The 56,459-nt window shown below is 48.6% G+C and carries 53 protein-coding genes and 1 tRNA gene (2 of these 54 running past the window's edge); 35 read left to right on the forward strand and 19 right to left on the reverse strand.

The window, feature by feature from the left end; all coding sequences use genetic code 11:
• The 8 genes from rlmN to hfq form a co-directional block, all read left to right on the forward strand.
• Positions 1-131 carry the final stretch of a 23S rRNA (adenine(2503)-C(2))-methyltransferase RlmN gene (rlmN, locus tag EL309_RS09135; RefSeq protein WP_004283614.1) on the forward strand. It extends 958 nt beyond the left edge of the window, so only the last 131 of its 1,089 coding nucleotides appear in the window; the start codon falls outside the window, past its left edge; the stop codon is at positions 129-131.
• A gap of 25 nt (positions 132-156) precedes the next feature.
• The gene (gene pilW / locus EL309_RS09140; protein ID WP_036494774.1) at positions 157-915 is read left to right on the forward strand and encodes a type IV pilus biogenesis/stability protein PilW; all 759 of its coding nucleotides are present in this window, start codon (positions 157-159) and stop codon (positions 913-915) included.
• Positions 915-1,838: a helix-turn-helix domain-containing protein gene (locus EL309_RS09145; protein WP_004283612.1), complete on the forward strand. Its 924-nt coding sequence runs from the start codon at positions 915-917 to the stop codon at positions 1,836-1,838. Before pilW ends, EL309_RS09145 begins: the two co-directional genes overlap by 1 nt.
• Before the next feature lie 3 nt (positions 1,839-1,841).
• A complete protein-coding gene (ispG, locus tag EL309_RS09150) occupies positions 1,842-3,107 on the forward strand; it encodes a flavodoxin-dependent (E)-4-hydroxy-3-methylbut-2-enyl-diphosphate synthase (protein WP_004283611.1) in 1,266 nt (421 codons plus the stop codon).
• 69 nt (positions 3,108-3,176) lie between these two features.
• Positions 3,177-4,472 carry a histidine--tRNA ligase gene (gene hisS, locus EL309_RS09155; RefSeq protein ID WP_004283610.1) on the forward strand — a complete coding sequence of 432 codons (1,296 nt, stop codon included), beginning with the start codon at positions 3,177-3,179 and terminating at the stop codon, positions 4,470-4,472.
• A complete protein-coding gene (locus tag EL309_RS09160; RefSeq protein ID WP_004283609.1) occupies positions 4,472-5,101 on the forward strand; it encodes a YfgM family protein in 630 nt (209 codons plus the stop codon). The genes hisS and EL309_RS09160 overlap by 1 nt, the downstream gene beginning before the upstream one ends.
• A gap of 109 nt (positions 5,102-5,210) precedes the next feature.
• Positions 5,211-6,668: a ribosome biogenesis GTPase Der gene (gene der, locus EL309_RS09165; protein WP_036494776.1), complete on the forward strand. Its 1,458-nt coding sequence runs from the start codon at positions 5,211-5,213 to the stop codon at positions 6,666-6,668.
• Between the two features lie 223 nt (positions 6,669-6,891).
• Positions 6,892-7,170, forward strand: a complete 279-nt coding sequence (gene hfq / locus EL309_RS09170) for an RNA chaperone Hfq (RefSeq protein ID WP_004283607.1) — start codon at positions 6,892-6,894, stop codon at positions 7,168-7,170.
• A gap of 184 nt (positions 7,171-7,354) precedes the next feature.
• On the opposite strand, the gene EL309_RS09175 is transcribed toward hfq, so the two are convergent.
• The gene (locus EL309_RS09175) at positions 7,355-8,059 is read right to left on the reverse strand and encodes a class I SAM-dependent methyltransferase (RefSeq protein ID WP_004283606.1); all 705 of its coding nucleotides are present in this window, start codon (positions 8,057-8,059) and stop codon (positions 7,355-7,357) included.
• Between the two features lie 168 nt (positions 8,060-8,227).
• Between EL309_RS09175 and EL309_RS09180 the strand changes: the two genes are divergently transcribed.
• Positions 8,228-10,285, forward strand: a complete 2,058-nt coding sequence (locus tag EL309_RS09180; protein ID WP_036494778.1) for a lytic transglycosylase — start codon at positions 8,228-8,230, stop codon at positions 10,283-10,285.
• Positions 10,286-10,387: 102 nt separating this feature from the next.
• Here the strand turns inward: EL309_RS09180 and EL309_RS09185 are convergent, their stop codons facing one another.
• Positions 10,388-10,876, reverse strand: a complete 489-nt coding sequence (locus EL309_RS09185) for a DUF456 domain-containing protein (RefSeq protein WP_004286056.1) — start codon at positions 10,874-10,876, stop codon at positions 10,388-10,390.
• Positions 10,877-10,967: 91 nt separating this feature from the next.
• Positions 10,968-12,005: a sensor histidine kinase gene (locus EL309_RS09190; protein ID WP_004283598.1), complete on the reverse strand. Its 1,038-nt coding sequence runs from the start codon at positions 12,003-12,005 to the stop codon at positions 10,968-10,970.
• A gap of 48 nt (positions 12,006-12,053) precedes the next feature.
• Here EL309_RS09190 and argH point away from each other — a divergent pair, with 48 nt between their 5' ends.
• On the forward strand, positions 12,054-13,445 hold the full coding sequence (argH, locus tag EL309_RS09195) for an argininosuccinate lyase (RefSeq protein ID WP_172795919.1): 1,392 nt from the start codon (positions 12,054-12,056) through the stop codon (positions 13,443-13,445).
• Between the two features lie 84 nt (positions 13,446-13,529).
• Here the strand turns inward: argH and EL309_RS09200 are convergent, their stop codons facing one another.
• Entirely contained in the window at positions 13,530-14,324 is a 795-nt protein-coding gene (locus tag EL309_RS09200; protein WP_004283596.1) for a thymidylate synthase, read from the reverse strand.
• A gap of 413 nt (positions 14,325-14,737) precedes the next feature.
• Here EL309_RS09200 and gdhA point away from each other — a divergent pair, with 413 nt between their 5' ends.
• Positions 14,738-16,075 (forward strand): NADP-specific glutamate dehydrogenase, encoded by a 1,338-nt coding sequence (gene gdhA / locus EL309_RS09205; protein WP_004283594.1) that lies wholly within the window; start codon positions 14,738-14,740, stop codon positions 16,073-16,075.
• A gap of 140 nt (positions 16,076-16,215) precedes the next feature.
• Here the strand turns inward: gdhA and EL309_RS09210 are convergent, their stop codons facing one another.
• The 3 genes from EL309_RS09210 to mnmA form a co-directional block, all read right to left on the reverse strand.
• Positions 16,216-16,686, reverse strand: a complete 471-nt coding sequence (locus EL309_RS09210) for a DUF302 domain-containing protein (protein WP_004286060.1) — start codon at positions 16,684-16,686, stop codon at positions 16,216-16,218.
• A gap of 80 nt (positions 16,687-16,766) precedes the next feature.
• On the reverse strand, positions 16,767-18,437 hold the full coding sequence (locus EL309_RS09215; protein ID WP_004283592.1) for an AMP-binding protein: 1,671 nt from the start codon (positions 18,435-18,437) through the stop codon (positions 16,767-16,769).
• Positions 18,438-18,501: 64 nt separating this feature from the next.
• Positions 18,502-19,602, reverse strand: coding sequence for a tRNA 2-thiouridine(34) synthase MnmA (mnmA, locus tag EL309_RS09220; RefSeq protein WP_040669749.1), 1,101 nt, complete (start codon positions 19,600-19,602; stop codon positions 18,502-18,504).
• 290 nt (positions 19,603-19,892) lie between these two features.
• Here mnmA and EL309_RS09225 point away from each other — a divergent pair, with 290 nt between their 5' ends.
• Entirely contained in the window at positions 19,893-21,239 is a 1,347-nt protein-coding gene (locus EL309_RS09225; RefSeq protein ID WP_004283590.1) for a polynucleotide adenylyltransferase PcnB, read from the forward strand.
• Between the two features lie 231 nt (positions 21,240-21,470).
• On the opposite strand, the gene glnD is transcribed toward EL309_RS09225, so the two are convergent.
• Together glnD and nadE are read right to left on the reverse strand one after the other, a co-directional pair.
• Positions 21,471-24,035, reverse strand: coding sequence for a [protein-PII] uridylyltransferase (gene glnD / locus EL309_RS09230; RefSeq protein WP_040669731.1), 2,565 nt, complete (start codon positions 24,033-24,035; stop codon positions 21,471-21,473).
• 60 nt (positions 24,036-24,095) lie between these two features.
• On the reverse strand, positions 24,096-24,893 hold the full coding sequence (gene nadE / locus EL309_RS09235) for an NAD(+) synthase (protein ID WP_004283586.1): 798 nt from the start codon (positions 24,891-24,893) through the stop codon (positions 24,096-24,098).
• Positions 24,894-25,082: 189 nt separating this feature from the next.
• Here nadE and EL309_RS09240 point away from each other — a divergent pair, with 189 nt between their 5' ends.
• The 5 genes from EL309_RS09240 (at position 25,083) to EL309_RS09260 (ending at position 28,083) form a co-directional block, all read left to right on the forward strand.
• Positions 25,083-25,310, forward strand: coding sequence for a hypothetical protein (locus EL309_RS09240; RefSeq protein ID WP_004283585.1), 228 nt, complete (start codon positions 25,083-25,085; stop codon positions 25,308-25,310).
• 9 nt (positions 25,311-25,319) lie between these two features.
• On the forward strand, positions 25,320-25,742 hold the full coding sequence (locus EL309_RS09245) for a gamma-butyrobetaine hydroxylase-like domain-containing protein (RefSeq protein WP_004283584.1): 423 nt from the start codon (positions 25,320-25,322) through the stop codon (positions 25,740-25,742).
• A gap of 36 nt (positions 25,743-25,778) precedes the next feature.
• Positions 25,779-26,516: a bifunctional demethylmenaquinone methyltransferase/2-methoxy-6-polyprenyl-1,4-benzoquinol methylase UbiE gene (gene ubiE / locus EL309_RS09250; protein ID WP_004283583.1), complete on the forward strand. Its 738-nt coding sequence runs from the start codon at positions 25,779-25,781 to the stop codon at positions 26,514-26,516.
• A 392-nt stretch (positions 26,517-26,908) separates the two neighbouring features.
• A complete protein-coding gene (gene greA / locus EL309_RS09255; protein ID WP_004283580.1) occupies positions 26,909-27,385 on the forward strand; it encodes a transcription elongation factor GreA in 477 nt (158 codons plus the stop codon).
• 254 nt (positions 27,386-27,639) lie between these two features.
• The gene (locus EL309_RS09260) at positions 27,640-28,083 is read left to right on the forward strand and encodes a DUF4149 domain-containing protein (RefSeq protein WP_004283579.1); all 444 of its coding nucleotides are present in this window, start codon (positions 27,640-27,642) and stop codon (positions 28,081-28,083) included.
• A 133-nt stretch (positions 28,084-28,216) separates the two neighbouring features.
• Here EL309_RS09260 and EL309_RS09265 read toward each other — a convergent pair whose 3' ends face one another.
• Positions 28,217-28,873 (reverse strand): YceI family protein, encoded by a 657-nt coding sequence (locus EL309_RS09265; RefSeq protein WP_004283578.1) that lies wholly within the window; start codon positions 28,871-28,873, stop codon positions 28,217-28,219.
• A 330-nt stretch (positions 28,874-29,203) separates the two neighbouring features.
• Between EL309_RS09265 and EL309_RS09270 the strand changes: the two genes are divergently transcribed.
• A complete protein-coding gene (locus EL309_RS09270; RefSeq protein WP_004283576.1) occupies positions 29,204-29,854 on the forward strand; it encodes a fumarylacetoacetate hydrolase family protein in 651 nt (216 codons plus the stop codon).
• A gap of 452 nt (positions 29,855-30,306) precedes the next feature.
• The gene (locus EL309_RS09275; protein WP_004283575.1) at positions 30,307-30,897 is read left to right on the forward strand and encodes a LemA family protein; all 591 of its coding nucleotides are present in this window, start codon (positions 30,307-30,309) and stop codon (positions 30,895-30,897) included.
• Between the two features lie 197 nt (positions 30,898-31,094).
• On the opposite strand, the gene EL309_RS09280 is transcribed toward EL309_RS09275, so the two are convergent.
• The 3 genes from EL309_RS09280 to ppx all read right to left on the reverse strand — a co-directional run bounded on the left by EL309_RS09280 (position 31,095) and on the right by ppx (position 34,147).
• Entirely contained in the window at positions 31,095-31,733 is a 639-nt protein-coding gene (locus EL309_RS09280; protein WP_040669729.1) for a riboflavin synthase, read from the reverse strand.
• Between the two features lie 122 nt (positions 31,734-31,855).
• Positions 31,856-32,350, reverse strand: a complete 495-nt coding sequence (locus tag EL309_RS09285; protein WP_004283570.1) for an acyl-CoA thioesterase — start codon at positions 32,348-32,350, stop codon at positions 31,856-31,858.
• Positions 32,351-32,638: 288 nt separating this feature from the next.
• Entirely contained in the window at positions 32,639-34,147 is a 1,509-nt protein-coding gene (gene ppx / locus EL309_RS09290) for an exopolyphosphatase (protein ID WP_004283568.1), read from the reverse strand.
• A gap of 239 nt (positions 34,148-34,386) precedes the next feature.
• Here ppx and EL309_RS09295 point away from each other — a divergent pair, with 239 nt between their 5' ends.
• Positions 34,387-34,803, forward strand: a complete 417-nt coding sequence (locus tag EL309_RS09295; RefSeq protein WP_004283566.1) for an NfeD family protein — start codon at positions 34,387-34,389, stop codon at positions 34,801-34,803.
• A gap of 27 nt (positions 34,804-34,830) precedes the next feature.
• Positions 34,831-35,787 carry an SPFH domain-containing protein gene (locus EL309_RS09300; RefSeq protein WP_107726493.1) on the forward strand — a complete coding sequence of 319 codons (957 nt, stop codon included), beginning with the start codon at positions 34,831-34,833 and terminating at the stop codon, positions 35,785-35,787.
• Between the two features lie 430 nt (positions 35,788-36,217).
• On the opposite strand, the gene rlmB is transcribed toward EL309_RS09300, so the two are convergent.
• Entirely contained in the window at positions 36,218-36,967 is a 750-nt protein-coding gene (gene rlmB, locus EL309_RS09305; RefSeq protein ID WP_004283560.1) for a 23S rRNA (guanosine(2251)-2'-O)-methyltransferase RlmB, read from the reverse strand.
• Positions 36,968-37,139: 172 nt separating this feature from the next.
• Here rlmB and EL309_RS09315 point away from each other — a divergent pair, with 172 nt between their 5' ends.
• Positions 37,140-39,380: a DNA internalization-related competence protein ComEC/Rec2 gene (locus EL309_RS09315; RefSeq protein ID WP_004283556.1), complete on the forward strand. Its 2,241-nt coding sequence runs from the start codon at positions 37,140-37,142 to the stop codon at positions 39,378-39,380.
• A 64-nt stretch (positions 39,381-39,444) separates the two neighbouring features.
• On the opposite strand, the gene rep is transcribed toward EL309_RS09315, so the two are convergent.
• Positions 39,445-41,454: a DNA helicase Rep gene (rep, locus tag EL309_RS09320; RefSeq protein WP_004283555.1), complete on the reverse strand. Its 2,010-nt coding sequence runs from the start codon at positions 41,452-41,454 to the stop codon at positions 39,445-39,447.
• A 215-nt stretch (positions 41,455-41,669) separates the two neighbouring features.
• Between rep and EL309_RS09325 the strand changes: the two genes are divergently transcribed.
• The 6 genes from EL309_RS09325 (at position 41,670) to purF (ending at position 47,313) form a co-directional block, all read left to right on the forward strand.
• Complete coding sequence (locus EL309_RS09325; protein WP_004283554.1) at positions 41,670-42,029, forward strand: hypothetical protein; 360 nt, start codon at positions 41,670-41,672, stop codon at positions 42,027-42,029.
• Positions 42,030-42,032: 3 nt separating this feature from the next.
• A complete protein-coding gene (locus EL309_RS09330) occupies positions 42,033-42,455 on the forward strand; it encodes a protein YgfX (RefSeq protein WP_004283553.1) in 423 nt (140 codons plus the stop codon).
• Positions 42,456-42,762: 307 nt separating this feature from the next.
• Positions 42,763-44,055, forward strand: a complete 1,293-nt coding sequence (gene folC / locus EL309_RS09335) for a bifunctional tetrahydrofolate synthase/dihydrofolate synthase (protein WP_004283552.1) — start codon at positions 42,763-42,765, stop codon at positions 44,053-44,055.
• A gap of 12 nt (positions 44,056-44,067) precedes the next feature.
• Positions 44,068-45,255, forward strand: coding sequence for an SPOR domain-containing protein (locus tag EL309_RS09340; protein WP_004283551.1), 1,188 nt, complete (start codon positions 44,068-44,070; stop codon positions 45,253-45,255).
• Entirely contained in the window at positions 45,255-45,752 is a 498-nt protein-coding gene (locus EL309_RS09345) for a CvpA family protein (RefSeq protein WP_004283550.1), read from the forward strand. Before EL309_RS09340 ends, EL309_RS09345 begins: the two co-directional genes overlap by 1 nt.
• Positions 45,753-45,771: 19 nt before the next feature.
• The gene (gene purF / locus EL309_RS09350) at positions 45,772-47,313 is read left to right on the forward strand and encodes an amidophosphoribosyltransferase (protein WP_004283549.1); all 1,542 of its coding nucleotides are present in this window, start codon (positions 45,772-45,774) and stop codon (positions 47,311-47,313) included.
• Positions 47,314-48,696: 1,383 nt separating this feature from the next.
• On the opposite strand, the gene EL309_RS09355 is transcribed toward purF, so the two are convergent.
• Positions 48,697-49,068 (reverse strand): Mth938-like domain-containing protein, encoded by a 372-nt coding sequence (locus tag EL309_RS09355; protein ID WP_004284826.1) that lies wholly within the window; start codon positions 49,066-49,068, stop codon positions 48,697-48,699.
• Positions 49,069-49,190: 122 nt separating this feature from the next.
• On the opposite strand from EL309_RS09355, the gene EL309_RS09360 reads away from it, so the two are divergent.
• From EL309_RS09360 to thiD, 4 genes are all read left to right on the forward strand, one after another.
• Positions 49,191-50,501: a homoserine dehydrogenase gene (locus tag EL309_RS09360; protein WP_004284825.1), complete on the forward strand. Its 1,311-nt coding sequence runs from the start codon at positions 49,191-49,193 to the stop codon at positions 50,499-50,501.
• Entirely contained in the window at positions 50,494-50,919 is a 426-nt protein-coding gene (locus EL309_RS09365) for a hypothetical protein (protein ID WP_004284823.1), read from the forward strand. The genes EL309_RS09360 and EL309_RS09365 overlap by 8 nt, the downstream gene beginning before the upstream one ends.
• Before the next feature lie 142 nt (positions 50,920-51,061).
• On the forward strand, positions 51,062-51,694 hold the full coding sequence (gene pdxH, locus EL309_RS09370; protein ID WP_004284822.1) for a pyridoxamine 5'-phosphate oxidase: 633 nt from the start codon (positions 51,062-51,064) through the stop codon (positions 51,692-51,694).
• A 91-nt stretch (positions 51,695-51,785) separates the two neighbouring features.
• Positions 51,786-52,607: a bifunctional hydroxymethylpyrimidine kinase/phosphomethylpyrimidine kinase gene (gene thiD / locus EL309_RS09375; protein WP_004284820.1), complete on the forward strand. Its 822-nt coding sequence runs from the start codon at positions 51,786-51,788 to the stop codon at positions 52,605-52,607.
• A gap of 143 nt (positions 52,608-52,750) precedes the next feature.
• Here thiD and EL309_RS09380 read toward each other — a convergent pair whose 3' ends face one another.
• Together EL309_RS09380 and EL309_RS09385 are read right to left on the reverse strand one after the other, a co-directional pair.
• A complete protein-coding gene (locus EL309_RS09380; protein WP_004284819.1) occupies positions 52,751-53,566 on the reverse strand; it encodes a glycosyltransferase family 2 protein in 816 nt (271 codons plus the stop codon).
• Positions 53,567-53,694: 128 nt separating this feature from the next.
• The gene (locus tag EL309_RS09385; RefSeq protein ID WP_004284817.1) at positions 53,695-54,333 is read right to left on the reverse strand and encodes a DedA family protein; all 639 of its coding nucleotides are present in this window, start codon (positions 54,331-54,333) and stop codon (positions 53,695-53,697) included.
• Positions 54,334-54,530: 197 nt separating this feature from the next.
• On the opposite strand from EL309_RS09385, the gene hda reads away from it, so the two are divergent.
• From hda to EL309_RS09400, 3 genes are all read left to right on the forward strand, one after another.
• A complete protein-coding gene (gene hda, locus EL309_RS09390; RefSeq protein ID WP_004284816.1) occupies positions 54,531-55,205 on the forward strand; it encodes a DnaA regulatory inactivator Hda in 675 nt (224 codons plus the stop codon).
• The gene (locus tag EL309_RS09395) at positions 55,202-55,870 is read left to right on the forward strand and encodes a histidinol-phosphatase (protein ID WP_004284815.1); all 669 of its coding nucleotides are present in this window, start codon (positions 55,202-55,204) and stop codon (positions 55,868-55,870) included. The genes hda and EL309_RS09395 overlap by 4 nt, the downstream gene beginning before the upstream one ends.
• Positions 55,871-56,046: 176 nt before the next feature.
• Positions 56,047-56,140 (forward strand) — tRNA-Ser (locus tag EL309_RS09400).
• A 306-nt stretch (positions 56,141-56,446) separates the two neighbouring features.
• Here the strand turns inward: EL309_RS09400 and icd are convergent.
• Positions 56,447-56,459, reverse strand: the end of a protein-coding gene (gene icd, locus EL309_RS09405; RefSeq protein WP_004284814.1) for an NADP-dependent isocitrate dehydrogenase. It continues 1,226 nt past the right edge of the window; the window shows 13 of its 1,239 coding nt (coding positions 1,227-1,239); its start codon lies beyond the right edge, outside the window — the gene reads right to left on this strand; it ends in the stop codon at positions 56,447-56,449.

The following is a 56,459-nucleotide window of genomic DNA, read 5'->3' on the forward strand; positions in this document are numbered from 1 at the left end:
CAGGCTTGGTGGTTACAGTGCGCAAGACCCGTGGGGATGATATCGATGCGGCATGCGGACAATTGGCAGGTCAGGTGCAAGATAAAACCAAGCGTCAGCAAAAATGGCAGCAAATAGCATTAGAACGCTGAAAATACTGAAAATAAAGGTGTGTTAATGATAAACAAAATAGGTATTTTATGTTGTATATTGTTGTTGGGTGCTTGCGCTTCCGGTGCAGATAGGGTTGATAGCAAGACCAAAGAAAGGCAGATTTCGGATATTAAAACCCAACTGGCCATTGAATATATGCGCTCGCAAGACTACCGGCAGGCAATTGTCAGTATTGATGAAGCGTTGGCGGCCAGCAGCAAAAATGAAAATGCCTGGTTGGTTCGTGCACAGATCTACCAATACTTAAAAGTGGCGGATAAGGCTCAGGAAAGCTTTTTGAAGGCATTGGCATTAAATCCGACAGGGGCGGAAGTCAACAATAATTACGGATGGTTTTTATGCAGCGTCCGTAATCAGCCTTCAGCAGGTATCGCCCATTTTGATAAGGCTTTATCCGATCCTACTTATCCTAATCCGCAAGTCGCTTATCTAAATAAAGGGATTTGCTCGGCCAAGATGGGACAATATTCTTTATCCGAAGCTTATCTGGAAAGAGCTTTGGCTGCGGCTCCGGGATTTGTTCCAGCTTTGAAAGAGTTGGCAAGAACAAAAATGCTGGCAGGCCATCTGAAAGATGCCGATTATTATTTCAGACAATATCAAAGCAAAGTCGATGTTTTGCTGGCGGATGATTTATTGCTTGGTTGGAGATTGTCTAATGCATTGGGTAATTTTCAGGCGGCCTATGAATATGAAGCACAACTGAGAGCCAATTATCCCTATTCAGAAGAATTACAAATGATTGCAACAGGACGCTTATAATGAACGATAACCAAAACCTTGAGCAAAACAGCAATGCGGCAGTCGAGCTTGGCCGTAAATTGCGAGAAGCACGCCAAAAGAAAGGCTTTTCCATTGGAGAAGTGGCGGAACGCTTAAAATTACCTGCCAGACAGATTGAAAGTTTGGAAAGCGGCAATCATGACAACCTGCCTGAACCTGTATTTGTACGCGGATTTTTGCGTACTTACGGCAGATTTTTAGATTTGGACAGTCAGGAAGTGTCCGATTATTTAGATAGAATCGCCCCCCAAGAACGCAGCAATGTTTATGCGGTAGAGCGTAAAAAGTCGGAATCGGGTTTGAATTATCAGCAGACTACGGTTCGTCCTTCATTGCCTAAATGGTTGATTGGATTATTTATCTTGGGATGTATCGGTGGCGGTATCTATGCTTGGCAAAGTAAATCTAACATGGAAAATGCCAAGCAGATTAATGAGAGTGTAGGTGCCAACGAAGTGGTTGCCCCCAATCTGCAAGCCAGCAATGTTTCTATTGTCGCTATGGATAGCAGCGAGCAGCAAGTCGAGGTGGCGCCTTTGGCTGCAAGTGCTGCTTCATCTGCGGAAGCTACGACAGCATCGGCCTCTGCAGCTCTTGTTTCAGCTTCATCAGCTGTTGCCGTTGATAATCAGGCGGCCAGTTCTGTTGACGGAGTTGCTGCCGATGAGCTGGTGGTTAAAGTCCGCTACCGCTCTAATTTGGTGATTAAAGACAAAGAAGGGCAATTTGTCGTGAATAAAATCGTACCTGCCGGTAGTGAACACCGTTTTAAAGGTGGTGCGCCGTACGATGTATGGATTGGTTACGCTTTGGGAGCAACGGCCAACTACGGCGGAAAAGAAATTTCCGTATCCGCAAACATGGTCAGCAAAAAAACCTCGTCATTTAAAGCAGGTCAATAAAAAATGCAAACCTTACAGCGCAGACAGACGCACCAAGTTCAAATTGACCATGTTACGGTAGGCTCGGATGCGCCGGTTGTGGTTCAATCTATGACAAATACCGATACCGCTGATGCGGAAGCAACGGCTTTGCAGGTTAAGGAGTTGAGCGATGCCGGTTCGGAAATTGTCCGGATTACGGTCAATAGTCCTGAAGCGGCGGCGAAAGTATCTGAAATCCGCCAACGCTTAAATGATATGGGATGTAACACCCCATTGGTCGGTGACTTCCATTTTAATGGCGAGCGTTTGTTACAAGAGTTTCCCGAGTGTGCCAAATCATTATCCAAATATCGGATTAACCCGGGCAATGTCGGTAAAGGTGCCAAAGGTGACGAGAAGTTCGCGTATATGATCCGTACTGCTGCTGAGTATGATAAAGCAGTCCGTATCGGCGTAAATTGGGGATCTTTGGATCAAAGTCTGGCTAAAAGAATGATGGATGCCAATTTGGCTTTGGCACAACCGAAAGCGCCTGAAGAAGTCATGAAAGAGGCGTTAATTGTTTCCGCTTTGGAATCTGCTCAAAAAGCCGTTGATTTAGGTTTGCCGGAAGATAAAATTATTTTGTCCTGCAAAGTCAGTTCTGTACAAGATTTGATTCAGGTTTATCGTGATTTAGGCAGCCGTTGCCATTATCCGCTGCATTTGGGTTTGACCGAAGCCGGTATGGGCAGCAAAGGTATCGTTGCTTCAACCGCGGCTTTATCCGTTTTGTTGCAGGAAGGTATCGGAGATACTATCCGTATTTCCCTAACCCCCGAACCGGGTGAATCCCGGACACAAGAAGTGGTTGTGGCTCAGGAAATTCTGCAAACCATGGGACTTCGCTCATTTACCCCGTTAGTAACAGCTTGTCCAGGCTGTGGCCGGACAACCAGTACCGTTTTTCAAGAACTGGCGAGAGATATTCAAAGTTATTTGCGGAGTCAAATGGCTGTTTGGCGTTTGCAGTATCCCGGCGTGGAGTCGCTTAACGTGGCGGTAATGGGCTGCGTGGTTAACGGTCCGGGTGAAAGTAAATTGGCCGATATCGGCATTAGTCTTCCCGGTACCGGTGAGACACCGGTAGCACCTGTTTACGTCGATGGTGAGCGTAAGGTGACGCTCAAGGGTGATAATATGGCCGCAGAGTTTTTGGCTATTGTGCAGGAATATGTAGAGGCCAATTATGGAGAAGGCGGGCCGAAACGCCGGCAAGGCCGGGTGATTCCGATTAGGAATATCTAATCATATTGAGGCCGTCTGAAATTTTCAGACGGCATCATCTATTTAATCAATATTGTGTAGCAAAGATTTATGGGAAAAAAAATCCAAGCCGTTAAAGGCATGAATGATTTGTTGCCGGTTGAACAGAAAGATTTCAAATTAACTTCTTCTTTCTGGCAGGCTTTTGAAGATTTAATCGGCAGTTGGATGCACCGTTTCGGCTATCAGCAGATCCGTACGCCGTTGGTTGAGCAAACCGGATTATTTGTCCGTTCGATTGGCGAGGAAACGGATGTGGTTGGAAAGGAAATGTACACATTTTCAGATTCCAACGATTCTTTGAGTCTGACCTTGCGTCCTGAAGGTACGGCATCATGTTTACGTGCGGTTGTCGAGCATAATCTGCTATATAACAGCCCGCAAAAATTATGGTACATGGGGCCGATGTTCCGCCGTGAGCGTCCGCAAAAAGGCCGATACCGTCAATTTCACCAAGTTGGTGTCGAGGCGTTAGGTTTTGAAGGGCCGGATATCGATGTAGAAATGATAGTGATGACTGCTGCATTGTGGAAAGATCTCGGTATTCTCGAACATGTTACTTTGGAATTAAACAGTCTGGGTAATCGTGAAGAGCGGGCCGCACACCGTCAGGCTTTGGTTGAATATTTGATTGGTCATGAGGCGGCGTTGGATGAAGACAGTAAACGCCGTCTGCATACCAATCCGTTGCGTGTCTTAGATACAAAAAATCCGGATTTACAGCAGATTTGTAACAATGCTCCCCGTTTGATTGATTATTTGGGGGAAGCATCGTTGCAACACTATAGTCAGTTGAAAACTATGTTAGACGGCTTGGGTATCGAATACGTTGAAAATCCACGCTTGGTGCGTGGGTTGGATTACTACAATATGACGGTATTCGAGTGGACTACCGATAAACTCGGTGCACAAGCTACCGTGTGCGGTGGTGGCCGCTATGACGGTTTGATTGAAGAATTGGGCGGGAAACCTGCACCGTCTATCGGTTTTGCCATGGGGGTAGAGCGGTTGTTGTTGTTGGTACAGGAATATGGTTCGTTGTCTTGCCAAAGCGCACCTGATGTTTACGCAATGCATCAAGGTGAAGGTGCTTCATTGCAAGTGATGAAGTATGCACAAGCATTGCGCGAAGCGGGATTTAGTGTTCTGCAGCATTCCGGTAGCCAGAGTTTGAAAGCTCAAATGAAAAAAGCAGACGGCAGTCGTGCGCGTTTTGCTTTAATCGTTGCTCAAGATGAGCTGGATAGTGGTACGGTAACTTTAAAAGATATGCAGGGTAGTTTGGGACAAACTACACTCGGTGCATCAGAATTATTAAATACTTTACAAGAATGGAATAGCAAATAATGGCCGGACATATTCAAGATCAAGAAGAATTGGAAAATTTCAAATACTTTTGGAAAAGTTGGGGGCGTTGGCTGTTTGCCGTTTTATTGGTCGCTTCATTGGGATATTTGGGTTATATCGTTTACCAAAATCACCAAGTAGATAAAGATCGCGAAGCAGCCTCAATTTTAGAGAATATTGTCGAAAAGGCGCAATCTTCTCCTGATTCGGCCATTGTTGCTGAAGATTTGAAAACTTTGCAGCAGGAATATACAGGCAGTATTGCGACTGCGCAGGCAACCTTAATGGCTGCAGCCGTTGAGTTTGATAAAGAAAGATATGATGTGGCGGCCGGCCATCTAAATTGGGTTTTGGCTAATCAGAAAGCGCCGTTGATTCAAGCGTTGGCAGCACAGCGTTTGGCAGTTGTGCAGCTTCAGCAAAAAAAATATGATGAAGCTTTGGCCGCAGTGTCTTTATCAGTGAAACCCGAATTCGAATCTTTGCTGCTAGAAACCAAAGGCGATATTTATACAGCCCAAGGCAAAGGCAAAGAAGCATTGGAAGTCTATGAACTTGCTTTAGGCAAAATGTCGAAAGACGATCCGGGTTTGGATTTATTGCAGTTGAAAATCCAACAATTAAAATAAGTAAGGCCGTCTGAAAATTACCAATCGCAGGCTTGCAAAAACTTTTGCAAGCCGTTGGTATTTTTTGATTAACAGGCGGATGACTTTAAAAAAGAAAAAGAGTGTATTTATGAAACCTACGATTGCATTGGTCGGTCGGCCGAATGTCGGTAAATCTACATTATTCAACCGTTTGACCAAGACTAAAGATGCATTGGTGGCAGATCTGCCGGGCTTGACCCGAGACCGGCACTACGGTCACGGCCGAGTCGGAAGTAAGCCGTATTTGGTTGTGGACACAGGCGGTTTTGAGCCGGTGGTTGACAGTGGCATTCTTCACGAAATGGCAAAGCATACATTGCAGGCAATTGATGAGGCTGATGCGGTAGTATTTTTGGTAGATTGCAGAACCGGCCTGACACCGCAAGACAAAATTATTGCAGACCGATTGCGTCAAAGCAGCAGACCGGTGTTTTTAGCGGTCAACAAAGGAGAAGGGGCAAATCATGCCGTCTTATCGGCAGAGTTCTACGAATTGGCCTTGGGTGATCCTTATGTTATTTCGGGCGCGCATGGGGATGGTGTTTATTATTTGATTGAAGATGTGTTGGCGCATTTTCCGGAGGCGGTAGAAGAGGACGAACAGCCTAGACATCCCGTTTTTGCCGTTATCGGCCGTCCGAATGTCGGTAAATCCACCTTGGTTAACGCAATTTTGGGCGAAGAGCGCGTGATTGCGTTTGACATGGCAGGAACAACGCGTGACAGCATTCATATTGACTTTGAGCGTGATGGCAAGCCGTTTACCATTATTGATACGGCAGGTGTCAGACGGCGGGGAAAAGTGGATGAAGCGGTTGAAAAATTTTCCGTAATCAAAGCTATGCAAGCCATTGAGGCTGCTAATGTGGCTGTTTTGGTATTGGATGCACAGCAGGATATTGCTGACCAAGACGCAACGATTGCAGGTTTTGCTTTGGAAGCAGGGCGGGCGTTAGTGGTGGCGGTAAATAAGTGGGACAATATTGATGAGGACAGGAAAAATCAGATCAAAAGAGATATTGCCCGTAAATTGTATTTCCTTGATTTTGCCAAATTTCATTATATTTCGGCGCTGAAAGAACGCGGTATCGAAGGTTTGTTTGATTCGATTCAGGCGGCTTATGATGCAGCTATGATTAAAATGCCGACGCCGAAGATTACCCGTGTTTTGCAAAGCGCAGTTGAACGGCAGCAGCCGGCTCGTGCCGGTTTGGTCAGACCGAAAATGCGTTATGCGCACCAAGGCGGTATGAATCCGCCGGTTATTGTGGTACATGGTAATTCGTTGCAGCACATTTCTGATGCATATACGCGTTATCTGACCCAAACATTCCGCAAAGCCTTTAATTTGCAAGGTACCCCGTTGCGTATTCAATACAATGTTTCGGATAATCCTTATGAACAGGCTGAAGATAAACCTAAAAAGAAACCTTTGCGCAGGGTGGCTTTAAGTAACCGTATTGAAAAACGGGAAGGCCGCAAAGAAGAAAAGAGCAGATTTAAGAAGAAAGCTAAAGTCAGCATTAAAAAGTTACAAAGCAAATAAGTGATACCCTGTGAAAGGCCGTCTGAAATTTTCAGACGGCCTTTTTGTCTATATGATACTGTTTTTTATGGGTTATGAATTGTAATATGGTATCTGTGGATAGATTATTTTGTAGTTAATAGATTATTTACAAATAAAAGTATTGGTAAAAACAGCCATTCAACGATACAATCAAGATGTACTTGACCGTAAATTTTAAAACCATAATAACGGAGTCTAAAATATGACAGCTAAAGGACAAATGTTACAAGATCCTTTTTTGAATGCACTGCGTAAAGAGCATGTTCCAGTTTCTATTTACCTTGTGAACGGTATCAAACTGCAAGGTCAGGTAGAATCTTTCGACCAGTATGTTGTACTTTTGCGTAATACTTCAGTAACGCAAATGGTTTACAAACATGCGATTTCTACCATTGTTCCTGCCCGTGCAGTCAGCTTGCAGCATGAAAATAAGCAGCAAGCTGCCCCTGTTCAAGTGGAAACTGCCGCTTCAGCCGAGTGAAATTAATTCATTTATACGTGTTGCAGAGTTTAAAAACCTTACCCATTCGGGTAAGGTTTTTTATTTTTTATATATTCATATAAGCAATTGATTTTAAATAAACATAACTCTTGTCGTTAATGAGGCTTGTCTCCTATAGAGGTCGGCGGGCATCGGGTTGCCAGTTTTGCAGCAAGTTGATTTCTTAGTCATACAAATTGGTTTGTTGTATGTGAGAGTGAGCTACGCTTGGTGTCATATGCGTTTCTGCTGTGCTAGAGTATTTGACTTTGCCGGTTAAATGCATTCCTAAAATGTTTTTCTTAAGAATTAAACCGTAAACGGCCGCTCCGTGTGGCCACCATCTGTTGCCGGCTGACTCCATAAACCGCCATTTTTCAAAGTCTGAATGATGGTTGAGAGGAGGGACATAAACCATAAACTGTCCGGAGTCAATGATAAAGTCTGTGTCATAAATTATTTTTTTTAAATGTGGCAGAGAGAAACAACGGCTTTTTTCTGGCAATGGATGTTGGTGTAGTTTTTTAAGTACAAACCATAGCGAAAAAGGATTAAAAGCTGTCAGAATAATTTGCCCGTCAGGTTTTAAAACTTGATATGCGGTTTTGAGAAAAGCTTCTGTCGAATCAATATATTCGATGGTGTGCGGCAAAATAAGCACATCTATTGCATGGCAATAATATTCTTTTGATAAAGTAGTAATGTCTTGAATGGCCAATATTTCCTTACTGTGTTCGTAAATTGGCAGTTGTTTTAAGCCGACTTGGATAATATCGGAAGACTTGTTAAATGAAAGATGCTGTTGGAAGAATAGTTGCTCTTTTTTTGCTATATATTTGCCGGCATCGGTGTTTTTAAACCAGTTAGAGAAAATGTATTCCGACATCATATTTCCTTAATGTATTAAATATTAATATATTTCTTTCTCATGCTACCTGACAACATCTAGAAATTTAAAAATTCTCTATAAAAATTAACATTCTAACTTCTTGACGATGCTAAGTTCTGGAAGTAATATCAATAAGATTGGACTAATTATTATTTATGTAAAAATACTATGGTAAAACTAAAAACAATAGTGTTGGCAATCGCCGGTTATTCTGCATTATCAACAGCATCTGCGCATGCGGCTACATCGAATCAAATCGGTATGGCTATGATGAGATTGAATTCCGCATTGGTCGACCAGGGGAATGTCAATAATTATGCATCAGGTAGTTTATGGAACAGTCTACGCCAAGATTTCCGTATGAACGAAGTCAATATGGAATTGGTGCGTCGTCATGAAGGTAAATTTGCTGCGAACAGTGCTTATTTCAACAGAGTAATTTCCCGCAGTCAGCCATATATGTACCATATTGCCACGGAAGTAAAAAAACGCAATATGCCGGCTGAAATTGCATTGTTGCCGTTTATTGAAAGTGCTTTTGTAACCAAAGCCAAATCGCATGTTGGTGCATCCGGATTGTGGCAGTTTATGCCTGCCACAGGGCGGCACTATGGATTGGAAAAAACACCGCTGTATGATGGCAGGCATGATGTATATGCGGCTACGGATGCGGCATTAAATTATTTGGAGTATTTGCACGGTTTATTCGGAGATTGGTCGTTGGCATTGGCTGCCTATAACTGGGGTGAGGGCAATGTTGGCAGAGCAATTAATAGAGCTAGAGCGCAAGGCTTGGAGCCTGTTTATGAAAATTTGCGTATGCCGAATGAAACCCGTAACTATGTCCCCAAGTTGTTGGCGGTCAGAAATATTGTCAATAACCCTCAAATATTCGGTATGAATTTAAGTGAAGTGGGGAATAAACCGTATTTTAAAGCAGTGAATTTGGATAAACCCATTGATATTGCCAAGATTACCCAATTGGCGGGCATTAGTGAAAGCGAGTTTCTGAAACTGAATCCCGCTTTTAATGCTCCGGTGTTTATTCCTAAGAATAATAGAAAATTGCTGCTTCCTGTTGATGTTGCAGGCAATTTCGAGAAAAACTACCGGAAAGCCAATCCTGAAACGCTTTTGTCTTGGGATGTTTATACGCCGTTTGTGACTACCAGTTTGTCTGAAATTGCGGCTGGCGCAGGGATGGGGTTGGCTGAACTTAAACGTTTAAATGGTATTAGTGGAACCACATTAAAAGCCGGAAGAAGTATTTTGGTTGCAAAAAACGGTAACGTTAAAGATGCTTTTGTTCATATTGCGGGTATGGATATCGATAATACACCTGATACTTACCGTTCGAATATGCCGGAGATGTTTAATGTTGCTTCTGCAAGCAGAATTGTGCCTGTTAACAATGCGCCTGTTGTCAATGTAGTCGTTGAAAAGCAACCTGTACCGATAAAAGTTGTTAAAGTTGTTGAAAAGCCGGTCGCTGAGATTGCACAGATTGTCAAAGATGTTGGTAATCCCGTAAACAGTGCAGTAGAAATTCAGGTTGCTGCTGTGACTCAAGTTGAGAAAACAGAGAAAAATATTTCAGACGGCCTTCAAACTGCCGTTGTGCAGCCTTTGCCACTGCCGACAGAGAGTACAGAATCAGTAAACGTGGCTGAAAATACACAGTTTGAGCAAGATGCTATTCAGATTTTGGCAGAGGAGTCATTGTTGCGTGTACATGCCGTGGAGAGCGCAAAAAATATTTTAGCTCAAGCTAAGCAGGAAGAGTCGGCTGCCAAATTACGTTCTGCACAAATGGCGGCTGTAGCAGCCAAGCAGAAGCAGCGTACAGAAGCACGCTTGGAAAGAGCGCAAAAAACGTCTGTAAACCAAACGGCATATGCTAAAACTCATAAAGTCCAGCAAGGTGATACTTTATTCAATATTTCTCAAAGATATAATGTTAATGTTGCAGATTTGATTGCTGTCAATAACATTAAAGGCAACAATATCCGTTTGGGTCAAGTCTTGAATTTAAATGCAGTACACCAAGCTAAAGGCAAGAGTAACAAGGCTAATTCCGTCCGTTCAGTTTCTTATACTGTGAGAAAAGGCGATACCCTGAATGCAATTGCCAGTCGTTTTAAGGTCGATATCAAAGATATCAAGCGTTGGAATGGTAATACGAAAGTAATTACTCCGGGGCAACGCCTGAAATTGATGGGAAGTTAGTATTTAAAGACATCTTAGTGTAATAATAAAAAAACCGCTGAAGTATAAATTTCAGCGGTTTTTTTGTTATATACAGCAGCATTGGCTGTTGGAAATATTTAGTTAAATAAGGTGGACAATTGTAGAGACTATCAAAGTCAATGCAATGACCAAGGCGCAACCTAATTTTGCAACAACACCTATAATAAAGCCGACAAACGTACCGACGCTGACTTTTCCTGCATTCCATAAATCTTTTCGTGCGGAAAACTCTCCGACACCTGCTCCTAATAGTGGGCCTAATAATAGTCCGGGCAGGGAGAAGAATGCGCCAATAATACCGCCGATCAGAGAACCCCATATGGCTTTTTTGCTTGCCCCGGTAAACTTGGCTCCCAACATTCCGGCAACATAATCCATTAATGTTCCTGCAATAGTAATGATGCTTAGAAAAATTAGAGTTTTGGTGCCGACTATTTGATAGTCGCCGGTGTAGGCAAGCAACCAAGCTCCGCCAAACATTAAGCCCAATCCGGGTATGGCAGGATAAATAGTTCCCAATAGGCCGATGATGACAAATAAAATGCCGAGTATGATGAGAAAAGTTGTCATGCTATGTAGTAGTCCGTGATGAAACATCAAATATATTGTGGTCGTTTGCCGTGTTAATCGTACTCTTTGGGGTTTTGATTTGGTCGTCAATTTAGCCGAACAAAGTTTTTAAATCGGAAGATTTTTTTCTATACGGTAAGCGTATATCTACACGGAATGTGCCGTTTTCTTCAACACTTTTAATTTTGGCATCGTTGTCATACATCAGGCTTAAGCGCTCCTGAAGATTTTTCAGAGCCATTGAGTTTCCTTTATGCGGCTTAGCCGTATCTTTGTTGTCCGACGGAACATAAGGATTTTCGATACGGATGTAAATCCAATGTTTTTTGTGTGTCGTGAATACGGAAATATAGCCGGGGCGATGGGTCGACTCTACTCCGTGAAATACCGCATTTTCCAATAAAGGTTGCAGCAACAGATGGGGTGTTTCAGCATCATCCGGGGCTTTATGTTGCCACATAACCTGTAAACGGGTATGCCCCATACGGATTTGTTCGATTGCAATATATTCTTGGGCCCACTCAATTTCCTGCCCCAGCGTACTGTTTTGGGTACTGTCCCGCAATTGGGCGCGGAATAGGTTGGCCAGATTTTCAAGCAGTGTTTCGGCATCGTAGGGTCTCAGCCTGATGAGGCTGATGGCAGCATTTAAGCTGTTGAATAAAAAGTGCGGACGTATCCGTGCAGTAAGTGCGTTGAGCCGTGCTTCAGATACTGCCGGCGTCAGGCTGATTCTTCTGGCTGATTCAATATACATAAAGCCTAAAGAGAAGAAGTTGAACAGGAAGAAATGCTGATTGAAAATGAATTCCGGGCTGAAGATAATGTCATCAACCAATAAGAAAATCACATTGTTGATTAAATGTGCGACCAGTGTGGCATATTCTTTATAGGAAGGCGGGGAGAAGAAATGGCTGAGAAAATAGCCTTTAATAATGATCAACAGTAAGGTAGGGCCGACCCAAAGTGAATGTTCACGAATTTGGTTAAGGTAACTTTCTGGCGAGCCACTGATTAAAGGAAACAGCAGAATAGCCGTCATTGATGTCAGACACAGGCGGAGAACGGTTCCAAAATTGCGTAAATCCGGTAATGTAAACCAAGATGCTATTTGACGTATAATACGCATGTAAAAACCTTAATTTCACACAACAATTAAATAATTATGGAAAAAATTATGAGTAATGACAACAAAACTTGGTCGGGTCGCTTTAATGAGCCTGTTTCCGAGTTGGTAAAGAAATATACAGGTTCGGTTGATTTTGACAAGCGCCTGGCAAAGTGGGATATACAGGGTTCGTTGGCACATGCTCAAATGCTGACTGAAGCAGGGGTTTTGAGCGAGGACGATTTGGCAGCCATCCGACAAGGTATGGCCGCTATTATAGCAGAAATTGAGCAGGGTACGTTGCAGTGGTCGTTGGATTTGGAAGACGTGCACATGAATATTGAACGCCGTCTGACAGACAAAATCGGCGATGCCGGTAAGCGTCTGCATACCGGTAGAAGTCGAAATGATCAAGTCGCAACCGATATCCGTTTATGGCTGCGCGATGAAATTACCGAAATTCAACGATTAATCCGTGAGTTACAGTTGTCTCTGTTAGAGTTGGCGGAGAGAAATGCTGATGTTGTGATGCCGGGCTTTACCCATCTTCAAGTTGCACAGCCGGTGAGTTTCGGTCATCACATGTTGGCTTATGTGGAAATGTTGGGTCGTGACTATGAGCGTATGGCTGATTGTCGAAAACGTGTGAACCGTATGCCTTTGGGTTCCGCAGCGTTGGCGGGCACCACTTATCCTATTCGTCGGGAAACCACGGCCGAGCTGTTGGGCTTCGAACAAATTTGTCAAAATTCATTAGACGCCGTATCGGATCGGGATTTTGCGATTGAGTTTACTGCAGCGGCAAGCTTGGTTATGGTACATCTGTCGCGCTTGAGCGAAGAATTGATTTTGTGGATGAGCCCGCGTTTCGGCTTTATCGACATTGCCGACCGTTTCTGCACGGGTTCTTCCATTATGCCTCAGAAGAAAAACCCTGACGTACCTGAGTTGGTACGCGGTAAATCGGGTCGTGTTATCGGTCACTTAACCGGTTTGATTATGTTGATGAAGTCTCAGCCTTTGGCTTACAACAAAGACAATCAGGAAGACAAAGAGCCGTTGTTTGATACGGTCGATACATTGGTGGACACTTTGCGCATTTACGCAGATATGATGCGTGGTGTAACTGTTAAACCGGAAAATATGCGTGCTGCCGTGATGCAGGGTTTTGCGACTGCAACCGATTTGGCTGACTACTTGGTGAAAAAAGGTATGCCTTTCCGCGACAGTCACGAAGTTGTGGCTCAGGCGGTACGTTATGCTGATGAAAAAGGTGTCGATTTAAGCGAGTTGCCTTTAGATGTATTGCAAGGCTTTTCGGACTTGGTGGCAGAAGACGTTTATACGGTTTTAACTCCCGAAGGTAGCTTGAATGCACGCAACCATTTGGGCGGAACCGCACCGGAGCAGGTCCGTTTCCAAGTCAAGCGTTGGCAGGCGTTGATTGAAGGTGAAAAGTAGTCTTGTTGGGCAATAAGTCTTTCAATTGAATAAAGAGGCCGTCTGAATTTTCAGACGGCCTCTTAGCATTTTGATTGATTACATTTATACCGCAACTTCTGCTTTGATGTGCGGATGGGGATCATAGTCTGTCAATTCGAAATCTTCAAATTTAAATTCAAATACATTGCGGATGGCCGGATTTAACTTCATCGTCGGCAGCAGGCGCGGTTCCCTGGAGAGTTGAAGCTGCGCTTGCTCCAAATGGTTGCTGTATAAATGGGCGTCGCCGAATGTATGGATAAATTCGCCTAATTCCAAATCGCACACTTGGGCAATCATCATAGTCAACAGAGCGTAGCTGGCAATATTGAACGGTACGCCTAAAAAGATATCTGCGCTGCGTTGGTAGAGTTGGCAGGAAAGCTTGTTATCGACAACATAAAATTGGAATAAAGCATGGCAGGGCGGTAAGGCCATCTGATCGACCAGTCCCGGGTTCCATGCCGATACAATCAAACGCCGTGAATCGGGGTTCTTTTTGATTTGTTCAATCAGATTGCTGATTTGGTCGATATGGCCGCCGTCCGGTAATGGCCATGACCGCCACTGATAGCCGTAAACCGGGCCTAAATCGCCGTTTTCGTCTGCCCATTCGTCCCAAATGGACACATTATTGTCTTTCAAATATTTGATATTGGTATCGCCTTTCAAAAACCACAGTAATTCATGGATGATGGAGCGCAGGTGGAGTTTCTTGGTGGTAACCAAAGGAAAGCCTTGGTTTAAGTCAAAACGCATCTGATAACCGAAAACGGAACGGGTTCCGGTGCCCGTGCGGTCGGATTTGTCGGTACCGTTTTCCAATACATGCCGGAGCAGTTCTTGATAAGCTTTCATGTCGTTACTTTCTAAAGTCGATAAGGGTTCGGATGTTTTTTAATTTCATCGAAATTGGGGCGAATTGTCGTTTTTTAAGTAATATTCCAACATTTTTCAGTTTTTTGTTGTGCATAAAACAGCAGTTTTTTTCAGACGACCGCTTTTGTTGTTGTGTGCGTTGATTGTTAACAATTCAAAAAATGTTAAAAAATTATAATAAATTAAAATTTATTATTTTTTTAAAATAAAAATCCAATAAAAAGTTTTTTTATAAAAAAACTTTTTCCAAAAATGTAATTTTGGTTTTTTGTGCTTTACTTTTGACCGTTGAAAACCGCGATTTTTTAAGGATTTTCTCTTGGCAAATGTTGAAAACAGGTTTATATTTGGTTACATAAAATTTTTAAGTCAACCTACTTCAGGAGCCAATAATGAGCACTACATTGAGTCATTTGTTTGAAACAATCAAACAACGCGATCCAAATCAGGTCGTCTTCCATCAAGCTGTAGAAGAAGTATTTATGAGTTTGGAGCCGTTTTTGGCTAAAAATCCGCATTATACCAAAATGGGCTTGTTGGAGCGTCTTGTAGAGCCCGAGCGTGTGATTATGTTCCGCGTATCTTGGGTTGATGATGCGGGCAAAGTACAGGTTAACCGCGGTTACCGCGTACAGATGAATTCGGCTATCGGTCCTTATAAAGGCGGTTTGCGTTTCCATCCCAGCGTTGACTTGGGCGTGTTGAAGTTCCTGGCGTTCGAGCAGGTATTCAAAAACGCGTTGACCACTCTGCCCATGGGTGGCGGTAAAGGTGGTTCGGATTTTGATCCTAAAGGCAAGAGCGACGGCGAAGTGATGCGTTTCTGTCAATCTTTCATGACCGAATTGTCGCGCCATATCGGTGCCGATACCGACGTACCGGCAGGTGATATCGGTGTGGGTGGTCGTGAAATCGGTTTCTTATACGGCCAATACAAACGTCTGCGCAACGAATTTGCTTCTGTGCTGACCGGTAAAGGTTTGACTTACGGCGGTAGCTTGATCCGTCCGGAGGCAACCGGTTACGGCACCGTATATTTTGCGGAATCCATGTTGAAAACACGCAACGATTCACTGGAAGGCAAGCGTGCGGTTGTGTCCGGTTCGGGCAACGTAGCGCAGTATGCTTGTGAAAAACTGCTGCATCGTGGTGCTAAAGTATTGAGCGTTTCCGATTCTTCAGGTTTCGTACACTTCCCCGAAGGCATGACCGAAGCCCAATTGGAAGCTTTGAAAGAGTTGAAAGAGATACGTCGCGAGCGTTTATCCGTATATGCGCAAGAGCAGAACCTGCCTTACTTCGCCGGTCAGAAACCTTGGGGCATTCCTTGCGATTTGGCGCTGCCTTGTGCGACTCAGAACGAATTGGACGAGCAAGATGCGAAAACCCTGTTGTCTAACGGTTGTTTCTGCGTAGCTGAAGGTGCGAATATGCCGAGCACCATGGGTGCGGTTGATGCGTTCCTGAAAGCGAAAATCCTGTACGCTCCCGGTAAGGCAAGTAATGCAGGTGGTGTGGCCACTTCGGGATTGGAGATGAGTCAAAACTCTCTGCGTTTGTCTTGGGAAAGCGGCAAAGTCGACAGACGCTTGTTTGACATTATGGCCAGCATTCACGAATCTTGCCTGCGTTACGGCAAAGAAGGTGATGTGGTGAACTATGTTAACGGTGCGAATATCGCCGGTTTCGTCAAAGTAGCCGATGCGATGTTGGCTCAAGGCGTGGTATAAGCCTTTTCGGTCTTATTGAAATGAAAAAACCCTCCGGATATTCCGGAGGGTTTTTTGCTCTGATATTTCGAAAATTGCAGCCGGTTTTGGATTTATACCGATTGCCGGCCGTTATTCTCGAACCGGTTTGCCTGATAGGCTTATTCGCTGACGGTTTTTTTGATCAGTTTTTCGGCATTGGCAAGCGTATTTTCAACTTCACTGTATTGGATTTTGCTGTTGTGGATTACGGCTTTGGTGTCGTTGAATACGACTTTGACTTTGCCGTCCTGCTCGGTAACTAATACTTTCAGGGGCAGTTGCAGGGCAAATTCCGGGTCTTTGACCATCAGCGGTGTGCCGGCTTTGGGCGTGCCGAATACGATGACTTTGGCAGGCTGCATATTCAGCTTGTATTCTGCGGCGGCTGCTTGGTGGTCGATAACGGCAAACACGGTCATGTTTTTGGCACGGATGTTGTGTTCTAATTTGGCAACGGTTTCGTTAAAGCTGTATTTGCTGACTATGCTGTGTCGGGTGGGAATATGTTGGGCATGGTGGCCGGAGTGGGCACAGGCTGCAAGAGTTGCGGTGGCAAAAAGTGCGGATAGGCATTGTAGGGCTTTTTTCATGGTTCGCTCCTTAAAATAACGATTGATGAAACAACAGGGAAACGGAAGGCCGTCTGAAAATTTCAGACGGCCTCGGTGATTTAACTTTGTTTGGCTTCTTCGCGCAGTTCGCGGCGGAGGATTTTGCCGACGTTCGATTTAGGCAATTCGTCGCGGAATTCGATGTCTTTCGGCACTTTATAGGCGGTCAGCTCGGTGCGGCAGAAGGCGATAAGCTCTTCTTTGGTAAGCGAAGGGTCTTTTTTCACAACGAAAAGTTTGAGCGCTTCGCCGGTTTTTTCGCTGGCTACGCCGATACAGGCCACTTCGAGCACTTTGTCGTGATGGGCGACCACTTCTTCGATTTCGTTGGGATAAACGTTGAAGCCGGAAACGACAATCAGGTCTTTTTTGCGGTCAACCAGTTTGAACCAGCCTTTTTCGTCGACAACAGCAATGTCGCCGGTTTCGAGAAAGCCGCGGCTGTCGATGGTTTTGGCGGTTTCTTCGGGGCGGTTCCAATAGCCTTTCATCACTTGCGGGCCGCGCACCCACATTTCGCCGGGTTGTCCTATCGGCACTTCTTTGCCGTCGGCATCACGCAGCTCGATTTCGGTGGAAGGTACGGGCAGGCCGATGCTGCCGGTGTAGGAAGGAATGCTGAGTGGGTTGCAGCATACGCCGGGGCTGGCTTCGGTGAGGCCGTAGGCTTCGACAATCGGCGTGCCGGTGATGTTTTTCCATTTTTCGGCCACGGGTTTTTGGGTGGCCATGCCGCCGGCAAGGGTGAGTTTGAGGGCGGAAAAGTCGATTTCGGCCAGTTCGGGGCGGTTGACCATGGCGTTAAACAAGGTGTTTACGCCGATGAATACGCTGATTTTTTCTTTTTTCAATTCGCCCATAAAGCCTTTCATGTCGCGCGGATTGGTAATCAGCAGGATTTTGGCACCGGCTTGGGTGAAGATCATCAGGTTAATGGTTAAGGCCAAGATATGATACAGCGGCAGGGCGGCAATCACGATTTCTTTGCCGGGTTCCAATAAGTTTTTAATCCATTCGGCGGCTTGCTGCATGTTGGCGCAGATGTTGCCGTGGGTGAGGATGGCACCTTTGGCCACGCCGGTGGTGCCGCCGGTGTATTGCAGAAAGGCGGTGTCGTCGCGGGTAAGTGCTACGGGCGTGAACTGATGCGCCGCGCCTTGTTTTAAGGCCGTCTGAAAAGGAATGATGTTGGCGATGCGGTATTCGGGCACCATTTTTTTGACTTTGCGTACCACAAAGTTCATCAATTTGCCTTTCAGCCCGAACATGTCGCCGACAGTGGCGACAATCACGTTTTTCACTTTGGTGCGCGGCAAAACCAGTTCCAGCGTGTTGGCGAAATTTTCCAGCACCACGATGGTGGTCGCGCCGCTGTCGTTGAGTTGGTGTTCGAGTTCGCGCGGGGTGTAAAGCGGATTGGTGTTGACCACGATCATGCCGGCTTTCAATGCGCCGAAAAGGGCGACGGGGTATTGCAGCAGGTTGGGCATCATGATGGCAACGCGTTCGCCGCGCGGCAGTTTGAGGGTGTTTTGCAGAAACGAGGCAAAATCGGTAATCAGCTTGGACGTTTCGCCGTAAGTGAGGGTTTTGCCCATGTTTTGAAAAGCAGGCAGATGGCTGTGTTTGCCGGCGCTTTCTTGAAACACTTCGATAATCGAGTTGTAGCGTTCGGTGTCGATTTCGGCATTGATGCCTTGCTCGTAGCTTTGGAGCCAGATTTTTTCCATAAAGTGAGTTTCCTTGTTGTGAGGCCGTCTGAAAATCAGGTTGGCTTTTCAGACGGCCTGACTGTTATTTTGTAATGATAACGGGTTTGTCGGTAGCCGTAATGATGCCGCCGCCCAAGCATACGTCGCCGTCGTAGAGTACGGCGGATTGGCCGGGGGTAACGGCCCATTGCGGTTCGTCAAACAGCAGCTCGGCGGTTTCGTCGTCGATGTAGCGTAGTTCGCACGGCGCATCTGCCATGCGGTAGCGGGTTTTGCAGGTGTAGCGGCCTTCGGCGGGGCGTTCGGGCAGTGTCCAGCTTAAATCGTTCATGGTCAGGCTCTTGGTGTAGAGCAGCGGGTGGTCGTGGCCTTGTACGACGATTAATTGGTTGCGGGTCAAATCTTTGCCGGCAACAAACCACGGTTCGCCCGCGCCGCCGATGCCCAAGCCTTTGCGCTGGCCGATGGTGTAGAACATCAGGCCGACGTGTCCGCCTACTTTTTTGCCTTCGGGCGTAACCATATCGCCGTTGTCGGTGGGCAGGTATTGTTGCAGGAACTCGCGGAACGGGCGTTCGCCGATAAAGCAGATGCCGGTGCTGTCTTTTTTGGCGGCGGTCGGCAACTCGGCTTCGGCGGCGAGGCGGCGCACTTCAGGTTTTTCCAAGTCGCCGAGCGGGAAAATGGCGCGTTGGAGCTGGTGCGGTTTGAGGCGGTATAAAAAGTAGCTTTGATCTTTATTGTTGTCGAGACCTTTGAGCAGGTAGTGCACGCCGTTGCGCACTTCTTTGCGGGCGTAGTGGCCGGTGGCGATCACGTCTGCGCCTTGTTCGATGGCGTAGTCGAGAAAGCATTTGAATTTGATTTCGGCGTTGCACAATACGTCGGGATTGGGCGTGCGGCCTGCCGAATATTCTGTGAGGAAGTAGGCGAATACGTTGTCTTTGTATTGGGCGGCGAAGTTGACGATGTCGATGTCGATGCCGATGATGTCGGCCACGGCGATGGCATCAAACGAGTCTTGTTTGATGCTGCAATATTCGTCGTTGTCGTCGTCTTCCCAGTTTTGCATGAAAACGCCGCGCACTTGATGGCCTTGTTCTTTGAGAAGGTACGCGGTAACGGAGGAATCAACGCCGCCGGATAGGCCGACGATGATGTTTTGGGGTTCGGAATGGTTCATGAAATTTAAATAGATGCTGCAGTGATAATGAAATGGTTGGAATTTTAGCATAATTTGCTTTGCAGGCTGCATGGCTGCCGGAAAGCGACAGGAATGTCGGGTAAATGCCGGATAATTCAAAGAGGCCGTCTGAAAATTCGGTCTGACGTTGATGTTTCTGTATAATAACGCGTTTTTGACAATGATGCCGTCTGAAACCTTTGCAGGGTTGTTTCCATGCAGACAGCCCTGCAAAGGTTTCAGCAGAAACCGCCGAGTTTCAGACGGCCTGTTAGAGTTTGGAATTCAGAATGTTGAAACAATGGTTAAATAAAGTTTGGCCGGATAAAGTTGCCAAACGGAAATCGGAGAAGCAGGTCTTTTCCGTTGGGGAGCACGGTATCCGGGCGGATATGATCAGTTTTGCCGCCGAGAAAGTGATACAGCGTTTGCAGAACGAGGGTTTTGAGGCCTATGTCGTAGGCGGTGCGGTGCGCGATTTGTTGTTGGGCATGGAGCCTAAGGATTTCGATGTGGCAACCAATGCCAAGCCGGAAGAAGTGCGCAAATTGTTCCGCCGCAGCCGTATTATCGGCCGCCGTTTTCAGATTGTGCATGTGATGGTGGGGCCGGAAACGATTGAAGTGACTACGTTTAGAGGAAACGGCAAAGTCGTGCAAAACGAACACGGCCGCATTATGAAAGACAACCATTTCGGCACGATTGCCGAAGATGCCATGCGTCGCGATTTCACATGCAATGCTTTGTATTATGATCCGACGCGCGAGCAGATTATCGATTTTCATCACGGCGTGGCCGACATTCAAGCCGGTAAATTGGTGATGATCGGCGATCCTGCTGCGCGTTATCAAGAAGATCCGGTGCGGATTTTGCGTGCCGTGCGCTTGTCGGGAAAACTCGGTTTCGAAGTGGAAGAAAAAACCGCTGCGCCGATTACCCATTATGCCCAACGCCTGAAACAGGAGCCGGTGGCTCGGCTGTTTGACGAAATCATGAAGCTGCTGTTTTCCGGTTATGCACGCAAGTGCTTGAAACAGCTAAAGCATTTGGGGATTTCTGACAATATCCATCCTTTGCTCGATGCGCTGCTGTCCGCCGATGCGGGCGGTAAGAATATGGTGTCGCTGGCATTGCGCAGCACCGATGAACGGCTGCGTGCGGATAAAACGGTTTCGGTAGGTTTTGTTTTGGCAGCGGTATTGTGGCCGCAGTTGGAAAAACGTTGGGCGGATTATCAGTCGCAAGGCATGAAGGCTTCGTTTGCACTGAATAATGCCATTGCCGATTTGCGTAACGATTTGGAAAAAGGCTGGGGTGTGCCTCAGCGTTTTTCCGCAACCATGCGGGAGATTTGGCAGCTGCAACCTCAGTTTGACAATAAGAAAGGTGCGCGGCCGCATCGTTTGCTGGCGCAACCGCGTTTCCGTGCCGCTTATGATTTTCTGGTATTGCGCGAGCAATTGGGCGAAGTTGATGCGTCGTTGGTGGGCTGGTGGAACGAATTTCAGCATGCCGATGATGGCAGACGCAATGAAATGACTTTAAGTGAAAGCCGAGGTAAAACGTCTTCGGCAGACAAGCCTAAATCCAAACGCAGACGACGGGTACGCCGGCCGAAAGCGGCAGAAGCTGTTTAAGCGTTGGCCGAAATCATCAGGCCGTCTGAATTTTCAGGCGGCCTTTTGTGTGTCAGTGGTTTGATCTTATGCTTTGTTTTTATCGAAACTCGGTTTGATTGCCGGAAAAGTTGTTTGAGAGTGAATTGGATTTTGATAAAAGAGGATATTAAAGATAAGGCCGTCTGAAAATTTCAGACGGCCTTTCATATTGATTTGACCGCAATCGGTTTACTGTGTTGCTGAAAGCGGTCAGCGGTTCAGTTGTTCGAGCAGGGCTTCTTTTAATGCCAGTTGGTTTTTCGGATTGTCGAGTCGGGTGCTGTATATGACAAACGTATCTTCTACGCGTTCGTCCAAAGTGGAAATTTTGGCGTAGCGCAGGCTGATGTTTTGGTCGGACAGCACTTCGGCGATGTTGGCGAGCAGATAGGGGCGGTTGACGGCGACGATTTCCAATGTGTACCAGCCCGGATAGTCTTCTTCCGGCATCAAGGTAACGCCCGGGGCAATGGGCAGGTGGCGGCTGCGGCGGCTGCGGCCCGCATGGGGTGGGTCTTCATCGTCGGAACGGTAGCCGTGAATAAAGCTGTTTAGTTCGGCTTCGAGTGCGCTTTGCAGATTCGGGTAGTCGGCATGAGCATGTTGCGGCGGTATTTGGACGATGAAGGTGTCGAGAATGTGGTTGTGTTCGGTAACGAAAGCGCGCGCGGCCAAGATATCCAGGCCGTGACGGCTGAAAATCCGGCATAAGCCGGCAAACAGGCGCGGGCCGTTGGGCATGAATACCATGACTTGCAGGGTTTGGCTTTGCGACAGCAGGCGGCTGCGTGCCTGCGGGGCTTCGATGTCGTGAACCAGATTGGCTGTGTGCCAAAGGATTTCCTGAAGTTCGTGCCGAACGAAATAAGCGGGGCCGAGTGCCTGCCAAAGCTTTTTCTGTTGTTTTTCGGCGATGCCGACGCGTTCGAGCATGGCGGAAGCCTGCTGTTGCCGGCGTCCGGTGATGTTGCTTCGGCTGCCGTTGCCGCCGCCGGCGAGATAGTGGGAGGTGGCGTGGAACAGGTTTTCCAGCAGCGTGGCGCGCCAGCTGTTCCACAATTTGGGATTGGTGCCGCGTATGTCGGAAACGGTGAGCAGATAAAGTGCGGTCAGGCGTTCTTGGGTTTTGACTCGGGAAGCGAAATGGCGGATGACATCCGGGTCTTGAATGTCTTCTTTTTGTGCGGTGGCCGACATCAGCAGGTGATCTTCAACCAGCCATGTGAGCAGGCTGCTTTCTTCGTCGGTGAGAAAATGGTCGTCGGCAAACTGTCGGGCGTCTGCAATGCCTTCGACGGCATGGTCGCCGCCGCGGCCTTTGGCGATATCGTGGAAAAAAGCGGCCAGATAGAGAATGTGTTTTTTATCGAAGCTTTGCATCAGTGATGAGGCAAAAGGCAGCTCGTGGCTGTGTGCGTCGAGTGCGAGACGGCGCATATTGTGCAGCACCATCAGGATATGGTTGTCGACCGGGTAGATGTGGAACAGGTCGTGTTGGAGCAGGCCGACGATTTTTCCCCAGGCGGGCAGATAGCGTCCCAAAACGCCGTAAAGGTTGAGGAAACGGCTGATGTGGGTCAGGCCGGTGCCGTGTTTGAAAAAGCCGATAAAGCGGCGGCGGTTGTCGGGATTGTTGTAGAAACGGCGGTTGATTTTGTGGGTGGCCGCCCACCAGGCGCGCAGGGTCTTGGGGGCAAGTGTGGTAATGTCGTTGCGGCTTTGCAGAATTTCGATGATTTTGAAAATGTGTGTCGGCTGTTTGGCAAACAGGGTTTTGTCTTTAACGGCGATTTGGTCGCCGATTTGGTAATAGTCGTTATCTATGTCGTGTACGGTGCGGTGGATAACCGAATATACGCGGCCGCGCAGCATGGGCAGCAGAATACCGTTGAGCTGTTTGACGGCTTTGGTGGCACGGTAGAAAATGTGCATAAGTTTTTCGCTTTGTATATGGGGCAGTTCGTTTTGCCAGCCCATGCTTTCGGCGACTTTGCGCTGCAGGTCGAAAACCAAGCGGTCTTCGGCTCGGCCTGCGGTAAGGTGCAGCTCGATACGGATTGCGGCCAATTGTTTGTGGCAGTTGACCAGCATGCCGGCTTCGGCGCGGGTGATGATGCCTTGTGAAACCAAGGCGTAGATTTGGGTATCCAGGCCTTGTGCCTTGGCCAGCCACAGCATGGTGTGGATGTCTCGCATGCCGCCCGGGCAGGTTTTGATATTAGGCTCCAATACTGCGCCCGAGCCTTTGTGTTTGGCGTGGCGCTGCTGCATTTCGACCAGTTTTGCTTCGATAAAGGAAGCGGTGTCGCGTTGCAGATTCATGCGTTGCAGTGTTTGTTCGGCCAGAAGGCGGTTGCCGCACAGAAAACGTGCTTCGAGAAAGGCGGTGTCGCCGGTAATGTCTTCACGGATACTGCCGCACAGTTCGTCTATGCTGCCGCTTTTGACGGCGGGAACCCATTGCATATCCCATAAGGTTTGCACGAAGGCGGCGGTTTTTTCTTGCTGTTCGGCAGTCAGCGTTTGTTCGGAAACAATCGCTAAATCCAAATCGGAGTGAGGATACAGTTCGCCGCGTCCGAAGCCGCCGGTTGCCATCAGACATAAGAGGCCGTCTGAAAAAAAATGTTGCCACAGGCTTTGCAGAGCAGATTCTACGGCTTGGCAGTGTTGCTCGAAAAATACTGCTGGCTGGTGTTTGCGGCGGTAGGTTTCAACGGCTTGCTGTTTGTCTTGATGAAATTTTTGCACAATGGCGGATAAATGGTTCTGCATTGTTTTGCCTTTAAATTTTCAGACGGCCTCACGGTTTGTATATGGTTTGTGTGTGTTTGTTTATCGGGATTGAAACAGTTCCGGCGGAATGGTGCAGACGGGAATCGGATTGATTTTGTGCTGCATGGCGCGGTGCAGGCGGGTGTAGATTTCCAAAACTTCGCGTTGGCGTCCGGTGAAATCTTCCGGTTGCTGTTTGCCGTATACTTCCATGGCCCATTCCAATTCGGGATAGCTTGCGCCCATCTGTTGCTCGTCGGTACGCTCCGTGTCCCACAGTCCGTCGGTCGGCACGGCATCTTGAATGGATTGGATAACGTCCAGATCGGCGGCCAAACGGTAAATTTGGGTTTTGGTTAGGTCGGCAATCGGGCTGATGTCTACGCCGCCGTCGCCGTATTTGGTGAAGAAGCCGACGCCGAAGTCTTCGATTTTATTGCCTGTTCCGGTAACCAGCAGGCCGTTGATTTGGCCGTAGTAGTAAAGCGTAACCATGCGCAGGCGCGAACGGGCGTTGGCCAATGCCAGCTGTTTGTTGGGATAGGCGGATTCGTCAACTTCGACGGTTTCGGCAAACGTATCGAAAGTCGGCGTCAGGTCGATGCGTTCGCCGCGCACGTTGCTAAAGCGGCGGCTCAAATCTTTGATGTGATCTTGCGCACGGTCGACTTGGTCGGCTTTTTGGCGTATCGGCATTTCCAGCAATAAAGTAGGCAGGCCGGTTTTGGCTGCCAAAATAGACACCACCGCAGAATCGATGCCGCCGGATACGCCGACAATAAAACCTTTGGCGCGGGCTTTTTCCGCGTAATCTTTCAACCAGCCGACAATATGGTCGATAATGGCTTGAGTCTGCATGATGTTTCCTTGATAAACGGTAAAACATTAATATAGCTTGATTTGAGGCCGTCTGAAAACACCCGTTATGAAAACGGGGAAGGGTGCATTATTTTCAGACGGCCTTGAAGCCGTCGGATAAAAAATGCAGAAGCATTCGGGCTGCTGGTAAAATAACACCTTCATTTTCATCTGCTGCCGACCGTTATCATGAATCAGGAAAAAATCCGTAAGCACACGCGCTATGCCTATCTCTGTATTGCTTTGATGTTGCTGGCGTTTGCCGTGTTTATCGCTTTGTCGTTATGGCCTTCGGAAAACGGTGCGGCAAGCCGTTTGCTGTTTGCACGGATGGTTTTGTATGTTTTGCTGTTTTTTGCCGTTTTGGGCGGCATATTCAGCGTCAGAGTAGCATGGCTGCGCAAGCAGAAACCTTAATTTGAGAGCATGGATATGAAGACACAGATTCCCGAAGAAATCCGTCTGCAAAACAGCAGAATGGCGCTGACTTTGGTGTACGAGGGCAAACAGCACAGCCTGCCTGCGGAATTTTTGCGCGTTTATTCGCCCAGCGCCGAAGTGCGCGGTCACGGCAAAGGCAGGGAAGTATTGCAGACGGGCAAGGCCGAAGTCGTGATTTTATCGGTGGAGCCGGTGGGAAATTACGCTTTGAAACTCACTTTTTCAGACGGCCACGACAGCGGTCTCTACGATTGGGATTATCTGTACCAACTCGCGCACGAATACGATACAATGTGGGCAGATTATTTACGTAGAATCGAAGAGGCAGGCGCATCCCGTCTTCCTTTGCCGGGCGAACCGGATACGGCGGAACGCACTTGCGGTTCGGGCGGCTGCGGCAAGCATTGATATTCTGGTCGGCAGGTCAATATTTTAGGAAATCTAATGAGCGACAATAAAACCCATTTCGGCTTTAAAACCGTTAATGAAGAGGAAAAAGCAGGCAAAGTGGCCGAAGTATTCCATTCGGTAGCCAGCAACTACGATATTATGAATGACGTAATGTCGGCAGGTCTGCACCGAGTTTGGAAGCATTTCACCATTAATACCGCACGCCTGAATAAAGGCGATAAGGTGTTGGATATTGCCGGCGGTACGGGTGATTTGTCGCGCGGTTGGGCGAAGCGTGTCGGTAAGGAAGGCGAGGTTTGGCTGACCGATATCAACTCGTCTATGCTGACCGTCGGCCGTGACCGCCTGTTGAATGAAGGTTTGGTGTTGCCTGTTTCTTTGGCAGATGCCGAAAAGCTGCCTTTCCCCGATAATTATTTCAATTTGGTGTCGGTGGCTTTCGGATTGCGTAACATGACGCATAAAGATGCCGCATTGAAAGAGATGTATCGCGTTTTGAAGCCGGGCGGTACGCTTTTGGTATTGGAGTTTTCCAAAGTTTACAAGCCGCTTGCGCCTGCTTATGACTTATATTCGTTCAAACTGCTGCCGCTGATGGGTAAATTGATTGCCAAAGATGCCGACAGTTACCAATATTTGGCCGAGTCCATCCGCATGCATCCCGATCAGGAAACCTTGAAACAGATGATGTATGATGCCGGTTTCGACAGTGTGGATTATCACAATATGAGTGCCGGTATCGTAGCTTTGCATAAAGGCGTGAAGTTTTAAAAAAGCGGGCCGTATTATTTTCAGACGGCCTCTTTGCCCTATCAAACCAAACCCGGTTGGGTTTGGTTTTTTATTTCAGACGGCATTTGTGTTTTGGCCAGATTGCATTTGACTCTTTCCGAAAAAATCTAAAATTTTCAATTTTTTATATGAATTTTTTACTGGTGTGCCGATTAAAATACAAGCGCTTGCGGTTTTTATATGCAAATCCTGAAATGTCATAAATTAAATAAATAATGGGGGCATTGCTATTTTGTCGGGTTTTGGTACAATGCCCCCATTAATTGCAAACCCATACCCATGTTCAAGCCGCCTGTAGATTGGCGGCTTGAACTTTTATTTATGAAAATAAGAATAATCTTTGGATTGTTCTTAACGGAGAAAAATGTAATATGCAAAAAATCCCGTTGACCGTGCGTGGTGCCGAATTATTAAAACAAGAACTGCAGCATTTGAAGAGTGTTGCCCGTCCGGAGGTGATTGAAGCCATCGCGGAAGCCCGTTCGCACGGCGATTTGTCTGAAAATGCGGAATACGAGGCGGCTAAAGAACGCCAAGGCTTTATTGAAGGCCGCATTGCCGAAGTGGAAAACAAGCTGTCTTTGGCGCATATCATCAATCCTGCCGAGATTCATGCCGAAGGCAAAGTGGTTTTCGGTGCTACCGTTACCATCGAAGATTTGGCAAACGGCGAGCAGTCCAGATACCAAATTGTCGGTGAAGATGAAGCCGATATCAAAGAGAACAAAATTTTTGTAGGCTCTCCGATTGCCCGCGCCTTGATCGGTAAAGAAGAGGGCGATGTGGCCGAAGTGGAAGCGCCGAGCGGTATCCGCGAATACGATATTGTGAAAATCGAATATATTTAATCTGTTTTGCAACTTTGTTGATTTTGAGGCCGTCTGAACCTTTGAAGTATTTCAGACGGCCTTTTGTTATATTTTCATTGTATTGTCAGGTTGAAATCAGTAGTATTCATATAAGGAATATTTGATGTTGTTGTGTGCGGAGAGTCGTGCGCGATATAACAAATCCGCTGGCGATAACGTCGGATTCGTTTTTGTTTTTCAATATGTTATTTAAATAATGATTATTTGAATGATGTAATACGAAGGAAGTATGTATGAATAAGTTGGCTGGTGTGCTGGCTGCGGTGTGGTTGGGTCTGCAATTGTCCGTGGGGTATCTGTTTGCTCCGGTTCTTTTTCAAAATATGACCAAAATGGAAGCGGGTAAGCTGGCCGGCTTTATGTTCGACATTGTTTCTTATACCGGATTGGCTATTTGGCTGCTGGTGTATTTGATCGGCAGGCATGAGTTGAGCCGTAGCTTGATGCGTACGCATACTAATAAATTTGTGGCGGCTTTGCTGGCTTTGATGGCGGTCAACCAGTTTTTGGTCAGCCCGGTTATCGAGGCATATAAAAACAATACCGGTAATTGGTTGTTGTCTTTGGTTGGCGGCTCTTTCGGGCAGTGGCACGGCGTGTCCAGCATTATTTACATGGTGTGCAGTTTGTTGGCTGTAGGTTTGGTTTTCCGTTTGGTTAAGCTGGATTGGTATTAATCCGGTCGGATCGGTTAAGCAGTAAAATGTTTAGTGGTTTCGCTGCTTGTTCGGCTGAAGACAAAGTAAAGGCCGTCTGAAATTTCAGACGGCCTTTGTTGTGATAAAAGGAATTGCAGCAGGGATCGGCTGATTATTTTTTGCGGGTAAATTCGGCATTGAAAGACACGGGAACTTGCTCAACGATAGAGCTTAAGCCCATTACTTCAACCAGCTGTGCTACGCCGCCAACCATGTCCATCGCTTTGATATCGAGCAAAACGGGGCTTAACGTGCTGACCATGATTTTGTCTGCGCTGATGCGTTGTGCGGCCAGGTCGGCTTCCAGATTCAGCTGTTTGCCGTGGATGTCCAACACCAAAGGCTGTTTCAGGTTGATGGTTTCGCCTACGGCCAGTTTGCTTACGGCATCTACATCTACGGTGCCGGTTACGTTGGCTTTGGCGAATTTAGCGGTTTCGAAAACCCAATCTTTCAAACGTTGGTCGCGGATTTCGATGCCGGTGTTTACGCTGCTCAAATCCACTTCCATTTTGAATCCGCCGTCTTTACCCAACACGGCTTGGCTGGCGGTAAAGCGTGATTGCTCGGTAACGCTGTTCAGCTGTTTGTTGATTTTACTGCTCAGGAATGTGATGGTTGCGTTGGATACTTCCCAATCGGCGGGGGTTTGCGGAACGGCTTGCGCAGCTTCTGCAACAGGTTGTGTGTTTTGTGCGCTTTCGTTAGCCGGCGAGCAGGCTGCCAAAGCCAATAAAGAAGCGGCAACGATTAATGATTGTTTAAACATAAATATTCCTTTCTATTGAAAAATATAAAATAACGGATGGTGATTTAGGGTAACGTTTTTTAAGATGGTTTTATTTCGTTTTCTTATAAACAAATGCTGATGTAAGAGTAGACGGGCGGATTTTGCATTTCTTACAAGGCAATGAAATTTTTTTGCAAAAATTAACGGTTTTATATTTAGAGGTTTGTTTTCACTGTAAAATATTTTGACGGTTTTGGGCAGTTTTCAAACTGTTTGGTATTAGAAAGCAATCGTGCAGATATAATTCCTGTTTGCCGGCTAAGCGGTGGGCGGCCGGGAATCAATATTGGTTTATTGGAGAGGTGAAAAATGGTAAGTGTAGTATTGGAAAAGCAGCAGGTAAGTATCAATAATATTTACTGTATCGGTCGGAATTATGTGGATCATATTGCCGAATTAAAAAACGAAACACCGACCGAGCCGGTGGTGTTTATGAAGCCCAACAACAGTGTATTGAATGCAGGCGGAATTATCCGTTTGCCCGAATACAGCAGTTCAGTTCATTATGAATGCGAGTTGGTGCTGTTGGTGGGGCGTGATGAAGACGGAAACAACGAAGCGGATATTATGGGTTGTGTGGCCGGGTATGCCGTAGGATTGGATTTGACTGCCAGAGACGTACAAGGCCGTCTGAAAGAAAAAGGTTTGCCGTGGACAAAAGCCAAAGGGTTTAGAAATTCGGCTTGCGTATCGGATTTTATTGCGGCTCAACGTTTGTCCGAGCCTCAGAATTGCAGCTTTTCCCTACATGTTAATGGTGTGCAAAAACAACACGGGCAAACTTCTCACATGATTTATTCTCTGCCGCAAATTCTAGCCGATTTGGCAAAAACCTACGGTTTGAAACAAGGTGATGTGGTTTATACGGGAACGCCGGCCGGAGTCGGGCAGTTGAATACGGGCGATAAGCTGCATTTGGCTTTGGAGGATTTGGTAAACGCGGAGTTTATCGTCGGTTAAACAAAGTGGAATCGGCAATTGATTTATATGCCGATTTTGTTCCGTAGTGTTGGTTTGAAAATGGCCGGGTTCTGATGTTTCGGATACCCGGTTTTGTTTTTTTCTGCTGACTGTTTAATTTAAATGGAATTTTTATTCTTTTGTCATATCTAAAATTTTGCACATGGCGGAATTTCAGACGGCATGAATTTCTGTTATGATAATTATGTTTTGATTGAAAAAATTATATTCGTAATAATAACTTTCAGATTGAATAAATGTAAAATTTAGTAAATTAAAACTAATTTTAGTTATTATGACGTGTATAATTATAAAGCATAAATTACTAGTGTTTGTTGTTGTAAAGAAGTGTGGTGTTTTATTATATTCTGCGTGATAAATCTTTCCACATGAGTGCAACGGCAATACAATTATAAAAAATTAAAAATTTATAATAATAAATAGGAAAACTGATGGAAATCTTAATCTCACTATTACTGGTAGTAATCGGTATTATTATTCCGCTTCGCTCTTACAAAAAATTGGTTTATAAAGAGAATGCCTACATTGAGGCATTTGGAAAAATCCAATATGCGCTCACTCAAAGGCATAAGTTGGTGGTTAAATTTCTCGATGAAGTCGATGCGTATTTTAAAGACCGGCAATACGATTCCTTAAGGGAACTGGAAAAGATCTGCAAACGTGCGGAAGATCAATTGAAAATTGCTTCCCGCCAACTGGATGACGAGTCTTTGCAGTCTTTAGGCAAAGTTGAAACTGAGCTGAATAATGCTTTGTGGCGTATTCAATTGAAAATCGATGCGGACAAAACGCTGAAAAACGATGCCAAAGTGTTGCAGTGGTTGGATGCTTTGGACGAAGAAGAGAACAATGTGGCTTTGGCGCGCAGAAACTACAATCGTGCGGCAGCCGAGTATAACAACCTTTGCAGTTCGTTTCCGACCAAATGGTTTGCCGAGTTTTTCGGCAGACGTTCCCAAGCTTTCGATTTGAAGTTTGAAGATAATGTTGCCATTCAGGCAAGCCCGAAGTTATTGGGTTGAATCAAGTTTTTTCTTAGCTGTCATTCTTGTACATTTGTAAGCATGCTATCTGTGCCCCCTGAATAACCGGTTGTATGTGTTATTTGGGGGATTTTTTTGCGCCTAAAACAAAGCTCCCTAATAAGGGAGCGTGTGGGTTGTGTCGGATAAAATGTGCGTTCATGCAGCGTACCGGCGGCTTTGTTGTTTTTATCCGTTTATTCGGTTCGGTTTTGCAGCAGGGCTTGCGGATTATTTTGAATAAATTTTAATACCGTATCGACAACGGCTTGGGTTTGCGGATCGATTTCGATATTGACCACATCGCCGGCATTGCGTGTTCCGAACAAGGTGCGTTGCAGTGTTTCGGGAATCAGATGGACGTTGAATTCCTGTTCGGTAACGTCACCGACGGTCAGGCTGCAGCCGTCCAAGCCGATAAAGCCTTTGGTTAGGATATAGGGCTTAAGTGCTTGCGGAAGCTCGAACCAAACGGTTTTGTTTTGTCCGTTGCTGTCTATACGGCTGATAACGGTGGTGGCGATGATGTGGCCGCTCATCAGATGTCCGCCGATTTCGTCACCGAATTTGGCGGCGCGTTCCAGATTGACCGGATCGCCTTTTTTCAGACGGCCTAAATTGGTTTTTTGGAGCGTTTCCGCCATCAGATCGAAGCTGATCAGATTACCGTTGATTTCGGTAATGGTAAGACAGCAGCCGTTGTGGGCAACCGATGCGCCGATTTGCAGATTGTCGGTCATATGTTCCGGAAGTTCGACGATGTGTGTGCGGAAGTCGGGGGCGGGTTGCAGGATGCCGGCTAAGCGGCCTGTACCTTGTACGATGCCTGTAAACATATGCTGTCCTTGTTTGAATGGGTGGGAATGCGGTCGGTCGGATTCGATTTGCGGGGTATTGTAGCATTAATGCCGTATAAAATTCAGACGGCCTTTCTGTGTGTGGAAGGCCGTCTGAATTTTTAGAATGAGCTGCAATTGAAATCGCTGTTACCCTGCATTTGCAGGCGGAGGGCTTTGCGCCGCTCCGCCGCTTGGAAACGGCAGCGTTGGGCTTCGGTTTGCAGTTGCAGCGGTGGAACGGCTGCGGGTTTGCCATTGTCCATGGCAACCATGGTGAAGTAGCAGCTGTTGGTATGGCGCACGGTCCGTTCGCGGATATTTTGTGCTTCGACACGGATGCCGACTTCCATTGAAGTGCGGCCGACGTGGTTGACACTGGCCGAGAATGTTACCAGCTCGCCGACATGAATAGGTTCTTTGAAAGTTACTTTGTCCACCGATAAGGTAACGCAGTAATGGCCGCTGTAACGGCTGGCGCAGGCGTAGGCGACTTGGTCGAGCAGTTTCAATAAATCGCCGCCGTGTACGTTGCCACTGAAGTTGGCCATGTCGGGGGTCATTAAGATAGACATCTTTAATTCGTGTTCGGGTAGGCCGTTGTTTTGTGTATCCATAATTTGACTCTGTATTTATTTGATTTTTTGGTTGGAAAAGAAATATTGTATTTAAAATAAATAATTAATATTTGGATTTTTACTTATATAAAATATGGTAAAAGCTGCATGACGGTTTATTTTACGCTTGTTTTGCGGATGGGTTTATAGAAAATAGCTAATCGGCTCATAATGTCTTTTATTTTTATTAATATATAAATATTGCATGGGCGTTGAGCGGAAGGCGAGAGGCCGTCTGAAAAACTATAAGATTTTCAGACGGCCTCTCAATAGCTGGGTTGGGATAAATTATGTGGTTTGAATGTTAAACGGCATATTTACTTTTTCCCACTGCTCGATTTCGTAATCCAATGCGCCGGCAATTAACGGATGTTCGTCCAACCAACTTTGGCTGATGCGCAGGGTAAAGCCTTTGCCGGAAGGATTGGTACGCAATTGGGTATAGGGCGGCAGGTTCATCGGCAGGCGGGCGCGGCAGAATAGGGCGGCGAGCCTTAAGGACAAAATGGCGTACCAAGCCAGCTGCTCCGGGGCGCGTTCGACCATTTTTCTGACGTCGCCGCGATGTCCTAAAACCAGCAGGGAAAGGATTTTTTGTTCTTTGCGCGAGAAGCCGGGCATATCGGCGTTTTCCAGAATGTAGGCGGAATGCTTGTGATAGCCGGTATGGGCGATGTCGATGCCGATTTCGTGCAGAAGGGCCGCCCAGTTGATGTATTTTTTCCAATAGGCCAAATCCTGTACGGAAACGTGATGGGCGAAGCAGATGCTTTCCATAAACATTTGCGCGGCTTCCGACACGCGTTTGCCTTGGTTGCGGCTGACGTGGTAGCGCTCTTGGAATTGTGCAGTGGTTTGGTCGCGCATATCTTCGTTGAGTGTGCGGCCGATGAAATCGTAAAACACGCCGTCGCGCAGAGCGGCTTCGGTTACGGTCATTTTTTCGATTTCCAGCTCTTCAAATGCAGCCATCATTACGGCGAGGCCGCCTGCAAATACATCTATGCGTTCCGGTTTCATGCCTTCGAAGCGGGCTTTGCGCGTGCTGCCTGCTTCAATGATTTTGTCGGCGATTTTCTTCATGCCGGCATAGGTAATGTCGTTTTCTTGAGGGCATTCGAATGAAATGACATCACGGATGGCTTTGGCCGAACCAGAGGTGCCGACGGCAAAATCCCAACCGTTGCGTTTCATGGATTTGCTGATACGTTGGATTTCGGTGCGCGCTGCGGTAATGGCGGCTTGGAAGTCTTTTTGGGTAACTTTGCTTTGTGGGAAAAAGCGCATGCTGTAGGTTACGCAACCCAAAGCCAGGCTTTCGGTAATGGTGGGTTGGAGGTCGGAACCGATAACGAACTCGGTCGAGCCGCCGCCGATGTCGATAACCAGCATTTTGTCGCCGTTGGGCGGCAGGGTGTGTACTACGCCGGTATAAATCAAACGGGCTTCTTCGCGGCCTGCGATGACTTCAATCGGGAAACCTAATGCGGCTTCGGCTTTGGGAATAAAATATTCGATATTTTTGGCAACGCGGAAAGTATTGGTAGCGACAACTCGGACCTGCTCGGGTTTGAATCCTTGCAGGCGTTCGCCGAATTTTGCCAAACATTCCAGAGCGCGTTCTTGAGCTTCTTGGGTTAGGTGTTTCTGATCGTCGAGACCGGCGGCGAAACGGACCATTTGTTTGATGGAATCGATGATTTTCAATTGGCCGTTGTTATTTTCGCAGATTTGCAGACGGAAGCTGTTTGAACCTAAGTCGACGGAGGCTAGAATATTAGAAGCAATTGCTGTCATGATTGTGAATACTGGTTAAGTAAACGAAGTGGCTATGTTACAGGCTGGACGGATTGGTGTCATCTTTTTTTGTTCATGTTTGCAGCCTTGTAAAATCAGGATACAGGCATATTTTCAAACGGCCTTTCAGCCTTGCGGCGGCAGTCAGCCGGATTGGGTTATAATGACCGTTTTCGATGACGCGGTATCTGTCTGAATTTTGACGGTTTCGTTATACAGAACAGCAACGGAGGGGAAGAATGGTCTTTTGGTTTGTAACGGCTGCGGTATTGCTGATTTTGGAATTGTTTATCGGCACGGTGTATTTGCTGGTAGTCAGTGCGGCTTTGTTTGGCGCAGGTTTTGCCGCGTGGTTGTTCGACAGTTTCACGGCCGGCGTATTGACGGCTGCCGTGCTTTCGGCTTTGGGCATTTGGTGGGTAAACGGCTGGATACGCCGCCACCGCAGGCCGAAACAGGAAGAAGATGCGCTGCACGATTTGGATGTGGGGCAGACGGTTCAGGTTATCCGTCATATGTATGACGATATTTACGAAGTTTCGTACCGCGGTGCGTTGTGGCAGGCTAAAGCCGACAATGCCGAATCAGGCCGGGAAGCCGTTACGGCGGTGGTCACCGGTAAAGGCGGTAATGTTTTATTCATTCATTTACATTGATAAAAAGGGAAAAATATGGAGCTGTTATTGAGTTTTCCGATTCTGCTGCTGATTGTGGTAGTGGTATTCGGTTTTAAATCGTTTATCGTTGTGCCGCAGCAGGAAGCTTATGTTGTCGAGCGTTTGGGACGTTTTCACAAAGTGTTGAATCCGGGTTTGAACATTCTGATTCCGTTTATCGACCGCGTGGCTTATAAGCATACGTTGAAAGAAATTCCGATGGATGTGCCCAGCCAAGTTTGTATTACGCGCGACAATACTCAGCTGACGGTGGACGGCATCATCTATTTTCAGGTAACTGATCCCAAGCTCGCTTCTTACGGTTCGAGCAACTACATTATGGCGATTACCCAGTTGGCGCAAACTACGCTGCGTTCGGTAATCGGCCGCATGGAGTTGGATAAAACCTTTGAAGAACGTGATGAAATCAACAGTATTGTTGTGGCGGCTTTGGACGAAGCGGCGGTTTCGTGGGGCGTGAAAGTGTTGCGCTATGAGATTAAAGACTTGGTGCCGCCGCAAGAAATTCTGCGTTCGATGCAGGCGCAGATTACGGCGGAGCGTGAGAAGCGTGCGCGTATCGCCGAGTCTGAAGGCCGCAAGATCGAGCAGATCAATTTGGCCAGCGGTCAGCGTGAAGCGGAAATCCAACAGTCCGAAGGTGAGGCGCAAGCGGCGATTAATGCGTCAAACGGTGAAAAAATCGCCCGAATCAACCGCGCCCAGGGTGAGGCCGAAGCTCTGCGTTTGGTAGCGGAAGCCAATGCCGATGCCATCCGCCAAATCGCCCAAGCCCTGCAAACGCCGGGCGGCAATGAAGCGGTAAACTTGAAAGTGGCCGAGCAGTATGTGGAAGCTTTTGCCAAGTTGGCCAAAGAAAGCAATACTTTGATTATGCCGGCCAATGTTGCCGATATCGGCAGTTTGGTATCTGCCGGGTTGAAGATTGTGGAAGGGAACAAACAGGTTTCCGGCAAACTGTGATGAGTGTTGCGGTACCGCTGCGGAGCGTTTGAAGCTTGCCGATTGCTATACCGATATGCAAAAGTGCGGAGGCCGTCTGAAAATTTCAGACGGCCTTTTTGCTTGATGTATTCAAATGATTGGTTTGTAATCGGGTGGCTTGATGCTCAAGCAGTTTGGGTTTTGATGGCAGTTATGTGATTTTGTTAAATAAAGATGAATAGGGAAGGCCGTCTGAATTTTCAGACGGCCTTTGTATTCGGATAATGTAGCTAAACGGTTTGGTTTAAATGGTATTGCGTTTGTTTGGAACAGTCGGTTGATTTGAGGCAATTGGTTTTCCTTAAATAAATGAAAGCAGATAAAAAAGGCCGTCTGAAATTTTCAGACGGCCTTTGGCGATAGGACTGCCCTATATCGCATGCCGAATGTCGGTTTGGAAACAGAGGGCTTATTGTTCCGATTGCAACACCCGTTGGCGGCGGGTTTCGCTCAACACCATGCCCGCGGTTACCGATACGTTCATGCTTTCCACCGTGCCGAACATGGGCACGGAAACGAGCATGTCGCAATGTTCGCGGGTGAGGCGGCGCATGCCTTCGCCTTCGTTGCCCATCACCCATGCGATGCTTTCGGGCAGTTTGGCGTGGTAGAGATCGGCCTCGCCGCCCATGTCGGTGCCGACCACCCAGATGCCGTATTCTTTCAATTCGCGCAGGGTGCGGGCGAGGTTGGTGACGGTGATGTAGGGCACGGTTTCGGCCGCGCCGCAGGCCACTTTGCTCACGGTGGCGTTCAGCCCCGCGCTTTTGTCTTTCGGCGCAATCACGGCGTGAACGCCCATTGCGTCGGCGGTACGCAGGCACGCGCCGAGGTTGTGCGGGTCGGTAATGCCGTCAAGCACCAGCAGCAGCGCCGGTTCGCGCAGGTTTTCCAACACGTCTTCGAGATGGACGTGGTTTTTGGAGGCGTCGATAAAGCCGACCACACCTTGATGGCGCGCGCCTTTGCTGATGGTGTTTAAGCGTTCGGCAGCGGCAAAATGCACGCGCACGTTTTCGGCGGCGGCTTTTTCCAACACTTCTCGGGTGCGGGTGTCGTGTTTGCCTTCTTGGACATACAGTTCGGTGATGCTTTTCGGGTTTTGCCACAATCGGGCGTTAACGGCGTGGAAGCCGTAGATAAGTCGTTGGTTTGCCATAGTTGTCTTCGATTGATATTTCAGACGGCATTATACAGGGTTTAACCGTTCGGACGGCGTGTATTCCGAATAAACTTTACGGGCAGATGACGGCAGGCCGTCTGAAAAACGGTTGCGGCAAGGTGTCGGCTTTTTATATGATAACTGTATTTATTATAAAGTTGCTTGGTAAATGGCTTTGAGATTCGGTTTGCCGTTTTGGATTTTCGGCGTGTTACTGTCGTTTGCGTTGCCTGTCGTGCCGCCGTTGTGGGTCTGGACGGCGGTCGGTTGCTGCGCGGCCGTATTGTTTCGGCGTTACCGCAGTTTGGCTTTATTGCTGTTGTGTTTGACGGTTGGGGCGGCTTACGGTGTGTGGCGGACGGAAGCGGCGTTGTCGCAGCAATGGCAGACGGCTTCTGCGGCGGATTTAACCGTTACGGTGGACGATTTGCCGCAACGTGAAGCACGGCGTGTGCGTTTTACGGCCGTGGCGGAGGACGAAGCGGGCAGGCAGTACCGTTTGGTTTTGTCGGATTACGGTTTGCGCGATTGGCCGGTCGGCAGCCGCTGGCAGGTTCGCGCCCGCGTCCGGCCGCCGGTCGGGGAAGTGAATCCGGCCGGTTTTAACCGTGAAGCGTGGGCTTTGGCGAAGGGTATAGACGGCTTGGGTACGATTGGCGGCGAACGTGTTTTGTTGGCGCAGGGCGAGGCCGGTCGGTTGCTGAGGATGCGCGATTCGGTCAGCAGGCGTTGGCAGCAGGCGGCGGTGGTCAAGCCTGAATTTTCAGACGGCCAAGCGCTGATGCGGGCGTTGGGTATCGGCGAGCAGACGGCTTTGGATACGGGTGTGTGGCAGGCGTTCCGGCCTTTGGGTTTGAACCATTTGGTCAGTATTTCGGGATTGCATGTGGGTATGGTGGCGTTGTTTGCCGGTTGGCTGGCAAAGTTGCTGCTGGCGTGTTTGCCGTTTTCGCTGTCGAAGCCGCGTTTGTGGATGGTATCGGCAGGTGTGGCGGCCGGAATATTTTATGCCGGATTGGCTGGGTTTTCCGTGCCGACGCAGCGCAGTGTATTGATGTTGGCGGCGTTGGCTTGGGCTTGGTGGTGCGGCAGCGGCGTATCGGTTTGGCGCGGTTGGTGGCAGGCGTTGGCGGCCGTGCTGCTGGTTCAGCCTGCTGCGGTGTTGGGGGCGGGATTTTGGTTGTCGTTCGGTTTGGTGGCGGCACTGTTGTGGGTTGCGTCAGGCCGTCTGAACGGTTTGGGTTGGCGTGCCGTATTAAGGGGACAATGGGCGGTATCGGTGTTGTCGGTGGTGATATTGGGGGCATTTTTTGCTTCGGTGCCGCTGATCAGTCCTTTGGTGAATGCGGCGGCGATTCCGTGGTTTTCTTGGGTGTTGACGCCGTTGGCCTTGCTCGGCTCTATATTGCCTTGGCCCCGGTTGCATGAATTTGCGGCGGCGGCAGGGGAATACACGCTGCGGTTTTTGTTGTGGCTGGCGGAGTATGCGCCCGAATATGCGGTGGCGGAGGTGCCGTGGCCGTTGGTATTGCTGGCGGTGGTAGCCGGAGGTGTGCTGTTGCTGCCGAAGCCGACGGCGTTGCGGCCTTGGGCGGCGTTGGTGTTGTGCGGTTTTGTCGTGTATCGGAAAGAGCCTGTGCAATACGGGCGTGTGCAGATGGTGGTGTGGGACGCCGGGCAGGGTTTGTCGGTGTTGTTTCAGACGGCGCAACATCGCTTGTTGTTTGATACGGGGACGGCGCCGTCGGCCGCCATGAATATTTTGCCTGCGCTGAATGCTTGGGGCGTCCGCAGTTTGGATGCGCTGGTGTTGTCCCATCACGATGCCGACCATGACGGCGGTTTTGAAGCGGTTGCCCGTGCCACGCGGCCGAAACGCTTGTGGGCGGGGCAGCCGCAGTTTTATTCGGGCGCGGAAAGTTGTGATAAAGGAGCTTGGGAATGGGACGGGGTGCATTTCGAATGGTTGAGGCCGTCTGAAATTGTTAAGGCGGACGATAACGAGCAAAGCTGTGTATTAAGGGTGGTTGCCGGCGGACAGGCGGCTTTGGTCACGGGGGATTTGGGCAAGGCAGGGGAGAAAAGTCTGGTGGAACAATACGGCGGGGGTTTGCACAGCAATGTTTTGGTTTTGGGGCATCACGGCAGCGATACGTCGTCTTCCGGCGTGTTTTTAAATGCGGTGGCGCCTGAATATGCGGTGGCTTCGAGCGGTTATGCCAATGCTTACCGCCATCCGGTCAAAGCCGTGCGCGACCGTGTGCAGGCGCATGATATTGTGTTGCTGCGTACGGATTGGCAGGGCGCGTTGCGGTTTGAATTGGGCGCGGGCGGCGAGGTGTTTGGCGGACCTTTGCGGCAGCGCAAACCTTATTGGCAGAAAAAGCCTTTTGATAATGCTCCGTATTGAAACAGGCTGTCTGAAAACTTCAGACGGCCTGCTGTTTTGTATGATGCCGCTATTTATAAAGACCTTATAAAGACCACAGGTTTTTTTTGCTGCTGGCCAATGCCGCCAAGTTTGCGAGTTTGCTGCGGCCTTCATCTTTGCTGACCAGCGGTTCGCCGCCTTTCCTGCCGAGTATGCGCAAGTCTTCCTGCGGCATTTCGTCGATAAAGCGGCTCGGTTCGGGAAACTGCCACGTGCCTTGTTTTTTGCGTTTGATGCAGTGGGTGAGCGTGAGCTGTTTTTTGGCGCGGGTAATGCCGACATACATCAGGCGGCGTTCTTCTTCCAGGTTGCCTTCCTCGACGCTGTCGCCGTGCGGAAACAGGCCTTCTTCGCAACCGACCAGAAAAACAAACGGATATTCCAAGCCTTTGGACGCGTGCAGGGTGGACATTTTTACTGCGTCGGATTCTTCGTCTTCACGTCCTTCCAGCAAGGTCATCAAGGCGATGGTTTGGGCGATTTCGATGATGTTTTTGCCGTCTTCTTCGCCTTTTTTGGCCAGCCAGCCTGCCAAATCCTGTACGTTGCGCCATTTGATTTCGCCGGCCTTGCCTTCTTCGCTGTTGAGCAAGTGGGTTTCATAACCGATTTCGTCGAGCAGTTCCTGTATCAGCTCTCCGGCCGCCTGATGTTCGGCCTGCCGGCGGTAGCGTTCCATCATATACATAAACTGCTGCACGGCTTCGCGGTTTTGGCCGCCCAATCCGGCCAGTGCGTCCATTTTGAGTGCGGTTTCATATAAGCTGCCGCCGTGTTGGTGGGCGTAAGCGTTCAGACGGCCTAAAGTGGCTTCGCCGATACCGCGTTTCGGCGTGGTGGCGGCGCGTAAAAAAGCAGGGTCGTCTTCGGGATTGGCGATCAGGCGGATGTACGCCAGAATGTCTTTGATTTCGGATTTGTCGAAAAAGCTTTGTCCGCCGGAAAGTTGGTAAGGAATACGGGCGGCACGCAAGGCTTCTTCAAACAGACGCGCTTGGTGGTTGCCGCGGTAGAGAACGGCAAAATCGGCATAACGGATTTTGCCTTCGCCGACGATTTTCTGTTTGGCGATTTCGTTTACTACCCATTCGGCTTCATGTTGTTCGCTTTGGCAGGCGATGACCCGGATTTCGTCTCCCAAACCGTATTGCGACCACAATGTTTTCGGGAACAGCTTGGGATTGTTGGCAATAACTTGGTTGGCTACTTTCAGAATCCGGGCGGTGGAGCGGTAGTTCTGCTCAAGCTTGATGATTTTCAGCTGCGGATAATCGGCTTGCAGCAGGCGCAGGTTTTCCATATCCGCACCGCGCCAGGCGTAGATGGATTGGTCGTCGTCGCCGACGGCGGTAAACATGCCTTCCGCTCCCGTTATCAGACGCATCAGCGTGTATTGGCAGGTATTGGTGTCTTGGCACTCGTCCACCAGCAGATAGCGGAAGCGTTTTTGCCATTTTTGCCGGATTTCGCCGTTCTGCTTAAGTAAAACGGCCGGCAGACGGATAAGGTCGTCGAAATCGACGGCTTGGTAGCTTTCCAGCGTGGCTTGATAGCTTGCGTAAACCAGTGCGGTTTGGCGTTCCCATTCGTTGGAGGCCGTCTGAATGGCTTCTTCCGGCGTTTTCAGACCGTTTTTCCATAAGGAAATCTGGTGTTGCGCTTTAAATACCGCTTCGCGGCTGCTGCTGCCGAGCAGTTCGCCGAGGATTTTGCCGCTGTCGGTACCGTCGAGAATGGAAAAGTTTTTCTTGTAGCCGATGTTCGGTGCTTCTTCGCGCAGCATTTTCATGCCGAGCGAATGAAATGTACAGACGGTCAGACCGCGCGTCTGTTTTTTGCTGAGCATGCCGGCAATGCGTTCCTGCATTTCTTTGGCGGCTTTATTGGTGAACGTGATGGCGGCGATGGTGTGCGGCGCATAACCTGCTTCCGTGATCATGTAAGCGATTTTTTCGGTAATCACACGGGTCTTGCCGCTGCCTGCGCCGGCCAATACGAATAAAGGGCCGCCCAGATAGCGGACGGCTTCTTGCTGTTGGGGATTGAGTTTCATACGCCTTGAAAAATAGAGGCAAAAATAATCGGGAATGCCGATAGTGTATCAGTTTGAAAAACAGACGTGGCTGTTTGTGCTGCAAATATCCAGATTTTCTCTTGTCGTCGTTTCGGCAGGGTAAAACGGAGCGCCGTGCCGATTGGTGAAAAGCATTTCAGACGGCTTCGATTTTCAGTACAATGCCGTCTGAAAAACGACACTAAGGAAAGAGCATGTATTTTGTCGACCGCACCGCTGTGGTATTGAAGCCGACAGCCGTATTTTTGAAATGGTTGAAATCCGCCGACGAGGATATGCCGGACATCACTTTGGAGCAGATCCGCAGCAACTGTTCGGTATTTTTGGTGCCGCAGTTTGACGAGCCGGAAGCGGTGATCAGCTATTTTGACGACCGTTACCAAGAAATTTTCGAGGCGGAAATCAGCAGTTGGGATATTCCGAAAAACAAATGGCCGCAAGATATGGGGCTAAAAGCGTTTTGGGAATATTTCGAAGTGGAAATCCACGAAATGGTTTTGGATATGGAAGAAGCGGAGATGAGCGTTTCTCCCGTTTTCGACAACATGATGTAAGCCATGCGGGCTTTTCAGACGGCCTTAATGCCTTCGAAAACGGCTTTGATGGCGGTGCATATCCTGCATTTGGCTGCTGTTGCCGCCGCAGCCGTTTATTTTTACGGTTGGATGTGTTGGCTCGGCACGGCCGGTTTCACCGCCGGTTGGCTGTGGGCGGTGAAACGGCATCGGTTGGCGCACGACCGTGCCGTACATAAAATCACCGTCAGCCGGCAAGGGCAGGCCGCCGTGTTTTATGCCGCCGACCAGATGGCGTTTGAAGCCGTGTTGTTGGAAGACAGTGTGGTTTTGCCTTATGCAATGTTTCTGCATTGGGACGCGGGCGACCGGAAGATATGGCATTATGTGCTGCCGGATATGACCGACCGCGAATCCTACCGCCGTTTGCTGGTGTGGGCGCGTTGGGGACAATCTGCCGTATGAAATTTAAGGCCGTCTGAAAATTAAGGCCGTCTGAAAATTAAGGCCGTCTGAAAATTAAGGCCGTCTGAAAATTAAGGCCGTCTGAAAATTAAGGCCGTCTGAAAATTAAGGCCGTCTGAAAATTAAGGCCGTATGAAATTTAAGGCCGTCTGAAAATTAAGGCCGTCTGAAAATTAAGGCCGTCTGAAAATTAAGGCCGTCTGAAAAATTAAGGCCGTCTGAAATTTAAAGGCCGTCTGAAAATATTCAGACGGCCTGCCGAATGCCGAAGTTATATTTAAATTTACGCTTGAGTTGAATACCGAATATGAAAACACTTGACGATTGGTTGTCTCATCTGGAAACCGCACACAGCGCCGGTTTGATTGACATGGGTTTGTCGCGCGTCGGCGAAGTGAAAACGCGCATGGGTTTGGTGCCGCAATGCCCGGTGATTGTGGTGGCGGGAACCAACGGCAAAGGTTCGGTATGCGCTTTTTTGTCGCATATTTATTCGCAGGCAGGCTATAAAACCGGCACGCTGACCAGCCCGCACCTGTTGCGTTTCAACGAACGGATTGCCGTCAATACCGAGCCGGTATCGGATGAGGCCATTACGGCTTCGTTCGAGCGTATCGAAGCGGCGCGCGGTGATATTTCGCTGACTTATTTCGAATTCAATACCTTGGCTGCGGTTGATGTGTTTATGCGCGAAAAAGTCGACGTGATGATTTTGGAAGTCGGCTTGGGCGGCCGTTTGGACGCGGTGAATATTTTTGACGCGGATTGTGCGGTGGTGACGTCTGTCGATCTGGATCATCAGGCGTTTTTGGGAGACAACATCGAAGCGGTGGCTTATGAAAAAGCAGGGGTGTTCCGCCCGTTTAAACCTGCGGTTTGCGGCCAGAATCCGCCGCCCGAGTCGCTGAAAAAGCATGCCGAAGACATTCAGGCGGATTTGTTGTTGATTAAAGACGATTTCAGCCTGACCAAGCTGGAGCAGCAGCAATGGTCGTTCTATTTCCATCCGCAAGAAGCGGTATCGCATTTTGCCGAAGGGTTCAAACGCAACCGCAATGCGCTGCCGATTCCCGCTTTGCGCGGCAGCTACCAATTGGGCAATGCGGCTTGTGCTTTGGCGGTGTTGGAATGTATGAATGCGGTTTTGCCGGTGGACATCGGCGCAATCAAGCGCGGTTTGCTGCTGGTCAATAATCCCGGCCGTTTCCAAGTATTGCCCGGCCGTCCGCTGGTGATTTTGGATGTCGGCCACAATCCGCATGCAGCCCGTGCGTTGCGCCAAAGTCTGATTGCATTGCCGTTTGCCGAAAAACGGATTGCCGTATTCAGTATTTTGGCCGACAAGGATATAGACGGCGTGTTGGAAACCGTGAAAGACCAATTTGACGAATGGTATATCGCACCGCTGCACCTGCCGCGCGGCATGAGTGTGGAAGCGTTGAAAAACAAGCTGGCGGAGCATGATATTGCCGACAATGTCAAAGCATTTGAAAACATTCAGACGGCCTATCAGGCTGCTTTGGCGGTTGCAAAGGAAAATGATAGAATTACCGTTTTCGGTTCATTTCATACCGTTGCCGAAGTGTCTGCAACGCTGTAACAGGATTTCCACATGGCACATTACCGTCCATCATTAAACGAATATGAAAAGCTTAAACGGAAAAACCGCCGCCGCTTGGTCGGTGCTACGGTTATGGTGGTGTTTGCAGGCGGCCTGCTTGCCGCAGCGTTAAGCCGGAGTGACGGTGAAAACGCAGAGATAGCGGTTGAGCAGGCAGCCGGCCAGAAAACCGATGCAGTGCCTTCGGAATCTCCTGTTATCCAAATCAATGACCAGCAAGTGGCCGGAGCGGAAAAGCCGGCTGCCAATGAAAGTCCGAATACGGAAGTTCCGCAGCCGCAAGGCGGCAAGTTGAAGCAAACCGAGCTGGACAATCCTTTACTGAATCCGGTTGAAGCGCAAACCGCTCCTTTGGCGGATTCCGAAGATTCTTTACATGATACGGCGGAAGCCGAGCCGGCCCAAACCGCCAAACCGGCAGTCAAACAGCCCGAACCGGCGAAACAGGCGGAAGAGCCTGAAGCCGCGCCGCCCGTCGTCATTATCAACAACCGTGCCGATACACAGAAGCCGGTTCAGGCAGACACACCAACCGCAGAGCGTAAAAATATCAAACAAGCCGTTGCGCCGGCAGAAACCAAGAAAACAGTAGAAACGCCGGCAAAAACCGTTCAAAACGCCAAACCGTCCGAAGCCAAACCGCAAGCAGATAAAGAGCGTTTGGAAGCGGAAAAACGCAAAGCCGAAGCAGACAAGCGTCAGGCCGAGCAGGAAGACGCACGCAAAAAAGAGCAGAAGCTGAAAGAACAGCAGGCTAAAGCGGAGGCGGAAAAACGCGCCGCAGAAGCCGCCAAAAAACAGGCGGAACAGGCCAAACAAGCCAAAAGCAGGCAAGACAAACAAGAATCCCAAAAGAAAAACGCACAAGATGTGCTGAACAACAAATCGGCAAAAGCGGTAGCCAAAGATCCGCAAGCGATTTTGGAAGGCAAAGCCCAGATTCAAAAGGGCAAAGCGATTATTCAGGCAGGCGCATACAGCAACCGCGAACAGGCCAAGCAGGTTCAGCAGCGTTTAGCCAATCTCGGTATCAGCGCCTACATCAGCGAAGCCGATACCAGTAAAGGCAAAGTTTACCGAGTGCGCACCGTTGCGTATCCCGACCGTCAGACGGCCAATAAGGCCTTGGGTCATATACGCCAACAAGGCATAGACGGCTTGGTGATAGGTCAGCAGTGATGGCGGTGTTCGATATTGTGGCTTTACTGGTGGTGGCCGTTTGCGTTGTGATTTCGCTGGTGCGCGGTGCCGTTGCCGAAATTGCCGCTTTTTTCAGGTGGATTGCCGCATTTGTGGCGGCCAAAGTGTTTGCCGCTCCTTTTGCCGAAATCGCTTTCCATTCGGTCGAACCGCGCCAATTGGGCGTGGTTTTGGCTTTTATCGCCGTATTTTTTGCCGCATGGCTGATACAGCATTTTTTAATCGGTTTGCTGACGGCAGCGGTTTCCGCCGTCGGTTTGGGCGGTGTCAACCGTTTGTTGGGCGGCCTGTTCGGTGCCGCAAAAGGCGTATTGTTGGTCACTTTGGCCGTGTTGGTGTGTTCGTTTACCGATTTGCCGCAAACCGAAGGTTGGCGTTTGTCGGTCAGCGCGCCGTATTTTGAGGCATTGGCCGCAATGGCCGTGCCGTATCTTCCTCCGGTGGTTGCCGAGCAGATACAGAATCCTTTGCTTTAATTTTTGGAGAAGTCGATAAATGTGTGGTGTATTAGGTTTAGTCAGTCATCAGCCTGTGAACCAAAGTCTGTATGACGGCCTGCAGATGCTGCAGCATCGGGGTCAGGATGCCGCAGGCATTGTTACGGCGGCAGGCAATATGTTTCATATGCACAAAGGCAAAGGGATGGTTCGCGATGTTTTCCGAACCCGCAATATGCGCGACCTTGTCGGTAATGCCGGTATCGCGCACGTCCGCTATCCCACCGCAGGCAATGCCGGCAGCAGCGCGGAAGCACAACCGTTTTATGTCAGCTCGCCGTTCGGTATCGTTTTGGCGCACAACGGCAATCTCACCAATACCGAAGAGCTGTATGCCAATGTTTGCCACAAACATCTGCGCCACATCAACACCCGTTCCGATTCGGAAGTGCTGTTAAACGTGTTTGCCCACGAATTGCGCAAAGAAATCAGCAATTCCGGTTCGGTCAATTTAAGCGTAGACAATATTTTCAATGCCGTTACCCAGCTGCACAAGCAAGTGCGCGGCGCATACGGTGTTGTCGCGCTGATTGCCGGCTACGGCATGGTGGCATTCCGCGACCCGTTCGGTATCCGCCCATTGTCTTTAGGAAAGCATATTGACGAAAACGGCAAAAAGTCTTATGCCGTCGCTTCCGAATCCGTTGCTTTCAACAGCTTGGAATTCGATTTGGAACGCGATATTGCCCCGGGCGAAGCCGTTTTCGTTACTTTTGACGGACAATTCTTCTCACGCCAATGTGCCGAATCGCCGAAATTAAGCCCCTGCCTGTTTGAATACGTTTATTTCGCCCGTCCCGACTCCGTGATCGACGGCGTTTCCGTTTACCAATCACGCGTTAACATGGGCGTATCGCTGGCGGAAAAAGTGAAACAGGAATTGCCCGTTGACGACATCGACGTCGTCATGCCCATTCCCGATACCAGCCGCCCCAGCGCAATGGAGTTGGCACACCACTTAGGCAAACCTTACCGCGAAGGCCTGATCAAAAACCGCTACATCGGCCGCACCTTCATCATGCCCGGCCAAGCCACGCGTAAAAAATCAGTGCGCCAAAAACTCAGCCCGATGGAATCCGAATTCAAAGGAAAAAGCGTTTTATTGGTGGACGACTCCATCGTACGCGGCACTACCAGCCGGGAAATCGTCGAAATGGTACGCTCGGCCGGCGCGCGTAAAGTCTATATCGCCTCCGCCGCCCCCGAAGTCCGGTTCCCGAACGTGTACGGCATCGACATGCCGACCCGCGAAGAATTGATTGCCAACGGCCGAACCGCCGTCCAAGTAGCCGAAGAAATCGGCGCCGACGGCTGCGTATTCCAAGATTTGCAGGAGCTGAAACGCGTTGTCCGCGTGTTGAATCCCGCCATCGAATCCTTCGACGATTCCTGTTTCAGCGGAGAATATCCGACCGGAGACATCGACGAAGCCTATTTGCAGCGGCTCTCTTCCGGCAAATCCTCCTCCGCCGCTGCGCAGGTTCAGGCAGGGCAGATGGAACACAGCATCCGCATCAGCGATTCCGATGAAGAGGAATAAACCGGGTCCGGCATAAACAAAGGCCGTCTGAAAACCAATCGGGTTTTCAGACGGCCTTACAAAATTCAGACGGCCTTACAAAATTCAGACGGCCTTACAAAATTCAGACGGCCTTACAAAATTCAGACGGCCTTACAAAATTCAGACGGCCTTACCAAAATTCAGACGGCCTTACAAAATTCAGACGGCCTTACAAAATTCAGACGGCCTTACAAAATTCAGACGGCCTTACAAAATTCAGACGGCCTTACAAAATTCAGACGGCCTTACAAAATTCAGACGGCCTTACAAAATTCAGACGGCCTTACAAAATTCAGACGGCCTTACAAAATTCAGACGGCCTTACAAAATTCAGACCTAAAAATTCAGACGGCCTTACAAAATTCAGACGGCCTTACAAAATTCAGACGGCCTTACAAAATTCAGACGGCCTTACAAAATTCAGACGGCCTTACAAAATTCAGACGGCCTTACAAAATTCAGACGGCCTTACAAAATTCAGACGGCCTTACAAAATTCAGACGGCCTTACAAAATTCAGACGGCCTTACAAAATTCAGACGGCCTTACAAAATTCAGACGGCCTTACAAAATTCAGACGGCCTTACAAAATTCAGACGGCCTTACAAAATTCAGACGGCCTTACAAAATTCAGACGGCCTTACAAAATTCAGACGGCCTTACAAAATTCAGACGGCCTTACAAAATTCAGACGGCCTTACAAAATTCAGACGGCCTTACAAAATTCAGACGGCCTTACAAAATTCAGACGGCCTTACAAAATTCAGACGGCCTTACAAAATTCAGACGGCCTTACAAAATTCAGACGGCCTTACAAAATTCAGACGGCCTTACAAAATTCAGACGGCCTTACAAAATTCAGACGGCCTTACAAAATTCAGACGGCCTTACAAAATTCAGACGGCCTTACAAAATTCAGACGGCCTTACAAAATTCAGACGGCCTTACAAAATTCAGACGGCCTTACAAAATTCAGACGGCCTTACAAAATTCAGACGGCCTTACAAAATTCAGACGGCCTTACAAAATTCAGACGGCCTTACAAAATTCAGACGGCCTTACAAAATTCAGACGGCCTTACAAAATTCAGACGGCCTTACAAAATTCAGACGGCCTTACAAAATTCAGACGGCCTTACAAAATTCAGACGGCCTTACAAAATTCAGACGGCCTTACAAAATTCAGACGGCCTTACAAAATTCAGACGGCCTTACAAAATTCAGACGGCCTTACAAAATTCAGACGGCCTTACAAAATTCAGACGGCCTTACAAAATTCAGACGGCCTTACAAAATTCAGACAGCCTTACAAAATTCAGACGGCCTTACAAAATTCAAAACGCTTTTCAAAACAATCCTTATGTTTAAGGCCAGAGCCAAGCCCAAACGCGGCGGCCTTCGCTTTGCAGTATGGAAAAGGTGCGGCAGGCGGACGGGGTGGACATGCTTTCCAAGCCGACGCCGTTGGCGGCCAATTCCGCTACCATTTTCGGGTGGAGGAAAATCTGTTTGTCGCCGGTGCCGACCAAAATCACTTCGGGGGGGACGGTACCGCGGATGGCGTTGAGGAAATCTTCGGTTTGCAGCTCGGTCGGAGCGGCTTGCGGTAATGTGTTAACGGATTGTTCCGTAATGCAGATGGGACGGGTGTAGGGACGGTGGTCGACTTCGACGGTGCCGTTGCCGTAGGAGGTAATGCTGCGGCCGCCGTCATTGGAATTTTCTTGTATCAACATCGTGGTTTCCGTAAAGCTTGGTGTAAATTTAGTGCAAAAATGGGGAAAATCGGCTAAAATCAAGCCCTTTTGTGAAAAATTACCCGCTGTATAGTAGCATACAACGGCTTGAAGGAGAGGCAATGAAGCCAATTAATATCGGTATTTTGGGTTTGGGCACAGTCGGCAGCGGTACAGTCGGCGTTTTGCGCAGCAATGCGGCAGAAATCAGCCGCCGTCTCGGACGTGATGTTAATGTATTTATGGTTTCGACGCGGAATGCGGAAAAGGCTCGGGAAGTATGCCCCGAATCGACTTTGGTAACCGCTGATCCTTTTGAAGTCGTGCGCCATCCCGACATCGACATTGTGGTTGAAGTGTTCGGCGGTACGGAAATTGCCAAAGATTTGGTTTTGGAGGCGATTCAAAACGGCAAGCATGTGGTAACGGCGAATAAGAAATTGTTGGCGGAATACGGCAACGAAATTTTTGCTTTGGCCGAACAGAAAAACGTGATGGTGCAGTTTGAAGCGGCGGTTGCGGGCGGTATTCCGATTATCAAAGCCTTGCGTGAAGGCTTGGCGGCCAACAATATCCGTTCGATTGCCGGCATTATTAACGGCACGAGCAATTTTATCCTGACCGAAATGCGCGAAAAAGGCAGCGCATTTGCCGATGTATTGAAAAAAGCGCAGGAATTGGGTTATGCGGAAGCCGATCCGACTTTCGATATCGAAGGTCATGACGCGGGGCATAAGATTACCATTATGAGTGCGTTGGCATTCGGTACGCCGGTGAATTTCAATGCCTGCTATCTGGAAGGCATCAGCAAGTTGGACAGCCGCGATATCAAATATGCGGAAGAGTTGGGCTACCGCGTGAAGTTGCTGGGTATTACCCGTAAAACCGAAAAAGGTATCGAGCTGCGCGTTCATCCGACGCTGATTCCGGAAAGCCGCCTGCTGGCCAGCGTAAACGGTGTGATGAATGCGGTGCGCGTGGATGCGGATATGATCGGCGAAACGCTGTATTACGGTGCGGGTGCCGGCTCTAAGCCGACTGCCAGCGCGGTGGTGGCGGATATTATCGACATCAGCCGCCTGCTGACTGCGGATCCGGGCAACCGTGTGCCGCATTTGGCTTTCCAACCGAGCCAAGTGAAGCCGCAAAATATGCTTGGTATGGATGACATTACCAGCAGCTATTATTTGCGCGTTCAAGTGAAAGACGAGCCGGGCGTGTTGGGCCAGATTGCCAATATTTTGGCCAAAGAAGGCGTGTCGATTGAAGCTTTGATTCAAAAAGGCGTGTTGGATCAAACCGATGCCGAGATCGTGATTCTGACGCACAGCACGGTTGAGAAAAACATCAACACCGCTATTGCCGCGATGGAAGCTCTGGAGTGCGTACACGGGCCGGTAGTGATGATCCGCATGGAGAGCCTGCATGGTTGAGCAAACGCCTGATTCTTTGGAACAGGAAGAAAAAAAGCGTAAGGCTAAAGCGAAAATCCGCACCATCCGTATTTGGTTTTGGGTGGTGATGTCTCTATTGCTGGGCTTTTACTTTTTATCGCAATGTGCACTGTCCAAGCCGAAGGCCAAGCAGGCGATTGTCGAATCGTGTATTAAAAACGTGCCGTTTTCCGAAAAATGGCAGGCCGATTTGAAAGCCAACGGCTTGGAAGGGAAGTCCGAACAGGTAATCGGCGATTACTGCGTGTGTATGTGGGACGAGCCTTTGGAAAAGCTGACCGAAAAGCAGATTCAGTCGTTCAGTAAAATCAGTGCGCAGGAGCAGTTGGCGCTGCTGGGCGGCGTGGCGGCGTTTGAGCAGCGCGACAGGCAATGTATTGCCGCTTTGCGCAAATAAGCTGTGCGCCTGCTCGGGCAGGATAACGAGGCCGTCTGAAAAATCAGCCAGTTTTTCAGACGGCCTTTGCTTTGCCGGTTTGCTTGAGGGAAACGAATCGGGTATGTTTACAGCCTGAACAGTATGATAAAGGAGGATAACGGTGGATTTGCACGATATACGCGAAGATTACAGCAAGCAGGATTTGTCGGAGTCGGACTGCGACGACAGCCCGATTGTGCAGTTTGAGCGTTGGCTGAAAGAAGCCATGCACGCGGAAGTGAACGAGCCGACTGCGGTCAACGTGGCTTCGGTCGGTGCGGACGGCCGGCCGCAAAACCGTATGGTTTTATTGAAAGAAGTGAATCAAAACGGTTTCGTCTTTTTTTCGAACTATCACAGCAAAAAAGGCCGTGCGCTGGAAGCCAATCCGTTTGCCGCGATGACTTTTTTCTGGCCGGAATTGGAACGGCAGGTGCGGATTGAGGGTCGTATTGAAAAACTGTCGGAATCCGAATCGGACGCATATTTTGAAAGCCGCCCTTATACCAGCCGTATCGGAGCGTGGGCGAGCGAGCAGAGTACGGTAATCAAAGACAAAACCGTGTTGGTTACCCGAGCCGCTGCCGTCGGTTTGAAACATCCGCTGCATGTTCCGCGGCCGCCGCATTGGGGCGGATATGTGGTGATTCCGGATTATGTCGAGTTTTGGCAGGGACGGCCGAGCCGTCTGCACGACCGTATCCGCTACCGCTTGGAGCAGGGAGTGTGGATACGCGAACGTTTGGCGCCGTAAGCAGACTGATTTCAGATAAGCATGATTTTTCAGACGGCCTTAACGCAATAGGCCGTCTGAAAATTTCATAGGACAGAAAACAGAGGATACGATGAAACACAACAAACCTTTTCCGCGCGTTTTAACTATTGCCGGATCCGACTCCGGCGGCGGTGCAGGCATACAGGCCGACTTGAAAACATTCGGTGCGCTGGGCGCATACGGTGCGAGTGTGATTACCGCCGTAACCGCCCAAAATACCACCGGTGTGCAGGGCGTTTATGTGATTCCGCCCGAGGTGATCGAGCAGCAGTGCGAGTCGGTGTTGAGCGATATCCGTATCGACGCGGTAAAAATCGGCATGCTGCCCGATGCCGCTTCTATCCAAGCCGTTGCGCGTGTATTGCGCCGTTTCCCCGTGCCGTTTGTGGTATTGGATCCGGTTTTGGTGGCGACATCCGGCGATAAATTGGCGTTGGAAGATACCGTCGGCGTGTTGTGCAGGGAGCTTTTGCCGTTGGCAAGTATTATCACGCCCAATTTAAATGAGTTGGCACAGTTGACGGGTAACTGTTTGGCAGAAAACGAAGCGCAAATGTTGGAGCAGGGCAAACAGCTGTTGGCATTGGGTGCAAAAACTGCGCTGCTGAAAGGCGGGCATTGGGAAAACACTCATGAAGCGCGCGATTGGTTGCTGCAGAAAGATGCCGAACCGCAATGCTTTGTAAACAGCCGCATTCCGACCGAAAATACGCACGGGACGGGCTGTACGTTGGCAGCCGCCATTGCCGCGCTGCATCCGCACCGCTCCGGCCTGCATTTAACCGTTGCTGCCGCTAAAAGTTATCTGCACGGTGCGATTGATGCCGGACAGTATTGGAAACTCGGCAACGGGCACGGGCCGTTGGCGCATTTTTGGCGTACCGTCCGTTAAATGAAGATAACGGTAGGAAGTACGGATAAGTTTGTGCGGTATATGCTTGGCGGAAGCCAAGTCAAAGTGCCAATAAGATTTTGATGTGTTTGAATGTAAAGTGTAATAAGGAGGCCGTCTGAAAATTCAGACGGCCTTTCCGTTTATTTGAGAAATTCATCTACGCCATGACGGCAGCGTGTGGTTTTCCCGTTCAACGTGGCTTGCAGCAGGGCATCGTTTTGCGGCAGCGATGAGCGCGGTGCTTCGTTGTGCCATAAATGATAGGCGATACCGGCGAATTTTAAATTGTGGCGTTTCATGCCGTTGTGGTAGCAGCGTGCGACAAATTCGCTGTCTTCGCGTCCCCAGCCGACAAATTCGTTGTTAAACCCGTTAACCGCTAAGGCATCTTCTCTAAAAAAGCCCATATTGCAACTTTTGATGCCTTTGTGTTTCTGGTTGCCGCAAAAGCCGACCAGTTTAGATAGGGCGGGCAGGCGCAGGGCGGACAGGCGTTTTTCAATGCCGGGGCCGGTGCAGGACAAATGCGGTATTTCGGCGGATTTCAGGATTTTGTCGGTGTATTCCCGGGTAATCAATACCCGTGTTCCTTGAATCAGACGGCCTTTTCGGGCAATGGAAAGGTGGTCTTCGATAAAAAACGTATCCAAAACCATATCGCCGTCAATGATGATCAGGTAGTCGGAGCAGGCGGCGGCGATGGCGCGGTTGCGCGATTGTGCGGCGCGGAAACCGTCGTCTTCCTGCCAGATGTGTTTGACCGGTATCGGGCTGTTTTCAGCAAACTTGCCGACCAGTTCGGCGGTGCGGTGGTCGGAACCGTCGTCGGCAATGAGGATTTCTTTAGGCGGATGGGTTTGCTTTAACGCGGAGGCCATAACCAATGCCAAAGCGTCGGGACGGTTGTAGGTGGTGATAATCAGCGATACGTCTAAGCGGCGGTTGTCGCGTGCCATGCTTTTTCTTTCTTGTGTCAGCCTGTTGAACGGTATGGCTTAGGTTGGGTCGGAGTTGGGCTGCTGTGTATTAAGTGGATAAACAAAGGCCGTCTGAAAATTTCAGACGGCCTTTATTGTAGCGCGTTTTACTTCGCTTGAGCACGGCGGGCGCGGATCACTTCCACCACGCCGGGTAAAATGGAAACGATGATGATTGCACCGAGAACCAGACCCAAGTTGTTTTTCACAATCGGCAGATTGGCAAAGAAATAGCCTGCGTATGAAAACAGCACCACCCACAATACCGCACCGATAATGTTGTAGCGGATAAATTTGCCGTAGTTCATATCGCCCATACCGGCTACAAACGGTGCGAACGTGCGCACAATCGGCACGAAACGGGCAATGATAATGGTTTTGCCGCCGTGTTTTTCGTAAAAGGCATGGGTTTTGTCCAAATAACTGCGGCGGAAAATTTTGGAATCGGGATTGGCAAACAGTTTGGCGCCGAAATATTTGCCGATCATAAAGTTGACCGCGTCGCCGATAATCGCCGCAATCAACAGCAGCAGCACCATCACGTGGATATTCATGCCGCCGACAGCGGCAATACCGCCTGCGGCAAAGAGTAATGAATCACCCGGTAAAAACGGCGTAACCACCAAGCCGGTTTCGCAAAATACGATCAAAAACAGAATCGCATAAATCCATACGCCGTAATCTGCCGACAGGGCGGCGAGATGTTGGTCGATGTGCAGGATAAAATCAATAACAGCGCTAATCACAATAAACTTTCACTATTTTAAGATGGCAAAACGGTTTGCAGGCCGGTCGGATTTCAGACGGCATAAGGTGCACGAAGTTCAACATTTTAAGTGAAAAAGCATAAAACCGCCATGACGGCAGCCATATGCGCCGGCTTGCTGCTATACGCCAAAACAACGTACAATCGCTGTTTTAATGTTTTGACGAAAAAGCACTTGTGAACCAGCTTATTTTTGATTTCGCCGTACAGGAATACCCGGGATTCGACAAATTTCTCGGTACTTCCAACGCCGAACTGCTGCACGTTTTACAGCATCAGCATGGTCAATTTATCTATGTCTGGGGACAGGAGGGCTCGGGTAAAAGCCACCTTTTGCAGGCATGGGTGGCGCAGGCGCTGCAAAACGGCCATAAGGCGGCTTATGTCGACGTTGAAAAATCGCCGCTGACCGATGCCGCATTCGAAGCAGAGTATTTGGCCGTCGACCAAGTGGACAAGCTCAATTCGGAAGAACAGGCATTATTGTTTGCCGTGTTCAATCAAAGAAGAAACAGCGGACGAGGCTTTTTATTGTTTAGTGCGGATGTACCGCCGCAACAGCTGGTGCTGCGGGAAGACTTGCGGACGCGTATGGCTTACTGCTTGGTTTACGATGTCAAGCCTCTAAACGAGCAGGAAAAAATCGATGCTTTGGTCAGTATGGCCGAAGCCCGGCAGCTGACTGTCGATCCGGAAATTTTCGAATATCTGCTGCACCATTGGCGTCGCGATATGGACAGTTTGATGCAGATGTTGGATACCTTGGACAATTATGCGGTGATGATGGGTAAGCGCATTACCTTGCAGCTGCTAAGACAATTATTAAAACAACAGGAAACAGAAACAGAATGAGAAATTTGGCAATTTTTGATTTGGACAACACATTAATCAATACCGATTCGGATCACTCTTGGCCGCAATATCTGATGAATAAAGGCTTGGTTGATGTTGAATACACAAGGGCGCAAAACGATAAATTTTATCAAGATTATCAAAACGGCTGTCTGGATATCGACGCTTTTTTGAAATTTCATCTAGAGCCGTTAAGCCGTTTTTCTATGGAAGAACTGGCGGAAATGCATAAGGAATTCGTTGCCGAATTTATCGCGCCGCATATTTCCACGATGGCCAAAATGCTGGTGCAGAGCCACCGTGACGCCGGTGATGAATTATTGGTGATTTCGTCGACCAACGAATTTATCATTACGCCGATTTGCCACTTGTTCGGCATTGAAAATATTATCGGAACACAGCTGGAAATCGGTGCGGACGGCCGTTATACCGGCAATTATATCGGTACGCCGAGTTTGAAAGAGGGTAAGATTACCCGTTTGAACCAATGGCTGGAAGCGCGCGGCGAAAGCATGGACAGCTACGGTAAGGTTTATTTTTACAGCGACTCTAAAAACGATTTGCCTTTACTGTGTTTGGTTAGCGATGCCGTAGCCGTGAATCCGGATGCCGATTTGCAGCAGGAAGCAATTGCAAAAGGTTGGCCGGTATTGAATTTCAAATAAACTTAAGCATACCTTAAAGCGGGATAAATCCCGCTTTTTTCATGCGGGTATAAAATAATAAGCGAATTGGGTTTTAGACTGATTTTAATTTCATTTTGATTCATTGATTTAGGATTTATGTAAAGAACTGTGCTTGACACAATTAACGCTAGAAAGTATAGTACCGACTTCTTCACGGAGAATTGGCTGAGAGGCTGAAGGCACTCCCCTGCTAAGGGAGCATGTGGGCTTAAACCTGCATCGAGGGTTCGAATCCCTCATTCTCCGCCAGATAATGAAAAAGGGTCTGATTTATATCAGACCCTTTTTCATTATTTATGGTCGGGTACCGTGAAAGCGCCGGATAGGCTTGAGATCAGAGTTGATTTGACCGGGTTTTGCAGGTGCAACACTTTGATCTGTGCGTCATGAATCGTGCTGATAGGAATTTAGTATTTTATTCGGTATCGGGATTCATGAATTTGAAGGATTGATTAGATAGGCCGTCTGAAATTTCAGACGGCCTATCTGCTCTGATTCGTAAGGATATAAAAAAGCCCGGATAACCATATCCGGGCCGGGAGACTGTTTACAGTCTTACATGCGTTCG

Source organism: Neisseria weaveri, assembly GCF_900638685.1.
Classification (GTDB): domain Bacteria; phylum Pseudomonadota; class Gammaproteobacteria; order Burkholderiales; family Neisseriaceae; genus Neisseria; species Neisseria weaveri.

What these genes read in the sequence shown, in the direction of transcription:
- pilW (WP_036494774.1), top strand. Translation starts at nt 157, where the DNA reads ATGATAAACAAAATAGGTATTTTATGTTGTATATTGTTGTTGGGTGCT.
- EL309_RS09145 (WP_004283612.1), top strand. Translation starts at nt 915, where the DNA reads ATGAACGATAACCAAAACCTTGAGCAAAACAGCAATGCGGCAGTCGAG.
- ispG (WP_004283611.1), top strand. Translation starts at nt 1,842, where the DNA reads ATGCAAACCTTACAGCGCAGACAGACGCACCAAGTTCAAATTGACCAT.
- hisS (WP_004283610.1), top strand. Translation starts at nt 3,177, where the DNA reads ATGGGAAAAAAAATCCAAGCCGTTAAAGGCATGAATGATTTGTTGCCG.
- EL309_RS09160 (WP_004283609.1), top strand. Translation starts at nt 4,472, where the DNA reads ATGGCCGGACATATTCAAGATCAAGAAGAATTGGAAAATTTCAAATAC.
- der (WP_036494776.1), top strand. Translation starts at nt 5,211, where the DNA reads ATGAAACCTACGATTGCATTGGTCGGTCGGCCGAATGTCGGTAAATCT.
- hfq (WP_004283607.1), top strand. Translation starts at nt 6,892, where the DNA reads ATGACAGCTAAAGGACAAATGTTACAAGATCCTTTTTTGAATGCACTG.
- EL309_RS09175 (WP_004283606.1), bottom strand. Translation starts at nt 8,059, where the DNA reads ATGATGTCGGAATACATTTTCTCTAACTGGTTTAAAAACACCGATGCC.
- EL309_RS09180 (WP_036494778.1), top strand. Translation starts at nt 8,228, where the DNA reads ATGGTAAAACTAAAAACAATAGTGTTGGCAATCGCCGGTTATTCTGCA.
- EL309_RS09185 (WP_004286056.1), bottom strand. Translation starts at nt 10,876, where the DNA reads ATGACAACTTTTCTCATCATACTCGGCATTTTATTTGTCATCATCGGC.
- EL309_RS09190 (WP_004283598.1), bottom strand. Translation starts at nt 12,005, where the DNA reads ATGCGTATTATACGTCAAATAGCATCTTGGTTTACATTACCGGATTTA.
- argH (WP_172795919.1), top strand. Translation starts at nt 12,054, where the DNA reads ATGAGTAATGACAACAAAACTTGGTCGGGTCGCTTTAATGAGCCTGTT.
- EL309_RS09200 (WP_004283596.1), bottom strand. Translation starts at nt 14,324, where the DNA reads ATGAAAGCTTATCAAGAACTGCTCCGGCATGTATTGGAAAACGGTACC.
- gdhA (WP_004283594.1), top strand. Translation starts at nt 14,738, where the DNA reads ATGAGCACTACATTGAGTCATTTGTTTGAAACAATCAAACAACGCGAT.
- EL309_RS09210 (WP_004286060.1), bottom strand. Translation starts at nt 16,686, where the DNA reads ATGAAAAAAGCCCTACAATGCCTATCCGCACTTTTTGCCACCGCAACT.
- EL309_RS09215 (WP_004283592.1), bottom strand. Translation starts at nt 18,437, where the DNA reads ATGGAAAAAATCTGGCTCCAAAGCTACGAGCAAGGCATCAATGCCGAA.
- mnmA (WP_040669749.1), bottom strand. Translation starts at nt 19,602, where the DNA reads ATGAACCATTCCGAACCCCAAAACATCATCGTCGGCCTATCCGGCGGC.
- EL309_RS09225 (WP_004283590.1), top strand. Translation starts at nt 19,893, where the DNA reads ATGTTGAAACAATGGTTAAATAAAGTTTGGCCGGATAAAGTTGCCAAA.
- glnD (WP_040669731.1), bottom strand. Translation starts at nt 24,035, where the DNA reads ATGCAGAACCATTTATCCGCCATTGTGCAAAAATTTCATCAAGACAAA.
- nadE (WP_004283586.1), bottom strand. Translation starts at nt 24,893, where the DNA reads ATGCAGACTCAAGCCATTATCGACCATATTGTCGGCTGGTTGAAAGAT.
- EL309_RS09240 (WP_004283585.1), top strand. Translation starts at nt 25,083, where the DNA reads ATGAATCAGGAAAAAATCCGTAAGCACACGCGCTATGCCTATCTCTGT.
- EL309_RS09245 (WP_004283584.1), top strand. Translation starts at nt 25,320, where the DNA reads ATGGATATGAAGACACAGATTCCCGAAGAAATCCGTCTGCAAAACAGC.
- ubiE (WP_004283583.1), top strand. Translation starts at nt 25,779, where the DNA reads ATGAGCGACAATAAAACCCATTTCGGCTTTAAAACCGTTAATGAAGAG.
- greA (WP_004283580.1), top strand. Translation starts at nt 26,909, where the DNA reads ATGCAAAAAATCCCGTTGACCGTGCGTGGTGCCGAATTATTAAAACAA.
- EL309_RS09260 (WP_004283579.1), top strand. Translation starts at nt 27,640, where the DNA reads ATGAATAAGTTGGCTGGTGTGCTGGCTGCGGTGTGGTTGGGTCTGCAA.
- EL309_RS09265 (WP_004283578.1), bottom strand. Translation starts at nt 28,873, where the DNA reads ATGTTTAAACAATCATTAATCGTTGCCGCTTCTTTATTGGCTTTGGCA.
- EL309_RS09270 (WP_004283576.1), top strand. Translation starts at nt 29,204, where the DNA reads ATGGTAAGTGTAGTATTGGAAAAGCAGCAGGTAAGTATCAATAATATT.
- EL309_RS09275 (WP_004283575.1), top strand. Translation starts at nt 30,307, where the DNA reads ATGGAAATCTTAATCTCACTATTACTGGTAGTAATCGGTATTATTATT.
- EL309_RS09280 (WP_040669729.1), bottom strand. Translation starts at nt 31,733, where the DNA reads ATGTTTACAGGCATCGTACAAGGTACAGGCCGCTTAGCCGGCATCCTG.
- EL309_RS09285 (WP_004283570.1), bottom strand. Translation starts at nt 32,350, where the DNA reads ATGGATACACAAAACAACGGCCTACCCGAACACGAATTAAAGATGTCT.
- ppx (WP_004283568.1), bottom strand. Translation starts at nt 34,147, where the DNA reads ATGACAGCAATTGCTTCTAATATTCTAGCCTCCGTCGACTTAGGTTCA.
- EL309_RS09295 (WP_004283566.1), top strand. Translation starts at nt 34,387, where the DNA reads ATGGTCTTTTGGTTTGTAACGGCTGCGGTATTGCTGATTTTGGAATTG.
- rlmB (WP_004283560.1), bottom strand. Translation starts at nt 36,967, where the DNA reads ATGGCAAACCAACGACTTATCTACGGCTTCCACGCCGTTAACGCCCGA.
- EL309_RS09315 (WP_004283556.1), top strand. Translation starts at nt 37,140, where the DNA reads ATGGCTTTGAGATTCGGTTTGCCGTTTTGGATTTTCGGCGTGTTACTG.
- rep (WP_004283555.1), bottom strand. Translation starts at nt 41,454, where the DNA reads ATGAAACTCAATCCCCAACAGCAAGAAGCCGTCCGCTATCTGGGCGGC.
- EL309_RS09325 (WP_004283554.1), top strand. Translation starts at nt 41,670, where the DNA reads ATGTATTTTGTCGACCGCACCGCTGTGGTATTGAAGCCGACAGCCGTA.
- EL309_RS09330 (WP_004283553.1), top strand. Translation starts at nt 42,033, where the DNA reads ATGCGGGCTTTTCAGACGGCCTTAATGCCTTCGAAAACGGCTTTGATG.
- folC (WP_004283552.1), top strand. Translation starts at nt 42,763, where the DNA reads ATGAAAACACTTGACGATTGGTTGTCTCATCTGGAAACCGCACACAGC.
- EL309_RS09340 (WP_004283551.1), top strand. Translation starts at nt 44,068, where the DNA reads ATGGCACATTACCGTCCATCATTAAACGAATATGAAAAGCTTAAACGG.
- EL309_RS09345 (WP_004283550.1), top strand. Translation starts at nt 45,255, where the DNA reads ATGGCGGTGTTCGATATTGTGGCTTTACTGGTGGTGGCCGTTTGCGTT.
- purF (WP_004283549.1), top strand. Translation starts at nt 45,772, where the DNA reads ATGTGTGGTGTATTAGGTTTAGTCAGTCATCAGCCTGTGAACCAAAGT.
- EL309_RS09355 (WP_004284826.1), bottom strand. Translation starts at nt 49,068, where the DNA reads ATGTTGATACAAGAAAATTCCAATGACGGCGGCCGCAGCATTACCTCC.
- EL309_RS09360 (WP_004284825.1), top strand. Translation starts at nt 49,191, where the DNA reads ATGAAGCCAATTAATATCGGTATTTTGGGTTTGGGCACAGTCGGCAGC.
- EL309_RS09365 (WP_004284823.1), top strand. Translation starts at nt 50,494, where the DNA reads ATGGTTGAGCAAACGCCTGATTCTTTGGAACAGGAAGAAAAAAAGCGT.
- thiD (WP_004284820.1), top strand. Translation starts at nt 51,786, where the DNA reads ATGAAACACAACAAACCTTTTCCGCGCGTTTTAACTATTGCCGGATCC.
- EL309_RS09380 (WP_004284819.1), bottom strand. Translation starts at nt 53,566, where the DNA reads ATGGCACGCGACAACCGCCGCTTAGACGTATCGCTGATTATCACCACC.
- EL309_RS09395 (WP_004284815.1), top strand. Translation starts at nt 55,202, where the DNA reads ATGAGAAATTTGGCAATTTTTGATTTGGACAACACATTAATCAATACC.